A 57,529-nucleotide genomic window follows, 5' to 3' on the forward strand; every position below is an offset into this window, starting at 1 on the left:
CGCTCTCTACCCGCCTCGATTGTTTGCGATAACGGGCCGGAGCTGACCAGCAAGGCAATGTTCTTCTGGGCGCGCGAGCGGAAGGTGACGCTGGCCTTCATCCAGCCGGGCAAGCCGACGCAGAATGCATTCATTGAGAGCTTCAACGGCAAGTTCCGGGACGGCTGCCTCAACCAACACTGGTTCCTGAGCCTGGCGGATGCACGGCACGAAATCACGCAATGGAGGGCCCACTACAACCATGTCAGACCGCACAGCTCACTGGGTTATTTACCGCCTAGCGTATGCCGAGCAGTGCGCATGAAGCTGGGATTTCTCACATTGTGAGCGGACCTAAACCAGGGGGAAGGTCAATTCCAACTTAGGGAGAGGTAAATCCGCGATACAACATCCTGCCGGGCACTTGGGTCACGGTCCTCCGGCACACGGCATGAGCGAGGCCGACGCTCGGCTGGTCTACGGGTCGCCGCGCCTGGTTGCAAACGACGGCGGCGGCTGCTGCTGGCTGATCTGGCGTAATCCTGACCATGCGGCGCGGGTGTGTTTCGACACCGTGGCGCATGTATATTACTGAGAAACGGCTCGAACCAAAAAAGCCCGGCGGGAGTAGCGGACCGGGCTGAAGCAGTAATTATTTCAATACCGATATTCGGTCTTATGCTTGGTTTGGCTATTTAAATCATGGCAGCAATCCTGCGCGGCACGTAATGACTCGAAACCGCCGGCTAGGGGATCGTGGGTATCCATGTCTTTGATTCGCCACCAGGTCGCATAGGAGTGCTCGGCCAATACCGTTTCGTCTTGCAATTCCAGCGGTTTGACGCCTTTCACGACCTTGTATTTTGTATACATGAGTAGGCCCTCCCATGGCCAAGCCATGATGAGAAACTGATCTACGAAAAATCCCGACCCGTAGGCCGGGTAAACAAGCATCTTGCATTACTAATGCTAGTAAGTGCTCAAGCCTTTTGCAGTGTTTTTTGGTTAAAAATATGTAGTAATGTTATGCAATGGCATGACTTACGTAGTGCTGAATTAAGATAGGCTGTGTTTATTACAGTGTGTCCCTGTGATCTTTTTTGCTTATATGGTGTGTGAGGTGAGAATTTATCGCGTCAGTGTATCTTTCAGGATCAAAGTTAGACATATTGTGCAGTTTTTTTATATCCATAATTTCGATTTCGTTTCGTGCCTTCTTGAGGATATTGTTTTCCTCCATTTCTTTAATAACTCGGCTGATATGGACATGAGTCAGTCCAAGCACAAGGCTTATATGCTTTTGAAGAAGAGGGAGTGTAAAACCCTCTTGCAAGTCTGTGTTGACACGCTTTAAACGATAATAAATTTCAAGTATGAAATGTGCTACTCGGCATTTTGCATCATTGCTAAGTACATTGAATAATCTGTCAGTGATTACGGCTTGCTGACGCGCTGAAGACGCATGAATGCTCATGGCGAGATTGGGGTATTCATGAAATATTTCCGTTAGCCGCCAGGCAGGCAATGGACAAACATCACCTGATGATAGCATGGAGCAAGAGGTCGCATGATGCGGCAGAGTTGCATCTCGGATCCCCATGATGTCTCCAGGAAGAAAAATGTCCAATACCCTAATCTTTCCATTATTCATGACTTGGTAGGTGTAGGCCCAGCCACTATGCAAAGTATAAATATTGTCTGGCTGGTGTCCTTCCCGCCAAACTTTGTCATCTTTTTTATATTTTATCGGTTCTAGTTCAAGTTCGTGGAGGATTCGGGCCTCTTCAGGTCCGATTGTGGTGAAATGGCTCAAATTCCGTATGACGCAGCTATCTTCCATGATTCTGGCCCATTGTATTGCTGGAATGGTCAAACAGAGTAGACCTTAACCTATACCGTGCATAGCATAGGTTACAATTTGGTTGGCTTGCCATTAGCAGCAAGCCATCATCTGCACTGGTAGAATCAGGGCCAGGCGCGCAGCGACGCCTACTGTGAAAGCCTTGGTCAGGAATGCCAGGAAGCTTCTTCTCTTCTATAGCACTCTCACCTTGGGTAACTCTTCCCAGCGCGTACTCCATCGCGGCGTGCGGTTGGCACAGCGCAAATGCCAGGCGGCGCCGTCTGTTGGCATACCCAGGCGTAGCGTGCCGCGCCCCATCTTCTGGTTCAGCTCATCCATGGTGGCCATGAGGCGCTTGCTGCGTTGTCGGTCAGCGTCGCTCTGCGGCGTGTCGAGCAGGGAGAGCTGCTGCCGATCGGCGTCGATCAGGTCCAGCAGCATCACGCCGGCTTTCATGTAGGCAAAGCGCTCCAGGAATATCCTGTCCAGAACATAGCTAGCCGCGTGAAGAATCTCCCGACTGTCGTCCGTGGGGCGCTCGAGCTCGACGATCGCGTGAGGGGAGTGCTGTGGCAGGTCCTGCCTGTGTGGGTTGGTCTTGAGGAACACGAGTACGGCGCGGGCCAGGCTGCCTTGCTGGCGGAGTTTTTCGGCGCCGCGCTGGCCATGCTGGCGAATGGCTTCCTGAATCTCGCGGTAGTTGCCGGTCAGCTTGCCGAACGAGCGACTGGTCATGATGCGTTGCCTGGGCTCGTCGAAGTCGTTCATCTCGATGCATGGGGTACCTTGCAGCTCGAGCACGGTACGCTCGAGCGTCACGCTGAACTTGCGGCGGATGCGCTTGGGATCGGTGCTGCGCAGGTCCCAGGCGGAACGAATCCCCATGGTGTGCAGGCGCTCGACGAGACGCCGCCCCACGCCCCAGATATCACCCAGCTCGATTCGTTGCAGAAGGCCCTTGGTGGCGGTGCTGTCGCGGTCCAGTACGCACACGCCGCCATAGCCAGGAATCTTCTTTGCTGCGCGATTGGCGAGCTTGGATAGCGTGCGGGTGGGGGCGACGCCGATGGATACGGGAATGCTCGTGTACTGGCGCACTTGCTGTCGGAGCTTGCGGCAGTGCTCAGTGAGCGCGGCGGTCTCGAAGCCATCGAAGCGCACGAACATTTCATCAATGGAGTAGGGCTCGACCTGGGGCGCGAATTCCTCGAGCACGGCCTGCACCCGTGACGACATATCTCCGTACAGTTCGTAGTTGCTGGAGAGCAGCACAAGGCCACGCTGGCGGATTCGATGCTTGAGCTGGAACGCCGGCGTGCCCATCTCGACGCCCAATTGCTTGATCTCGGCCGAACGGGCGATCACGCAGCCATCGTTGTTCGAAAGCACGCCGACAGGGCGACCTTCAAGATCCGGCCGGAACGCGCGCTCGCAGCTCACGTAGAAGTTGTTGCAGTCAACGAGTCCGATCATGGCTTACACCGGAAACTCATGGATGACGGAGCGGACTACGCCCCACACCTGACATTCCGTATCGCCGAGCGGGATGGGGGCATAGCGGGTGTTGCCGGAGCAGAGATAAGGGCGGTTGCCGAGCAGCTCGTAGCGTTTGACGATCACTTCACCATCGACCAAGGCGGCCAGAATGTGCCCAGGGCGTGGATCAATGGAGCGATCCACCACCAGGATGTCGCCAGGGTAGATACCATAGGCCAGCATGCTGTCGCCATCATCGACCACCTGCATGAAGAATGTCGCACTGGGCCGCTTGATAAGGCGCTCGTTGAGATCCAGCGTGCGGCCCTCGTAGTCCTGCGCGGGGCTAGGGAAGCCCGACAGGCCGGCCCGGATCAGCGTCTCGGGGAATGGCAGGGCAAGCGGCGGCGGTGCGGCTTCGGCGGGGATGAGTGGCGACATAGTGACTTCCCTCCTATTGCTGGTTGGATATACAGTATTTAACGAATCCCCGTGTTCAGGCAAACGCTAATGTACGATTTGCCGCCAACGCTGGGCCGGGGGCGGTAGGTAAAACCAAGAAAAACAGGAAGTTGCAGGGAAGAGAAAAATGCGTGTGACGTACCTTGGCCCGCTGATTGCGGGCCTTCAGCATCCGGCACTGCACGGCTATGACCTGAGCCATTTCAGCCCGAGCTGTTTCCTGGTCGAGGTGAAAGAGGGCGCCGGGCTCGATGGGCCGCTGATCGAAGGCGACATGCTGGTCGTCGATGAAGGGCGCACGCCGCAGCACAACGACTTGGTCATTGCGTTGGTAGAGGAGGAACAATGCCTGTTCCATGCCTTCCGGATCGGCGGCTCGTTACTGCTGATACCGCCCCGGGGGAGGGATGGGGCGGTACCGGCGCGCTGGGTGGACCTGCGTGGGGTGGTGGTGAGTCAGGCGAGAAGGTATGTGCATTAGCGCGGCTTGCCGAGCCAGGCATTACTACCCACGCTTAGGGAAAGCTTCGTCAGGAGTTGTCCATGTGCGGCCGTTTTGCGCTTTACAGTGCCTATCCGAAATTCTCGACTAAGGCAGGCGTCCCCAACGTCGAGGAGGCGCCGACACCGCGCTTCAACGTGCCGCCTGGCACTTGGATCACGGCAATACGGCAGGTGTCCGGCGACGAGCCGCCGCGCATGGACGAGTTGTGGTGGGGCTACAAGCCGAAGTGGGCGAAGGGCAAGGCCAGCCAGCCAATCAATGCCAGGGTCGAGACGGTGGCCACCTCCGGTTACTTCAAGTCGGCTTTCCAGAAGCATCGCTGCTTGGTCCCGGCGGATGGTTGGTATGAGTGGGACAAGAGCACTACGCCCAAGCAACCGCACTTCATCTGCCGCGAGGATCGCGAGCCGATCTTCTTTGCGGGGATTTACACCGAGCGCGAAGACGGCTCACTGGGTTGTGCGATCATCACCGAGCCGGCGCGAGGCTCTGCTCAAGACGTACACGACCGCATGCCGCTGATCCTGGACGACGAGAGCCTGGAGCCGTGGCTAGACCCGGACCTGACAGATCGGGAAATCTTGCGCAATGTGGTGCATCACATCGATGCCAAGTTGATTACGCACTGGCCCGTCAGCGCCAAGGTGAATCGGCCGAGTGGGGCGGGTGATGAGTCACTGATCAATCCGGCGTAACAGAAGACACGAAGCGGAAAATTAACGTCACAAAACGGCATTTTTCAAAGGTTGGGCTGTGGTCTACTTTGCTACCGTGCTTTTGTGACGTCTTCCTTACTCGTGCCTGGCTTTAGGTTTCGTCCTTCTTTACGTCACAGCCCCGGCATACCGGCCGGGGCCATTTCCTACTTGGCTTAATGCCTACGCTTTCATGGCCTATGTCGCACAGGACGTGTCATATATCTCTTACAAAGCCATCTAACCCGGGTTAAGCCACCTGCCGTGCATAGCAGGTACAGTGTCTTACGTAGACATGGACATGTCGCGATGGAACCCGGGCAAGGATGCCTGATGAACCAAGGATGCATGAGCAGGATGGCTCATGAGTGGGCAGCAGGAAGCACCACGCCACGCAAGCCCGGCCTTCACAGGCCGGGCTTTATTCGTTTTGGAGCCTCGATTCATCCTCTTGTCCCTTCGCTTCGCACCGAAACAGCTGTCATTCAGACAATATTCTACTTCGATCGCCAGCCAGGAAGGACCCGGCTAAGCTGCATCGTAAGCAAGCTGATGGGGCTTGAGTGGAAGAGCAAGCCCAGCATGACGTTACGTATTAGCGTCAGCTTGTATCGCAACCCCTCGTCTGCTGCTAGCTTTTATTTCGTTATGCCCTGTCTCACACTCAAGGAGATGATCCCTGCCGTGACTGTACGATTATTCAGCAAACTGGATCATTTCATGTCGTTGACGGAGGAAGAAAAGCGCTCCATAGAGCAGGCGGCTACCATCCGCAGGACCTACCAGAAAGGTGAAGATGTCATTAGTGAGGGCCAGCGACCGGATTTCGTGCATTTGATCGAGGAAGGCTGGGCCTGTCGCTACAAGCGGCTGGATAATGGCGACGATCACATCATGGCGTATCTCATTCCGGGCGATCTATGCGATGTGCACGTCACGATCCTCAATGAGATGGACCACTCCATACGGGCACTGACGCCGCTCAAGATCGCCTTGCTGCCCGCCCATGAAATCAGCCTCCTGATGGAAAGCAGTAGTCGCATCGCCCGCGCCTTGTTCTGGTCGACCCTTGTCGACGAAGCCACGCTACGCGAATGGCTGGTCAATGCCGGTAGCCGATCCGCTGACAGGCGCCTGGCGCACGTCTTTTGCGAGATGCTGTTGCGCTCGCGTATTGCCGGGCTGACTGATGACAACAGCTTTGATTTGCCACTGACCCAGGTTGAGTTGGCCAATTCGATGGGGCTGACCCCTATCCATGTCAACCGGACGCTGCAGAAACTGCGGGCCGAGAATCTGATCGCCTTCAATAATAAGCGCATGCGGATTCTGGACTGGGAGAGCCTCAAGGAGTTCTCGGGGTTCAAGCCCAACTACCTGCACTGCGAGAATGTCACCTGCTAGCTCTCTGGCTTACTGTCTTTGTCATGAATCTCCTACGTTAGCGGCTAATTTATGTTTACAAACTTACTGTTTATTGCATGAGATAGTGTCCTTGCTGTAGCGCAAGGATGCTCACCAAGGAAGACAGGGCAGGGAAGGCCCAGGAAACCAGGGAAGCACGAACAGGAGGTTCGTGAAGCACGCAAGGAAATGCAGTGGTAAAAGAGCCCGGCCTCACGGTCGGGCTCTTTTCGTTACCACGGATATATTGTCGAAGTGGTGTAACAAGCACTTACTGTGGTACCCAACACGTTGTATAGTTTGGTGGAAAGATTGTTCAATAAAAACAAAGTATCATTAGTAAATGCCATTGTTTTTAAGCAATTTCACCATTAACTACATTGTTTAACTAACGTACGGCTAGTGTTCACGCTCTGTTTTGCTATTGTAGACAGGTGACGTCTTTATTACTCGTCCCCTGATGGGTCGTCTTTCCGCCACGTCACTGCCCCGGCGCGCGACGGGGCCTTCCCTCACCCCTTGGCTTCGCTAATTCAGCCTTGTGGCCCTGTCGCGGGGGTTACAAGCGAGCCATGGCATATCTCCTACGCAATGCGTGGTCGATCACTGATGCAAATCCAGCTTGTCGTGGGTATGCAGAAGGGCGGTTTGAATGAGACAGTGCGCACGTCGAACGGGAAGCCGACACAGGGAAGACCGGGCATGGAGGCTCGTGAACTCAAGGAAACATGGACAGGACGTTCATGAAGAGTACGCAAGGAGGCGGCGTTTGAAGGCCTGACCCACGCGGTCAGGCCTTCTTCGTTTTGCAGCAATGCTTATCCCTTGCTGACCGGCATCTGCCTGTCCATGCTTGGACGAAATCCATGGGATAGCGCAATGTGTGGACGCTTTGCCGCTTACGATGAGAAGGCCTACACCGAGTTTCTCACTCGTCTTGGCGTTACGGCTGATGATCATGCCATGGTGCCGAGGTTCAATGTGGCGCCCGGCACGTGGTGTCAGGTAGTGCGTCGTGTCGTGGCTGACACACCCCCGCAGGTCAAGGAGATGTGGTGGGGGTATCGCCCTGCATGGGGCAAGGCCAGCCAACCCATCAACGCTCGGGTCGAGACGGTCGCGACGTCAGGGTATTTCAAGTCTGCCTTTCAGAAACGCCGTTGCCTGGTGTATGCCGATGGCTGGTATGAATGGGACAAGGCCACGACTCCCAAGCAGCCCTACTTCCTTTGTCGCAAGGATCGCAAGCCGCTGCTGCTGGCAGGGATCTACACCGAGCGTGACGATGGCAAGCTGGGATTCGCCATCATTACCGAGCCTGCGCGTGGTGCAGCGCGCGAGATACACGATCGGATGCCTGTATTGCTCGACGAGGAGAGAATCGAGTCTTGGCTGGATCCGGACCTGACCGACCGCGAGGTGCTTCGCAATGTCGTAAAGCATTTGAAGGCAGACCAGATCACATACTGGCCTGTGAGCACGCGCATCAATCGGCCAAGTCAGGAAGGCGACGAGTCATTGATCAACCCAGCGTGACAGGATGACACGCTCTGGAGAATTAGGGACACAATCTTGGCTTTTTCATGCGCTCGAATGAGGGCATAGCCGTGATAGCATGCTTGTATGACGTCTTCGTTAAGCGTGTCCCTCCGGACTCGCCCTTGCTCCTCGTCATGCAGATAAGCCCCGGCCATGTCGGGGCTTTTGCTCCCATCTGCTGTAGAATCCTTCCGATTAGCGTCTTTTGCCTACAAGTTTTGTAAGAAATCACTTACAAGTGTTCATAACTCTGTTTAATTTGCAGGGTGCAAATTTGTGTCATAGTTCATCCGTGAGCATGGAGCGGTCCTAAGGAACCCGAGCAAGGACGCTCGACGAACCACGGATGCTCGAGAAGGATTCTCGTAGATGAACTGCAGGATGCAGGGCGCGATGAGTGCCACGAAGAAGCCCGGCCGGCCAAGTCGGGCTTCTTTTATGCCTGGTTGCGCTCAGTCCGGCGTGTGGCTTCGCTTGCAGCCATTGCCTGGCGGAGTCGCTTGCTGCTCGGATTCGACAATGACGCGATTGATGGCGGCCTGGGGAGACTCATTCTGCCGCATGAGCCGCTTGAGTGCGGCCTGGGTCTCTGGCGCCAATGTTACGGCGATGCGCTTGGCTCTGTTGTCCCGAGGCGTGGGGGAAGCGTTGCCAAGCCACACGGCGATCTCGGCATGCGCTTGTTTGCCGATACCCGGAATTTTGCCGGGACCAAGCAGGCCGCGTCGGTCAGCGTCTGCAATGGCGTCTCGAGTTTCCAGGCCATTGGCGAGAAGGCACCGGGCGACGCGCGGCGTCAGTCCGTCGAGCCACTGGCGGCAATGCGCGTTCTGCTGCTGCCAATGAGTAATCCAAGTGCGTATCGTCTCGGGGGCCAGCCCGAACTCCTCGCTGATGGCTTCTTGGCTCATGCCCTGAGGCGCTAGCCCGGCTGAGCGTTGGCTACCTTCGTCCATGATGGTATGTCTAGTGTGGTATTGACTCGTTAATCACACATCATACGGCCTCCTGGCGTCAAATGAGACCGGCCAAAGGTCTTACTGACGATAAAAACACAGGGCCCGACCAGTTTGGCCGGGCCCTGTGCCGTTAGGGATGAGATCATCGCTTAGAAGCCGTAGTCCTCTGGCTCCTCGCCTTGTTCTCTGAGAAAGGCGGCGATCAATGAGTCTTCGCCATCGTAATGCTCACCATTGGCGTAGGCGAACTCAATGAACTGCTCCTCCTCGAAGCCGTCATACCATTCCATTTCCTTGTAGTCGCTGGTGGAGTACCAGTCGCTGGCGGCTTCGTAGCTGTCGAACAGTATGGGCATGGCATCTACCTCCCTGATTACCGATTTACCTTTGCAACGTAGGTAGGCAGCGGGAGGGATGCAAGAAAGACCATTGCCCGGTCAGTTGGTCGGCTCCGGTGCCGGAGCGAACGAGTGGATGTCGTTGTCGACGATCAACTTCCAGCGTGCTCGTACAAGGCCGACAAGGCGGAACGGGAGGGCGTTGGTAGGGACCGTTTCCGTATGCTGCGACTCGTCGGAGACCGCCACGTTGCCATCCTGGGTGCGGCTCAGGTAACGAATGGTCAGTTTTCCCAGGTATTCAAGGACGTAAAGGCCATCGCGAGAAAATTCGATGGTGGGAAGAACGGCAGCAAGATCCCCTTCGTTGAGAAAATCGAACGATTCGCCTTGGCCGGGTGTGATGAGGTGACAGTCCTTGGTCAAGCCAGGCAGTGGCAGGTCATCAAGTAGCGGCAGGGTCGTGTCACCTTGATGGAGCCAAGGCGCTGGTTGACGCTCCAGCATGTGCAGGACGCCATGCTGCGGGGGAGGAGCCGGCGTGCCTTGAAGTAAATCGGATAACGTACAATCGAGTGCCTCGGTCAAGGCAACCAGACGTTCATGGCCAATTTGCCGGATCGTGCCCGACTCCCAATAGGAAATAGTGACATCGGAAACACCGACCCGTCGGGCCAGAGCGGCTTTGCTCAGATTGGCCTTCAATCTCAATTGTTTTATGCGGGATCCCAATGCGTCCATCGTTGCATCTCGCCTTAACGTGAACGCGATAGCATAGCCACCCGCTGCCGAAGTTTGTTTCGGATTGATAACGGTTACTCAAAAACCGTTAAAACGTACAGCCTGGCCGTTCGACACTATCGCTTCGAGTGGATTGCGCTGCAGATCCCTGTGCCGGCGACTCATGCCAATAGAGCCGTTCCAAACCCCGGTATTTCGCCGGTGCCGTTATTATTATGGCCGAGTTGGCGGGCTAAACGAGAATTAACCGTGCGTGCCCAGTCATGGCTTCAGTGAGACACACTTTGGCGCGCGAAAGCAATCAACGCAGTTATTAGGCGTGAAAAAAGGAGAAAAATGCGCCGGCTGCTCGGATGAACAGCCCGGTGGCGCTCAAGCGTATGCACTGAAGGCACCACCGGCACGCTAGCGTGCCCATGGTGGCTCTCGAGAGGACACCGGTGAGCGTCTTCAAGAGAGTGGCTGCAGTATAGGCAGTCGTTATTTACGGAATAAGTGGGTACAATCGAAAACTTGTGTTTCCTATTTGGAAACTTGTGCAGGGGGAGGCAGAACCTGGCTACGCTGGATGCATTGAAAGTCTTCGTCGAGGTCGTCCGTGCCGGCAGTTTCACGGCCGCTGCCCGGCGGCTGGGGATTTCCAAATCCCTGGCGTCCAAGCGTGTTGCGGCACTGGAAGAAGAATTGGGAGTCAGCCTGCTCAACCGCTCGACGCGTTCGCTGCACCTGACCGAGGCTGGCCAGATCTATTACGAGCATGGCCTTCGCATCCGCGAGGAGCTTGCGGCTGCCGAGGCGCAGGTCCAATCGGTGACGGCCCGGCCGAGAGGCCAGCTCAAGGTCAGCGCCCAGGTGAGTTTTGGCTTCATGTACCTGGCGCCTCCCACCACGGCCTTCATGCGGCGTTATCCGGATGTGGCCGTCGAGATCCTGCTCGAGGACCAGCGTTTCGAGCCGATCGACGATTCGGTCGACCTGGCCATACGCATGGGCCCGATGCCGCCTTCGAGTTTGGTTTCCCGGCCCTTGTGCAAGGTGGTCTATGGGCTATATGCCTCGCCAGAATACCTGGCCCGCGCCGAGCGCCCTGTGCATCCCCGGGATATCGCCCAGCACGATAGCGTCTTCTATGGCAACTACGATCTTGGGGCCCACTGGCGCTTTTCCCTGAACGGCCAGCCGCTGGATATCGAGCCCAACTCACGTCTGGTCATCAATAACCTGCTGGGGGTCGTGGAAGCTGCCAAGGCCGGTTTCGGTCTGGCCTATCTGCCCACGTTTGCCGCTCGCGCCGCTGTCGCCAGTGGTGAGCTGCTACCGCTGTTACAGCCCTACTGGAACGAGCATGGCAGCATGTTGGTGCTGTTCCGCTCACGCAAGTACCTGCCCGACAAGACCCGAGCCTATCTGGATTTCATTACCGACTGGTTCCGCGAGCATCTGGCCCTGTAACCGGGCTCCGCACGCAGCCTGTTACCAGGCGATGGGTTGACCGGCCCAGTCCCAGAAACTGCCACTATCTTCGATGGTTCGCTCATCCATTACGGCAATCAGGCGTTCGGCGACGAATTGTGGTGTGAATAATTTGCCTTCGGGCACTCGCGCCTGAAACGGCTTCGACAATCCGGTATCGGTCGTGCCGGGATGCAGGCTCAGTACGATGGCCTGCCTGTTCAGGCGCTTGAGTTCCACAGCGGCAGTATGCAGCAGCATGTTGTGGGCCGCCTTGCTGGCGCGATAGGCATACCAGCCACCCAAGCCATTGTCCCCGATTGAGCCAACGCGTGCCGACAGGCTGGTCACGAGCGCCGGGTGACTGCCCTTGAGCGATGGCGACAATGCCTTGATCAGCATGATCGGCGTAGCGGCATTAACGTGAAACAGATGCATCAGGGCATCGAAGGAGAGATCCTCGAGCCTCTTTTCGGGCTGGATGCCGCGTGCCTCGTCGTGCAGGGTGCCAATCGCGTTGAACACCAGGTGAACCGGCTCGCCCGCAAGGGACTGCGTCAGCGCGTCGAGACCGCGTTCATCGGTAATATCGGCCATCACGCTGCGCAAGCGCGGGTCGTCGCGCTCGACGGTATTTCGTGATACGGCATGCAGCCGGCCAAGACGCGGGTCGTCCAGCAACGTATCGATCATGGCGTGGCCGATCCCGCCGCCGGCGCCTGTCACGATGGCTGTGTAGTTCTCGGGCAGATGCCGAAGCATCGGTACCTCCTGCGATTGTTGGGGATTCGCCGGCTGATGGTAATGAGCAAGGCGCGTATAATGCCGCCCGAGACTTCACCAACGGAACGGAAAACATGACCGTACGTACACGAATCGCCCCATCGCCGACCGGCGATCCGCATGTCGGCACTGCCTATATTGCCTTGTTCAACCTGTGCTTCGCACGCCAGCATGGCGGACAGTTCATCCTGCGGATCGAAGATACCGACCGGCAGCGTTCCACCAGCGAATCGGAGCAGATGATTCTCGATTCGCTGCGCTGGCTGGGGCTGGAGTGGGATGAGGGCCCCGATGTCGGCGGCCCGCATGGTCCGTACCGCCAGAGTGAGCGGGGCGACATCTATGCCGAGTATGCCCGTCAACTCCTCGATGCCGGTCACGCCTTCAAGTGCTACCGGACCAGCGAGGAGCTGGACGAACTGCGCGAGGCACGCAAGGCAGAAGGCCTGCAGATGGCACTCAAGCCGGCCGACCTGGCGCTGCCCGACGATGAAATCAAGCGTCGAGAGGCCGAAGGCATGCCCTACGTGGTGCGCATGAACGTACCGGCGGAAGGCACCTGTGTCGTCGAGGACATGCTGCGCGGCACTATCGAAGTCGACTGGGCCCAGGTCGATGCGCAGATCCTGCTCAAGTCCGACGGCATGCCAACGTACCATCTGGCCAATGTGGTCGATGATCACCTCATGGGGATCACCCATGTGCTGCGTGGCGAGGAGTGGATCAATTCGGCGCCCAAGCACAAGCTGCTCTACGAATATTTCGGCTGGGAAATGCCGCAGCTCTGTCACATGCCGCTGTTGCGCAACCCCGACAAGTCGAAACTCTCGAAGCGCAAGAACCCGACCTCGATCAACTACTACCGACGCATGGGCTTCCTGCCGCAGGCAGTGACCAATTACCTGGGGCGCATGGGCTGGTCGATGCCCGATGATCGCGAGAAGTTCACCCTCGACGAGATGATGGCGCACTTCGATATCCAGCGCGTATCGCTGGGTGGCCCGGTGTTCGACCTCGAGAAGCTGACCTGGCTCAACGGTGTCTACATCCGTGAAGACCTCGACGATGCCGCGTTGCTTAAGGCATTGCGTAACTGGGCCTTCAACGAGAGCTACGTCGGCGAGATCCTGCCCCAGGTGCGCCCGCGCATCGAAACCCTGTCCGATGTGATGCCGCTGGCCGGGCACTTCTTTGCCGGGCTGCCGCGCATCGATGCGCAGAGCTTCGATGAGGTCAAGCTCGAGCGCGATGAGCTGGTCAAGCTGCTGCAATTCCTGATCTGGCGTTTCGAAGGCGTGACCCGCTGGGACAAGGAGAGCCTGCTGTCCGAGGTCAAGTCGCTCAGCGAGGTTTTCGGGTTGAAGATGAAGGCGTTCCTGGCGCCGGTATTCATTGCCATTACAGGGTCGGCCACCTCGACATCGGTCATGGATGCCATGGCCATTCTCGGCTCCGACATGACGCGAGCGCGTTTGCGCCATGCTGTCGAGGTGCTGGGAGGCGTTTCCAAGAAGCAGGCCAAGAAGCTCGAGAAAGAGTACCGCGACCTCTGATCGGGTCATGAGCGAGCCTGGCCGGCGCTTTCGGGCCGCCGTCGGCCAGGCTGTAGCAAGCAACAGGATTTTGTTTGTTTTCATGGTTGACGAAAGCGAGGGTTATCAGTAATATACGCCCCGTCCTCGCGAGAGAGACAGCGGTTCAAGGGGCCTTAGCTCAGCTGGGAGAGCGCGACGCTGGCAGCGTCGAGGTCACCGGTTCGATCCCGGTAGGCTCCACCAATTCTCGCGAAGCGCACTTCTTGCGTCCCATTCGTCTAGTGGTCCAGGACACCGCCCTTTCACGGCGGTAACAGGGGTTCGAACCCCCTATGGGACGCCACTTTATTTTCCTCTTGGTCCTCATCAGCCTGCATTGCATTCGTTAATGTCAAGCATGTTTTGTCCCATGCTTAAGCATTAGTTTCTACCGAAGCAGGGTTGACATTCCTCTAAAGTTTTCCCCATCCATGGGTCGTCTCAGGAAGTCTTGTGTATAGATTTCCCGGCAAGCCCGTGGTTATGCGCTTTTCCTGTTTTTCCTTTCTAATCAAACACTTATGCGTGGTTAAAAATTAGCCAATTTGTTGCCAGGCCGCTTGTCATGGCGACTCGAAGACGTTTTTGAGAGGTTTTAAACAGGTTTATCCACAGAAAGTGTGGAAAACGATTGAGGGTGCGCAAGTCGGGATATGGCAAGTGGAAAAACCGCTCTGAACGTAAAAATCTGCGGATTATTGTTGTCGATTGCTATCGCCTGCCGAAGGAGTGGGGTGGTGGTTGCGAGGGGGCCGAAAAGCGCCCAGGCATGCTGCAGATGGCAGAGCCAGAACGTCGTCATACCATCGTGGCTTGAGCCCGGGTGGGCGCTGGTTGGGCTTGCTGGGGGCTGAAGAGGGCCGTGAGGGAAACGTTAGGGTAGGTGTGCGTCGTTGTAGGTTGTAGGGGAGGCGCGGGCAGGGCGCAGGAGGCGGGTGCAGTCACCAGAAACGCATCGGGCCGCCCGAAGGCGGCCCGATGCGACGGTGCGCGAGACTTACTTTTTGGTGGGGTAGTCGCGCTCGGTGTGGCCAGTATAGAGCTGGCGCGGGCGGCCGATGCGGTAGCTGCCGCTGATCATCTCGTGCCAGTGAGAGATCCAGCCGATGGTGCGCGATACGGCAAAGATGACTGTGAACATGTTCGTCGGGATGCCGATTGCCTTGAGGATGATGCCCGAGTAGAAGTCGACGTTGGGGTACAGCTTGCGTTCGATGAAGTACTCGTCTTCCAGCGCGATCTGTTCCAGGCGCTTGGCGATCTTGAGTTTGGGGTCGTCGGCCATGCCCAGTTCGCTGAGGACTTCGTCACAGGTTTCCTTCATCACCTTGGCGCGCGGGTCGAAGTTGCGGTAGACGCGGTGACCGAAGCCCATCAGGCGGAACGGGTCATCCTTGTCCTTGGCGCGATCGACGAAGCGCTGGATGTTTTCTTCGGAGTCGTCACCGATCTCGTCGAGCATGTTGAGTACGGCTTCGTTGGCGCCACCGTGTGCCGGGCCCCACAGGGCGGCGATGCCGGCGCTGATACAGGCAAACGGGTTGGCGCCGGTGGAGCCGGCCAGGCGAACCGTGGACGTCGAGGCGTTCTGCTCATGGTCGGCATGCAGCATGAAGATGCGATCCATGGCCTTGGCGAACACCGGGTTGATCACGTATTCCTCGGCCGGGTTGCCGAACATCATGTACAGGAAGTTTTCGGCGTAGTTGAGGTTATTACGCGGGTAATTGAACGGCTGGCCGACGTTGTACTTGTAGGACATCGCCGCCAGGGTCGGCATCTTGGCAATCAGGCGAATGGCGCTGATATAGCGGTCTTCTTCGCGCGTGATGTCCAGATGATCGTGGTAGAACGCTGCCAGGCCGCCGACCACGCCGCACAGGATCGCCATCGGGTGGGCGTCACGACGGAAACCCTTGTAGAAGTTGGCGATCTGCTCGTGAACCATCGTATGGTAACGGATGGTCTTCTCGAAATCCTTGTACTGCTCGTCGGTGGGCAGCTCGCCGAACAGCAGCAGATAGCACAGCTCGACGTAATTGGAATGATCGGCCAACTGGTCGATAGGGTAGCCGCGGTGGAGTAGAACGCCATTGGCGCCATCGATGTAGGTGATGCCGGACTCGGTAGCAGCAGTGGCAACGAAGCCGGGGTCATAGGTGAAGAAGCCCTCGGCAGTGAGGCCGCGCACGTCGATGACATCAGGTCCGGTAGTGCCGGAATAGACTGGAAATTCAATCGTCTTGTCCAGTCCATCTATAGTCAACTTCGCTTTCCTGTCAGCCATGTCGGCCTCCTTCTATCGTTATCTCATTCTGTACGTAAGTCGTTGTCTTGCTTACCAGCCCGGCGCAAAAAGGTTCGCCCACTATAGGAACGCCGAGCCAATTGTCAATTGATCGTTGGTGGTTGCAGCAGGACCCGATGCCCTGTTTTCGAGAGGATCTCAAGGAAGTTATAGCGCACTGCAGCATAGCTTAGCACGCTGTGTAGGGGTGTTACCGAGGGTAACACTAAGGTCGCAATGAAGCGGTAACGATTTGTCATACCTGAGGTCAGTCCCTATAATCTCTCTCCGCGCGACTGGCGGGAAAGGGATTCGGTCGTGTCACTTGGCGGACAGCCGAGGCCCCTTCTTAAAACCACCGCCCGCTCGGGCCCAAGCCCGGTAGCAAGCAGAGCGGGCCAAGAGAGTGTGTAAGTGCCGTGAATAGCAAAAGACCCGTAAACCTCGACCTCTCCACGATAAAGTTTCCACTCCCTGCACTGACCTCGATCACCCACCGTATTACCGGCGTTATCCTCTTCGTTGGCTTGATCTTCCTTTTCTGGGCGCTGGACGCCTCGCTGTCTTCTCCGGAAGGTTTCGACGCCGTACGTGACGCCCTGGAGCACAACTTCTTTGCCAAGCTGGTGACCTGGGGCCTGTTGTCCGCCCTGGCGTTCCACTTCGTGGCAGGAGCGCGTCACCTGCTGATGGACCTCGACTTCGGCATCGAGCTCGAGGACGCAGTGAAATATACGAAAATCACCATCGTGGCTAGCGTGGTCCTGGTGGTCCTGGCGGGGGTCTGGGTATGGTAACCAATATCACTAACTTCGGTCGTAGTGGCCTGTCCGACTGGCTGATCCAGCGTGTATCGGCCATCATTCTGATGCTCTACACCATCTTCATGGTGGGGTATCTGCTGTTCACGCCGGACATCGACTATCTCACTTGGCGCGGCTTGTTCGACCAGACATGGATGCGCATCTTCTCTCTGCTGGCTTTCCTTTCGCTCGCGGCACACGCCTGGATCGGCCTGTGGACCGTAGTCACCGACTACATCAAGCCGACCGGTGCCCGTTTCGCCGTTCAAATCGCCATCATCCTCGCCATCTTCATCTTCCTGGTGTGGGGCGTTCAAGTTCTCTGGGGAGCCTGATCCATGTCTACCATGCGTAACCTGACATTCGACGCAATCATCATCGGTGGCGGCGGCTCCGGCCTGCGTGCAGCCCTCGAACTGGCGAAGTCCGGCAAGAAGACCGCCGTCATCTCCAAGGTGTTCCCGACCCGGTCGCACACCGTATCCGCGCAGGGCGGCATCACCTGTGCCATCGCTTCCGCCGACCCGAACGACGACTGGCGCTGGCACATGTACGACACCGTCAAGGGCGGTGACTACATCACCGACCAGGACGCCGCCGAGTACATGTGCTCCGAAGGCCCCAAGGCCGTGTTCGAACTCGAGCACATGGGGCTGCCGTTCTCGCGTTTCGACAATGGCCGCATCTACCAGCGTCCGTTCGGCGGTCAGTCCAAGGAATTCGGCAAGGGCGGCCAGGCGGCACGCACCTGTGCCGCCGCCGACCGTACCGGTCACGCGCTGCTGCACACGCTGTACCAGAACAACCTGAAGAACAACACCGTATTCCTGAACGAATGGTACGCGGTGGATCTGGTCAAGAATGCCAACGGCGACGTGGTCGGCTGCATCGCGCTGTGCATCGAGACCGGCGAAGTGGTGCACATCAAGTCCAAGGCCACCGTGCTGGCGACCGGTGGTGCCGGCCGTATCTATTCCTCCACCACCAACGCGCTGATCAACACCGGTGACGGTGTCGGCATGGCGCTGCGCGCTGGCGTCACGGTGCAGGACATGGAAATGTGGCAGTTCCACCCGACCGGTATTGCCGGCGCCGGTGTGCTGGTTACCGAAGGCTGCCGTGGTGAGGGTGGTTACCTCATCAACAAGGACGGCGAGCGCTTCATGGAGCGTTATGCCCCCAACGCCAAGGACCTGGCCGGTCGTGACGTCGTGGCCCGCTCCATGGTCATGGAGATCCTCGAAGGCCGCGGTGTTGGCGAGAATGGCGACCACGTGCTGCTTAAGCTCGATCACCTGGGCGAAGAGGTGCTGCACAAGCGCCTGCCGGGTATCGTCGAGCTGGCCAAGACCTTCGCCGCCGTCGATCCGGTCAAGGAGCCGATCCCGGTCGTGCCGACCTGTCACTACATGATGGGTGGCCTGGCCACCAATGTGCATGGCCAGGTCATCAAGCAGGATACCGACGGCAACGACGAGATCGTCAACGGCCTGTTCGCCTGTGGCGAGGTGGCTTGCGTGTCCGTTCACGGCGCCAACCGCCTGGGCGGCAACTCGCTGCTCGACCTCGTGGTGTTCGGTCGTGCCGCCGGCATGTTCATCGAAGGCGCGCTCAACGAAGGCATCGAGTACTTGGACGCCACCCAGTCCGATGTCGATTTCGCGCTGGCCCGCATGAATCGCTGGAACGAGTCCAGCGGCGGCGAGTCGATTCCCGAGCTGCGTGCCGAACTGCAGGAAACCATGCAGAAGTCCTTCGGTGTCTTTCGTCAGGAAGATCACATGCAGGAAGGCGTCAAGAAGGTGGCCGAGCTGCGCGAGCGCATCGCCAACGCCCACCTGGGCGACAAGTCCAACGCCTTCAACACGGCGCGTGTCGAAGCGCTGGAACTCGACAACCTGCTGGAAGTGGCCGAAGCGACTGCCATCTCTGCGCTCGAGCGCAAGGAAAGTCGCGGCGCCCATTCCCGTTACGACTATCCGGATCGGGACGACGTCAACTGGCTCAAGCACTCCACCTACTACCCGCTGGAGAAGAAGCTGGGCAAGCGTGAAGTCAACTTCTCGCCGAAGACCGTCGACACCTTTGAGCCGAAAGTCCGTACTTATTGAGGGGGACCACGATGTCCATGCTTCAGGTATCCGTATACCGCTACAATCCGGAGACCGACTCCGCTCCTTACATGCAGGAGTTCCAGGTGGACACCCAGGGCCGCGACCTGATGGTCCTGAACGTCCTCGAGCTCATCAAGCAGCAGGACAGCTCGATGGCCTACCGTCGCAGCTGTCGTGAGGGCGTCTGCGGCTCCGACGGGATGAACATGAACGGCACCAACGGCCTGGCCTGCGTCACGCCGCTGTCGGCCGTGACCAAGGGGGGCAAGCTGGTGCTGCGCCCGTTGCCGGGCCTGCCGGTGATTCGCGACCTGGTCGTCGACATGGGGATCTTCTACAAGCAGTACGAGCGTATCCAGCCGTACCTGCAGAACGAGAACTCCCCGCCGGCCATCGAGCGCCTGCAGTCGCCGGAAGAGCGCGACAAGCTCGACGGGCTCTACGAATGTATCCTGTGTGCCTGCTGTTCGACGTCCTGCCCGTCGTTCTGGTGGAACCCGGACAAGTTCGTCGGTCCGGCCGGTCTGCTTCAAGCTTATCGCTTCCTGGCCGATAGTCGTGACACGGCAACCCGCGAGCGCCTCGCCGAACTCGAGGATCCGTTCAGCGTGTTCCGTTGCCGCGGCATCATGAACTGCGTGGCGGTGTGTCCGAAAGGGCTCAACCCGACTCGCGCGATCGGCAAGATTCGTGAGCTGCTATTGGCGAATGCTACTTAAATCGTGGCCAGCGACTTGCTATCATTGGAGCCCGTTTCACCTGCGGCCATGTGTCGCAGGTGAGGCCGGCCCACGCGTCAAGAGCCGGTGCCTCGTGCACCGGCTCTTGACGATCACGCCGCGCATTCCGTGGACGCTGTCCCGTCCACAAGCAAGACAAAGAGTGACGCCGGTGCGCATCCCGTACCAGGCGCCGACACCACCCCATCAGTGCAGGGTGACCGAGAGATGCAAGAAGGCATAATGGAGTTGATGTGGCGCTCCTCGCACGTGAGTGGCGGCAACGCTCACTACGTCGAAGCGCTGTACGAGCAATACCTCGTCGATCCCAATGAAGTTCCGGATGAATGGCGTAACTATTTCGATCAGTTACCGCGCCCGGAAGGCAGTCCCTCCTACGATACCCCCCTCAGTCCGATCCGAGACCAGTTCTACCAGTTGGCACGTAACCGTCGCACCGCTCAGGGCACGGCCGCTGTCGACAGTGGCGAGAACAAGAAGCAGGTCAAGGTCCTCCAGCTGATCAACGCCTATCGATTCCGTGGCCACCAGAAGGCCGACATCGATCCGCTCGATCTGCGCAAACCGGTACCGGTGCCGGACCTGGACCTGTCCTTCCACCAGTTGTCGAAGGCCGACATGGACAGCGAGTTCCAGACCGGCTCCTTCTTCCTGGGCAAGGACAAGGCACCGCTGAAGGAAATCGTCGAAGCGCTGGAGCAGACCTACTGCCGCAGCATCGGCTGTGAGTTCATGCACATCGTCGACACCGAAGAGAAGCGCTGGCTGCAACAGCGGTTCGAATCGGTGCGCTCGAAGCCGAAGTACGGCAACGAGGTCCGCAAGCATGTGCTCGAACGACTGACCGCCGCCGAGGGCCTGGAGAGCTACCTGGCCTCCAAGTACCCCGGCACCAAGCGTTTCGGTCTCGAAGGGGGCGAAAGCTTCATCCCGATGATGGACGAGGTCATCCAGCGTGCCGGCGGCTACGGCACCAAGGAAGTCGTCATCGGCATGGCGCACCGCGGCCGCCTCAACCTGCTGGTCAACATCCTTGGCAAGAGCCCGTCAGAGCTGATCGACGAGTTCGATGGCAAGAAGGTCATTACCAAAGGCTCGGGCGACGTCAAGTACCACCAAGGCTTCAGCTCCAACGTCATGACGCCGGGCGGCGAAGTCCACCTGGCGCTGGCCTTCAACCCGTCGCACCTGGAAATCGTGGCACCGGTGGTCGAAGGCTCGGTACGTGCCCGTCAGGATCGCCGCGACGACACCGACGGTGACAAGGTACTGCCGATCAATGTCCACGGCGACGCGGCCTTCGCCGGCCAGGGCGTGGTCATGGAAACCTTCCAGATGTCGCAGACCCGTGCCTACAAGACCGGTGGCACGCTCCACGTCGTGATCAACAACCAGGTCGGTTTCACCACCTCGCATCCGCAGGACACGCGCTCCACCGAGTACTGCACCGATATCGCCAAGATGGTTCAGGCGCCGATCTTCCACGTCAATGGCGACGACCCGGATGCCGTGCTGCATGCTGCGCAAGTGGCCATCGACTACCGCCAGCAGTTCCACAAGGACGTCGTCATCGATCTGGTCTGCTACCGGCGTCGCGGTCACAACGAGGCCGACGAGCCGTCCGGCACCCAGCCGATGATGTACCAGAAGATCAAGTCGCACAAAAGCTCCCGCGAGCTTTACGCGGCGCGCCTGGTCGAGGAGGGCGTGCTCTCCGAGGACGACGCCAAGGCACTGGTCGAGCAGTACCGCGAGGACCTGCTGGCGGGTAACCACGTCGCCAACGCGCTGGTCAAGCAGCCCAACACCGAGCTGTTCGTCGACTGGAACCCGTACCTCGGCCACGAGTGGAGCGGCGACTTCGACACCTCGTTCGACATGAAGCGCATGCAGCAACTGGCGACGCGCATGTGCGAAATTCCCGACGGTGTCCAGGTCCAGCGTCAGGTTGCCAAGATCTACGAGGACCGTCGCAAGATGCAGGCCGGTGGCATGGCGCTCAACTGGGGCTTCGCCGAAACCCTGGCCTATGCCACGCTGCTCGACGAAGGCCACCCGATCCGCATCACGGGTCAGGACTCTGGCCGCGGCACCTTCTCGCACCGCCACGCCGTGGTGCACAACCAGAAGGACGGCACCACCTACGTGCCGCTCGAGCACATCCGTGAAGGGCAGCCGCGTTTCACCATTCGCGACTCCTACCTCTCCGAAGAGGCGGTGCTGGCCTTCGAGTATGGCTACGCTACCACCATGCCCAACGCGCTGATCGTCTGGGAAGCGCAGTTCGGCGACTTCTTCAACGGCGCTCAGGTCGTGGTCGACCAGTTCATTTCCTCGGGTGAGTCCAAGTGGGGCCGCCTGTGCGGGTTGACCATGCTGCTGCCGCACGGCTACGAAGGGCAGGGGCCGGAGCACTCCTCCGCGCGCCTCGAGCGCTTCTTGCAGTTGTGTGCCGAGCACAACATGCAGGTCTGCGTGCCGACCACGCCGGCGCAGATCTTCCATCTCCTGCGTCGTCAGGTGATTCGCCCGCTGCGCAAGCCGCTGGTGATCATGTCGCCGAAGAGCCTGCTGCGCCATAAGGAAGCGACTTCTACGCTGGAAGAGCTGGCCAACGGTCGCTTCCAGATGGTACTGGAAGACCAGGGCAAGCTGGACGCCAGCAAGGTCAAGCGTGTCGTGCTGTGCGCCGGCAAGGTCTATTACGACCTGGCGGCCTATCGCGCGGAGAACGAGCGCGAAGATACGGCGGTCCTGCGCGTCGAACAGCTCTACCCCTTCCCGAAGGACGAGCTCTTCGAGGCGATCAAGGACTACACCAACCTGGAGCAGGTGGTGTGGTGTCAGGAAGAGCCGCTGAACCAGGGCGCCTGGTATCAGAGCCAGCACCATATGCGTGTCGTCGCGGACATGTTCAAGGAAGGCCTGGGCCGCGAACTCAAGTTCGCCGGTCGTCCGGCCTCGGCAGCACCCGCTGCGGGCTACATGTCCGTCCATGTCGAACAGCAGCGCCAACTGGTGGAAGACGCCTTCAACGCCTGAGGCGTCCCACCAGGACGAGAGAGAACCCACTAAGGAAACCAAATGGCTACCGAGATCAAAGCGCCCAGTTTTCCGGAATCCGTTGCCGAGGGCACGGTTGCTGCCTGGCACAAGCAGCCCGGCGACAGCGTCGAACGTGACGAGCTGATCGTCGAAATCGAGACCGACAAGGTCGTGCTCGAGGTCGTGGCGCCGGAAGCGGGCACGCTGTCAGAGATCAAGGTCGAAGAGGGCGATACCTGTGAATCGGAGCAGGTCCTTGGCATGCTCGGCGCCGCCGAGGAAAAGGCCGAGTCCAAGTCCGACGCCAAGCCGCAGGGCGGCCAGGACGCCGAGCCCGAGCAGAAGGCCGAGAAACAGGCCGAGCAGAAGAGCGAAAAGCCGGCGGCTTCCGGCAAGAGCTACGATGTCAAGGCGCCGTCCTTCCCCGAATCCGTTCAGGAAGGCACCGTGGCCACCTGGCACAAGAAGGTCGGCGAAGCGGTCAAGCGCGACGAAGTGCTGGCCGACATCGAGACCGACAAGGTCGTGCTGGAAGTCGTCGCGCCGGCCGATGGCGCCCTGAGCGACATCAAGGTGCAGGAAGGCGAGCAGGTCGAGTCCGAAGCGTTGCTGGCGACTTTCGCCGAAGGCGCCGGTGGTAGCGAGGGCGGCGAAGCCGAAGGCGCTTCCGCCGAGTCGCGTGGCGATGAAAGCGAAGCCAGCGGTGCGGAATCCGACGAGAAGGTCGGCGACAAGATCGTTGCCCCTGCCGCACGCAAGCTGATCGCCGAGCACGACCTTGACGTCAGCAAGATCGAGGGCACCGGCAAGGGTGGCCGCGTGCTCAAGGAAGACGTGCAGAAGGCGGTCAAGGAAGGCAACGCCAAGAAGTCCGCACCGGCTGCCAAGAGCGGTGGCGGTGCCAAGGCCGCTGCAGCCGCAGCGCCGGCCGTCGAGGGCGAGCGCCCCGAGAAGCGCGTGCCGATGAGCCGCCTGCGCCAGACCATCGCCAAGCGCCTGGTCCAGGCCCAGCAGACCGCTGCCATGCTCACCACCTACAACGAGGTGGACATGACCGCGGTAATGGCCCTGCGTGCCCAGTACAAGGACACCTTCCTCAAGGCGCACGACACCAAGCTCGGCTTCATGGGCTTCTTCGTCAAGGCCGCCAGCGAGGCGCTCAAGCGCTTCCCGGACGTCAACGCTTCCATCGACGGTACCGACATCGTCTACCACGGTTATCAGGACATCGGTGTGGCCGTGTCCACCGACCGTGGCCTGGTGGTCCCCGTGCTGCGCGATACCGATAGCATGAAGATCGCCGACGTCGAGAAGACCATCGTCGACTTCGGCAAGCGCGCGCGTGACGGCAAGCTAGGCATCGACGAGATGCAGGGCGGTACGTTCACCATCACCAACGGTGGTATCTTCGGCTCGCTGATGTCGACGCCGATCCTCAACCCGCCGCAGACGGCTATCCTGGGCATGCACAAGATCCAGGAGCGCCCGATGGCGGTCAACGGCAAGGTCGAGATCCGCCCGATGATGTACCTGGCTCTGTCGTACGACCACCGCATGATCGACGGCAAGGACGCAGTGCAGTTCCTGGTTGCCATCAAGGACCTGCTCGAGGATCCGGCGCGCCTGCTGCTGGACATCTGACCTCGTCTGACGTCAACGGACTCTCAAGCGAACCGATCAACAGGAAAGATACATGGCCGATAAATTTGATGTGATCGTCATTGGTGCGGGCCCCGGTGGCTACGTGGCCGCCATCCGCGCGGCACAGATGGGTCTCAAGACCGCGTGTGTCGAGAAGTGGGTGAACAAGCAGGGCAAGACCGTGCACGGCGGTACCTGCCTCAACGTGGGCTGCATTCCCTCCAAGGCACTGCTGGAGACGTCCCACAAGTTCATCGATGCACGCGACAACTTCGGCGAGATTGGCCTGGAAGTCGGCGACATCACGCCGAACGTGCCCAAGATGCTCGAGTTCAAGGAGAGCGTCATCGCCAAGAACACCGGTGGCATCAGCGCCCTGTTCAAGGCCAACGGCGTCACCGCCCTGGAAGGCACCGGCAAGGTACTCTCCAACAGCAAGGTCGAAGTCACCGGCAAGGAAGGCGAGAAAGAAACCTACGAGGCCGATAACATCGTCATCGCCTCCGGTTCCGTTCCGGTCGAGATTCCGCCGACCCCGCTGACCGAAGGCCTGATCGTCGATTCAGCCGGCGCACTGGAATTCACCGAGGCGCCCAAGCGCCTGGGCGTGATCGGTGCCGGCGTCATCGGCCTGGAACTGGGCAGCGTGTGGAGCCGTCTGGGCAGTGAAGTCACTGTCCTCGAGGCCATGGACAGCTTCCTGCCGATGGTCGACCAGGCCGTCGCCAAGGAAACCCAGAAGCTGCTCGGCAAGCAGGGCCTGGACATCAAGCTGGGCGCACGTGTCACCGGCTCCGAGGTCAAGGACAACGAAGTCGTCGTCAAGTACACCGACAGCAAGGGCGAGCAGGAACAGACCTTCGACAAGGTCATCGTCTGTGTCGGCCGCCGCCCCTACACCCAGGGCGTGCTCAGCGACGATGCCGGCGTCAAGCTCGACGAGCGTGGCTTCATCTTCGTCGACGACCAGTGCCGTACCAGCGTGCCGGGCGTCTACGCCATCGGCGACTGCGTACGTGGCCCGATGCTTGCGCACAAGGCCTCCGAAGAGGGCGTCATGGTGGCCGATATCATCGCCGGCCATAAGGCCGAGATGAACTACGACGCGATTCCGTCGGTCATCTACACCTCACCGGAAGTCGCCTGGGTCGGCATGACCGAGCAGCAGGCCAAGGCCGAAGGCATCGAGGTCAAGACCGGTTCCTTCCCGTTCTCCGCCAACGGACGTGCGCTGGCCAACAATGCCCCCGATGGCATGGCCAAGGTCATTGCCGACGCCGAGACCGACCGCATCCTGGGCATCCACATCGTCAGCCAGCACGCTGGCGAGCTGATTGCCCAAGGCGTCATCGCCATGGAATTCGGCTCCAGCGCCGAAGACCTGGCCCTGACCTGCTACGCTCACCCGACCACGTCGGAAGCGATTCACGAAGCCGCGCTGGCGGTGGACGGTCACGCCATCCACATGGCCAACCGCAAGAAGCGCAAGTAACCCGCAGGACAACAAGCGCCGCCCCGGGCGGCGCGTCGCCCCCGGCAATGTACCGGGAGCGGACGGGGGTGATGCGGGCCGGCGACAGGGCCGCCCGGCATCACCATTCGAGTCACATGCAACCAATGGCATGACACGATGAACCTTCACGAATATCAGGGCAAACAGCTGTTTGCCGACTATGGTCTGCCGGTGTCCAAGGGTTTCGCCGTGGACACTCCCGAAGAAGCTGCCCAAGCGTGCGAGAAGATCGGCGGCAACATGTGGGTCGTCAAGGCCCAGGTGCACGCCGGTGGCCGCGGCAAGGCCGGTGGCGTCAAGCTGGTCAAGAGCGCTGAAGAAGCCAAGGCCTTCGCCGAGCAGTGGCTGGGCAAGAACCTGGTGACCTTCCAGACCGACGAGAAGGGCCAGCCGGTCGCCAAGATCCTGGTCGAGACCTGCACCGACATCGCCGAAGAGCTGTACCTGGGCGCCGTCGTTGACCGTGGCACGCGCCGCGTGGTCTTCATGGCTTCCACCGAGGGTGGTGTCGAGATCGAGAAGGTCGCGGAAGAAACTCCCGAGAAGATCCTCAAGGCCGAGATCGATCCGCTGGTTGGTGCACAGCCGTACCAGGCGCGTGAGCTGGCGTTCCAGCTGGGCCTGAAAGGCGACCAGATCAAGCAGTTCACCAAGATCTTCCTGGGCCTGTCCAAGATGTTCCACGACAAGGACCTGGCACTGCTCGAGATCAACCCGCTGGTCATCACCGAGCAGGGCAACCTGCACTGCCTGGATGCCAAGATCGGCCTCGACGGTAACGCCCTGTACCGTCACCCCGACCTGCAGGCCATGCGCGATCCTTCCCAGGAAGACGAGCGCGAAGCGCATGCCCAGCAGTGGGAGCTCAACTACGTTGCGCTCGACGGCAACATCGGCTGCATGGTCAACGGCGCAGGCCTGGCCATGGGCACCATGGACATCATCAAGCTCAACGGCGGCCAGCCGGCGAACTTCCTTGACGTCGGCGGCGGCGCCACCAAGGAGCGCGTGGCGGAAGCCTTCAAGATCATCCTCTCCGACACCTCCGTGAAGGCCGTGCTGGTCAACATCTTCGGCGGTATCGTGCGCTGCGACATGATTGCCGAAGGCATCATCGGCGCGGTCGAGCAGGTCGGCGTCAACGTGCCGGTCGTGGTTCGTCTGGAAGGTAACAACGCCGAGCTGGGCGCCGAGAAGCTGGCATCCAGCGGTCTGAACATCATCGCGGCTACCAGCCTGACTGACGCTGCACAGCAGGTGGTCAAAGCGGCGGAGGGCAAGTAATGAGTATCCTGATCGACAAAAACACCAAGGTCATCTGCCAGGGCTTCACTGGCGGGCAGGGGACCTTCCACTCCGAACAGGCGATCGCCTACGGTACCCAGATGGTCGGCGGCGTCACGCCGGGCAAGGGTGGCCAGGAGCACCTGGGCCTGCCGGTGTTCAACACCGTCAAGGAAGCCGTCGAGAAGACCGGTGCCGAAGCCTCGGTCATCTACGTACCGGCCCCGTTCTGCAAGGACTCGATCCTTGAAGCCGCCAATGCCGGCATCAAGCTGATCGTGTGCATCACCGAAGGCATCCCGACCCTCGACATGCTCGACGTCAAGGTCAAGTGCGACGAGCTGGGCGTACGCCTGATCGGCCCGAACTGCCCCGGCGTCATCACCCCGGGTGAGTCCAAGATCGGCATCATGCCGGGTCACATCCACAAGCCGGGCAAGGTCGGTATCGTCTCTCGCTCCGGCACGCTGACCTACGAAGCGGTCAAGCAGACCACCGATCACGGCTTCGGCCAGTCCACTTGCGTGGGCATCGGCGGCGACCCGATCCCGGGCTCCAACTTCATCGACATCCTCGAGATGTTCGAGAAGGACCCGCAGACCGAAGCCATCGTCATGATCGGTGAGATCGGCGGCACGGCGGAAGAAGAGGCGGCGGCCTACATCAAGGCCAACGTCACCAAGCCGGTCGTTTCCTACATCGCCGGTGTGACTGCACCTCCCGGCAAGCGCATGGGCCACGCCGGCGCCATCATCGCCGGTGGCAAGGGCACCGCGGACGAGAAGTTTGCTGCGCTCGAAGCGGCAGGCGTCAAGACCGTGCGCTCCCTGGCCGAGATCGGCGACGCGCTGAAGCAGGCGACCGGCTGGTAAGCAGCGACTGACGCGCACAGCGCCAGAGGCCAAAACCACTGGCGCAAAAAATCAAGGGCACCCTCGGGTGCCCTTTTTCGTTTCCGGCCTTGTGAACCCGGCGTGTTACTCCAACGCGTCGCCGATCTCGTCCCAGTAGCGGCCCATGTCGCGTTCGTGAGTCAAGCCATACAGGCTGTACTGGCGAGCCAGGCGCGCGCCACCGTCACGGGTGAGTGGCTTCCAGGCCACGCTGGTGTAGGCGCGTGACGAGGTGGTGAAGAACGCATCGAGCGGCAGGGTAATGTAGATTCCCTTGTCGAAGCTGCCTTCGCCGTAGTCGTCACCGGCATCGGTCAGGGTCGCCCAGGCGCCGATCCGGGCGCCATTCTCGAACTCGCGCGACACATCGAAGGTCGCGCCGATGTCGCCCGCCAGGTAACGCCCGACGCTGACCTGGGCCAGGATGTCCTCCCAGCCGGGCTCGACGTACGCCGTGGCATGACCAGTCCAGGTATCGTAGTCGCGTAGCCCGAAGCGCTGGTCGAAATCACGTTGGCGAACCCAGTTAAGATCCAGCCCATAGGCAACGTGACTGTTGAATGGCCGGTACAATACCTCACCGCCGACTCCGGCATACATGGACTCCAGCAGGCCGCCGTAGGCCATCGCATACCAGTCCTCGTCGAGTTGCGCCGTGCGCGTGTACTGCAGGTTGTACAGCCCCAGGTCGGTCTCGGCGAGATACTCGCCGATGTAGGTCCTGACCCGCGGCAGGTCGGACGAGGCGATGTAATCGAACGATTCGAAGTTATCCGCCACCGTCCAGCCGAGCATGCCCGAGAACCAGCCATTGGCATCGGTATGGTATTCGGCGCTGGCCCGCAGGTAGATCTCGTAGAGGTAACCGTCCGGCCCGCCCAGGTTCTGGTTGATGCCCGGGCCGATCCGCCAGCCGAAGCGCTGCGGATCGCCCTCGTATAGCGTGTCGCCCTGGTGGCTTTCCGTGGCGGCCAGCGAGTACAGGCTGTACTTGTAGTCGACCTCGGTCGACGCATCTTGCGCCGCGGCGACGTAAGCGTGGCGGGGCTGCACGTCCTCGCGCACGGGCAGGCCACGGCTATACCAGCGGTAGCGATAGGTGTCGATATCGTGCGGCGTGGCGTTGTGCAGGATACGGTTGGCGCGGGCTTCGGTCTCGGCCAGCGAGCGGTACTTGGTGGGCCGGGCATCGACGATCAGCGTATCGCCATCCCGGCGAATACGCTTGACCTGGGTACCGGCATTGCTGCCGAGCTGCGCTACCACCGGGCGCCAATCCTTGGGCATGTCGGTAGCCGGTGCTTGCAGGGGGACGGGCTGCGGATCGCGCTTGATCTGGGACAGGCCCGCCAGGTTGGCGGACAGTGTCATTCCGGCCATCAGCGTATTGCCGCGCTCCCAGCCAAGGTTGAGCTTGAGATTGTCATTCAGCCGGTAGCGTGCGCCGAGGTTGAATGACGAATCCTGCTCGAAGCGATTGTTCAGCGGCTCGCTCTGGTAATCGTTGCCGTCATATTCCAACTGGAGTGTCAGCGGGTCCCAGGGCGTCTGATACTCCACGCCACCGAAGAACCCAATTGGGCCAGAAAACAGCGACGATAACGAGAAATCGCCGGTATCGTCGATGCTCTGTGCACCGGGGCCGCGGGTATCGAAGCGATCGTCCACCCAGCCCAACGGATTGTCGATATCGCCACCCGCCCCCAGGTAACCCGTGCCCACCCCCAGACTGAAATCCAGGTCGTACCAGCGCTTGCTGGCCACCAGGTATTCGCCACTGAACAGGCCGGTGCCGCCAAAATCGCGAAACCCCAGGGCGACCTGGGGCAGGTAACGGCTCTCGTCCCACACCCCCAGCTTGAAATCAATGCCCTTGTCGAGGTAATCACGGTCCCCGGCGATGCTCGGCCCGTAAAAGCGGTTGTCGATCTCGGTATAGCGAAACCCGACCTCGAACCAGTCCAGGGGCTGCACGCTGATGTTGTAGCGGGTATACGGCTCGACACGGCCGTAAGTGAAAGAAAATTCGCCAAGCGGCGCCATGCGCGCCGTGGGCGTCTGCATCAGGCCGACACCGCCGAAGTCGCTCTGCGCCTGGCCCAACTCGGCCCGCGCCAGCGACGGATAAAGCCCGACCAACACGGCCACGGTCAAGGGAGCCAGCGAGGAGGGCGAGGCTGTCACGTGTGTCATGAACACCCTGTGATTATTCTGAAGAGTCGGTCGTAGCCGCATCGCGTTGCCATAATGTCGTGCAATCATCGCCCGGCAGTTGCACCGCCAGGGCCTCGGGCATGGCGGTATTCAGCCAATGGGTCAGCGTGGCCTGGCCGGGGGCAAGGTCGTCGGGCAGGTCGAGCCACACGCGGCTTCCCGGCGCGACCGGCAGCGTGGCGTAATTCCAGGGCGCCACCCCGAAGCGGTGCACGTCACCCATGGGCGACACCAGGGCGGCGGTTTGGGTCAGTTCGCGGGTGCGTTCGGTGAGGGCATCGATCAACTCACCGCTCTGCATGCCGCTGTGCCAATCCAGCCGCGTCACGCCGTCCAGTGACCAGGCTTCCACCCAGGTGGGACGCTGGCATGCGCCGATACGCTCGAGTTCGGCGAGGTCAGGCACATGACGTGGATTGGCTGCCAGCCAGGCGACATCGATGCGCCCCGGCGAGCGCTGCACGGCGGACGCGTCAAGGGCGTGCTGCCATTCGGCGATGTGCTCCGCCAGGGACGCATGAGGTGTCAGGCGAAGCGCCAGGGCCAAGCCATCCAGTTCGGCCTCGAGACGACGCTGCCGAAACGCGCTGTCACGAATACCGCTATCGAAGTCGCGACGCTCGACGAAGGCATAGGCCCAATCGGTCGGCATGGGTTGCCGGTCGGCCTGGCGTGCCAGCCAATAGTCGAACAGGTTTTCACTTGAGGCCGCTGACTGGGCGAGCGCCGAATGCGCCGTTGCCAGGCCAAGCAATAGGCACGTGCCGAGCCCCAGCCGGGGCAGGCAGGCCAGGCGAGGAAAGTAACGGGATGTCATGATGCGCCTCCCGTCGCTTGCCGGGGCGCAGGTTGCCACCAGGGCTTGGCGACCCGCCAGGCCAGGGCGTGCTGCTCGGGCCACGGCACCATGCGGCCTGCCCAGGGCTGCCGGTCCACCGGATCGCGCCAGATGATGTCGGTTGTGGTCTCGCCCGTGTGCCATTCATGCACCAGGGTGCAGCGCTCGAGCCGGCGCGTCTGGAGAGGCAGCGCGACCGGCGCCGCCGAAGCGCAGTGCATCCGACCCTCCGCACTGTCATGCACCGTGATGCCCTGATCGTTGATCCAGCTTCTTTCCAGCCGGTAGTGCGCCGGGGCGTCATCCAGCCACGGCGAATAGGGTGCTGTAGACGTTGAAGGTGACGTGCCCTCCTCAACGCGAGGGTAATAGCGGGTGCCGACCAGATCGTTTTTCAGTCCACCGGTACTCGTCAGCCCCCCATGCGTCAACGCTAATGTCACGCTATCGCTGGATTGCCAGTACGTGGTGTCTCCGGTCTGGGTGCCCATGATCAGCAGGCCGCGATTGCCGTTGATATCCACGCTCAACGAGGCGTAGGGCAGGGCCGTGGCCTGCCTGGCCAGTGCCGTGCCGCCAATGTCGGGCAACACCGTGCGCAGCGACTGCGCCATGGGTGAGGCACCTTGCGAAGAGCAGCCGCCAAGCGTGGCCAGGGAGGGGAGCGCTGCCAGACATAACAGGACCGCCCGAAGGCGGCCCCGTCGCTGTGGCGCAGTCCCGAGCTTGCGTCGTGTCGAGCCCGGCATGGTCAGTTGGTCGTGCCTGTCGTACCGGTGGTGCCTGTCGTGCCGGTGGTTCCCGTCGTACCGCTGCCGCCACTGTCGCTGTCGCTGCCCCCGGAGGCCGAGACAGCAGCACCCACGGCCACGGCGCCGACCACGGCCGTTCCCGCGATGGCGGCAGTGGATAGCCCAGCCGCTGCGCCCAGGCCGGCGCCACCTGCCGCCGCGCCACCCGCTGCCGCACCACCAGCGGCACCCGTTCCCGCACCGCCGGTCGCCGCTGCGCCTCCGGTCGTCTCGGCCTGGCCAAACGCCACCGGGGAGATCGCTAACAGGCTTACGCTCAGCGCAGCCACGGCCTTCTTCAAATCCATGACAAGTCCTCCATTTCGCGAAGAAAGAGCGGCGCGGCAGAAGGCTGCGCCAGCGGTTGTGTCAACCTGATTTTATCCCATAGCAGCAGCCATGCAATGCTTCAACCGATTTGCTGTTACAAAAAGCGCTAGGAATTGTATTTCGTAAGGAAGATAATTAACATGCATCAGTAAGGGAACCTAACCATAGTTAGGCCTGCATTTCTGTCAATTATTCGTAAAAAGAATGCAGGATAAATGAGCAAGGGAAGGCTCGGTGGTCACCATTTAGCATGCCGTCAGCGCTTCCTTTTTCTAGAAAATGCTTAATAAACAAGTATTTATAGGCTAAGGAGAAAAGCCGGATGCAACTCCAGGGCGGTAGCGTGCCTACGAGTCTCCTGCCATTCGTCTCTCCTCCAGGCAAGAAATTGCCCAATATCCCCCTGAATTCAGTGACTAAAAGCACCATCACTGGTTTTTTACGCAGTGAATCATGCGTGAATTCATATGCACTAAACTGTCGAATTGTTACAAATGCGGCTCTCTCTTGGTGCACGGCAATAACGCATGGCATTGGCTGAATTCCCTTTCGTTTGCCGAATACAAAACAGGAATGTAAGAAAAACATGATGTTACGCTTCGCTCGGCAGGCCGCGAGCCTTGCCAGGCCGCTTGCTGGCCTTGCCCTGGTAATGGGACTGTCTGCCTGTGCCTTTGCACCGGGTGGGCACATCGACTACGACGCGGAAACCGCACCGCTCGATGACGCCGTGGAGATCCAGCCGATCACCCTGGGGCTGGTCAGGGCCATGAACACGGTGCAGCGGCCGGAAGCGGTCAGCATGAAAACCCTCACTACCGAGCCGGGTGAAGCCCCCAGCGACTATGACTACCGCATTGGTCGTGGCGATATCCTCAATGTCATCGTTTATGACCACCCCGAACTCACCATTCCGGCGGGCAGCGAGCGCAGCGCCGAGGAATCCGGCAACGTGGTGCACGCCGACGGCACGATCTTCTACCCCTACGTGGGGCAGGTGCAGGTGGCGGGTCGCACGGTGCGCGACGTGCGCGACGAGATCCAGCGCCGGCTGGACAAGTACATCGCCCAGCCCCAGGTCGACGTGAAAGTCGCTGCTTATAATTCTCAGAAGGCCTACGTCACCGGTCAGGTCGGCCAGCCCGGGCTGTTTCCGGTTACCAACGTGCCGATGCGCGTGCTCGATGCGATCAGTGCCGCCGGTGGGCTTACCGATACCGCCAACTGGCACGACGTGGTGCTGACGCGTGATGGCCAGGACATGCACCTGTCTGTCTTCGACATGCTGGCCAATGGTGAGATGGAACAGAACCTGCTACTGCAGGATGGCGACGTGCTGCACGTGCCCGATATCGGCAACCAGCAGATCTACGTCATGGGTGAAGTCAACGAGCCCAGGGCACTGGCCATGGCCAACAGCCGCCTGTCACTGACGGCGGCCATCACCCAGGCCGGCGGCATCGACGAGAGCCAGGCCAATGCCTCGGGCATCTTCGTGATTCGCCCGAACGCGCCCACCGACGACAAGTTCGCCACCGTCTACCAGCTCAATGCCGAAAACGCAGTGGCCTTTGCGCTCGGTGCCCAGTTCCTGTTGCAGCCCACGGATGTCATTTATGTCACCGCGGCCCCCGTTTCACGCTGGAACCGTGTACTCTCACAGTTGCTGCCGTCGCTCAGCACGCTATATCAAGTGACGGAGCTGGGTGAAAACGTGAACAACTTCTCAGACAGCGACTAATGAACTTTTCCCGCGTTCTTATCGTATGTACGGGCAACATTTGCCGCAGCCCGGTCGCCGAGGCCCTGCTCAAGGCCCGGTTGCCGCACATGACCATCGAGTCCGCCGGGCTCGGTGCCCTGGTCGACCATGGCATCGAACCCACTGCGCGTAGCCTGGCCGAAGGCGATGGCCTGACGGTCGCCGAGCACAAGGCGCGCCAGGTCACCGAAGACATGATCCTGCGTGCCGACCTGGTACTGGTCATGAGTGAAGGCCAGCGCCAGGCCGTCGCCAAGCTGGTGCCTTCCGCCACTGGCAAGACCATGCTGTTTGGCCGGTGGCTGGGGCAGGGCGGCAAGGGGGAAGAGATTCCCGATCCCTACCGCAAGAGCCCCGAGGCGTTCCAGCATGTGCACCGCCAACTGGTGCGCGCCGCCGATAGCTGGGCCAGCAAGCTGTAATACCACCCCACACGACCTAGAAAATCGTTCGCAAGTGTCGCCTGAAAATCATTCCACGATGATTTTCAGGTGGCATTGGCGATTTCGTTCGTCTTTTCACTCAGATGCTTCCGGTCTCTTCCATGCCACAGAATCCGCCCGTTACCCGCGAGCCACAGAGCAACGACGATATCGATCTCGGTCGCCTGTTCGGCGTCCTGATCGATCACAAGTGGCTGATTGCCTTCATCACTGCGCTGTTCGCCCTGGCCGGGGTGATGTATGCGCTGCTGGCCACCCCGATCTACCGCGCCGATGCCCTGGTGCAGATCGAGGATGCCGCGCCCTCGATGAACCCGCTGTCCGAAGTGACCACCATGCTGGGGCAGGAGCCGCCCTCGCAGTCGGAAATCGGCATCATCCGCTCGCGCATGGTGCTGGGCCGCGCCGTGGATATCCTCAACCTCGACTTGCTGGTCGAGCCCAACCGCGTGCCGGTAGTGGGTGAGTTCCTCGAGCGGATCGGTATTGCGCGCCCCGCGTTCGCCGCCAACTGGGGGTTCACCTGGGCGGGTGATGCCATCACCGTAGACGCCATGCCGGTGGCGGAGGAGTACCTGGACGAAACGTTCACGCTGACGGTGCTTGGCGATACGCGCTATGCGATCAGCCATGATGGCGAACCCATCGGCGAAGGCCGGGTTGGTCAGCGCGCGGAATTTCTGGATGGCGGCCTGGCACTGACAGTGGCCTCCATCGACGCGTTGCCGGGGGCCGAATTCGACCTGACGCACATTCGCCGCCTGACCGCCATTGGCGATTTGAAAGACCGCTTGAGCATCAGTGAACAGGGCCAGGAAACGGGCCTGCTCGACCTGGGGTTGACCGGCCCCGTGCCGGCCCTGGCCGAAACCACCCTGGCCTCGATTACCGACATCTATGTGGCGCAGAACATCCAGCGCCAGTCCCAGGAGGCCCGCAACAGCCTGGAGTTCCTGCGCAAGCAGGTGCCGCAGGTGCGGGCCGACCTCAACCAGGCCGAAGCCAAGCTCAACGCCTACCGCACCGACCGCGAAAGCGTCGACCTGAGCCTGGAAACCCAGTCCGTGCTCGAGCGCCTGGTCAATCTTGAGGCCCAGCTCAACGAACTGTCGTTCACCGAATCGGAAATCTCGCGGCGTTTCGAGCCGACGCACCCTACCTATGCGGCGTTGCTCGAGAAGAAGGGCCAACTCCAGAAGGAAAAGGCCAATCTGGAGCGCAAGATCAATTCCCTGCCCGAGACCCAGCAGGAAATCCTGCGCCTGCAGCGTGATGTCGCCGTGACCCAGGAGATCTATGTGCAACTGCGCAACAAGGTGCAGGAGATGCAGATCGCCGAGGCCAGCACGGTCGGCAACGTGCGCGTACTGGATACCGCCGAGGTGTTCCCCGAGCCGGTCAAGCCCAACAAGAAATTGATCGTCGTGGTGGCGACGCTGCTGGGAGCGATGATCGGCGTGGGGCTGGTGCTGCTGCGTGCTGCCTTCAATCGTGGCGTGGAAACCACCGACCAGTTGGAAGCCCTCGGGTTGCCGGTGTACGCCACCGTGCCGCTGTCCGAAGAGCAGGAAAAGCTCAATCGCCGCGTGCGACGCGGCTCCAACAAGGGCAAGGCGATACCCGTTGGCCTGCTGGCCGAGCGCAACCCTGCCGATACCTCGGTGGAGGCACTGCGTGGGCTGCGCACCAGCCTGCACTTCGCCATGCTGGAAGGCGCCGACAACCGCCTGATGATCACCGGCCCCAGCCCCAACATCGGCAAGAGCTTCATTTCCGCCAACCTGGCGGCGGTGTGTGCCCAGGCGGGGCAGCGCGTGCTGGTGGTGGATGGCGACATGCGCAAGGGCCATATCCACCGCGTCTTCGGCGCGCGCTCCGAGGGTGGCCTGAGCGACATCCTCTCCGGTCGCAAGCCGCTCGACGAGGTGATTCGCCCCGTCAACGACAGCTTGCACTACGTGGCGCGCGGCATGGCGCCGCCCAACCCGTCGGAGCTGCTGACCAGCCAGCGTTTCAGTGAGTTCCTCCACGCCGTGGGCGAGCGCTACGACCTGGTGATCATCGATTCGCCCCCGGTACTGGCCGTGACCGATGCCGCCATCATCGGCAAGCAGGTCGGCACCACGCTGATGGTCGCGCGCTTCCAGCTCAACCCGGCCAAGGAAATCGAACTGGCCATGCGTCGCCTGGAAACGGCCAACGTGCAGGTCAAGGGCGCGATCCTCAATGCCCTGGAGCGCAAGGCCGCCACGGCCTACGGCTACGGCTACTACAACTACTCGTACAAATGAGCGGTGGGTTCCTATGAACGCAGCCTTGGGTAACTCACCCGCCCCCAGTCGTAGCATCGACAGCGCAGGGGTCAGTATCAGCCATCATGGCGGAGACGAGGGTGTCACCGGCAGTTGCCACCGCCTGCAATTCGCCCCGGACCGTGCCCTGCTGGTCGACTGCGGGCTGTTCCAGGGGCAGGACGCCGACCGCCTCGACAGCCTGACCCAACATCAGGTGACGTTCCCCGTCGATGACGTGCTGGCGCTGATCGTCACGCACGTGCATATCGATCATATCGGTCGCTTGCCCTACCTGCTGGCGGCCGGCTACCAGGGGCCGATCCTGTGCAGCGTGCCCTCGGCACGTTTGCTGCCCCTGGTCATTGAGGATGCGCTCAAGATCGGCTTTACCCACGACAGGGCGCTGATCGAGCGATTCCTGGCGGAAGTGGAGCAGCGCCTGGTGGCGCTCGAGTATGCCACTTGGCACACCGTAATCGACGATGCGCGCCACCGGGTACGCCTCCGGCTCCAGCGCGCCGGACACATCCTCGGCTCGGCGTACGTGGAAATCGACACGCTCGACCGCGCCAGCGGGGCGCGTCAGCGCACGGTATTCTCCGGTGACCTGGGCGCGCCGCATGCGCCCCTGCTGCCGGCACCCAAGTCACCCTATCGTGCCGATGTGCTGGTGCTGGAAAGCACCTACGGTGACCGCCGGCATGAAGACCGCACCACGCGCCGCGCCCGCCTGAAAGCCGCCATCGACCGGGCGCTCGATAACCAGGGCAGCGTGATCATTCCCGCCTTCAGCATCGGTCGCACCCAAGAGCTGCTCTACGAACTCGAAAGCCTGATCCACCAGGCCGTCGACGAGAGTTGGCGAGACCTGGAAATCATCGTCGACTCGCCACTCGCCGCCCGATTCACCCAGGTCTACCGCGAACTCAAGCCGTGGTGGGATGCCGAAGCCCACCAGCGGCTGCGCAGCGGGCGCCACCCGCTGAGTTTCGACAACCTGTATACCGTCGATAGCCACGCGGAACACGAGCGCACCGTGGACTACCTGGCCCGCACCGGCCGCCCCGCGGTGGTCATCGCCGCCAGTGGCATGGCCACCGGCGGGCGAGTCGTCAACTACCTCAAGCGCATGCTGAGTGATGAACGCCATGCCGTACTGTTTACCGGCTATCAGGCCGCCGGCACGCCGGGGCGCGATATACAGCACTACGGCCCGCGCGGCGGCTGGGTGGAACTCGACGGCGAGCGCATCACCATTCGCGCCAGGGTCGACACCATCGGCGGTTACTCCGCCCACGCCGATCAGCACGACTTGCTCAATTTCGTCAAGCGCATGCGAAAGCCCCCGCGTGAGATCCGGCTGGTGCATGGCGACAGCCACGCAAAGCAATCCCTCAAGGCCAAGATAGACGCATGGGCAGCCGAGGCCGGCCATGCGCTCCACGTCACGATCGCTGGCGTGGCAAATCAAGACCAAGCGGCAAAGCAAGAATAATAAGCACCGATCCGCTCGATGGAACGACGTGCGTCTGTGACTCGCGATAGATGATCTTGCTGTTGGCACGCCACCACAGCCCCGTTCACAAATCACATAACTGGATCAAGGCAGCCGAGTGACCGGCTGCCCATTGCTCACGCGACGCGTGGCGCAATGCGCATTTCCCAAAGGTGCAAGTTGGACACTTCCCTCGATTGGACGGCCTACGTGTCGATGGCCGTCGTCTTATCCGTGCTGACCGGTCTTATCCTGACGCGTATCGCGCCGGATGCGATTCTGATGGCGGCGCTGACCGCCCTGGTCATTACCGGCATTCTGACACCCGCCGAAGCCCTGCAGGGGTTTGCCAACCCCGGCGTGATGACCATCGCGACCCTATATGTGGTGGCAGCCGGCCTGAAGGAAACCGGCGCCGTACAATGGATTGCCCATCGTCTGCTGGGCCAGCCACGCAGCCTGCAGCGTGCCCAACTGCGCCTGCTGATTCCCGCCAGCGTGCTCAGCGCGTTCATGAACAACACCACCGTCGTGGCCATGTTCATTCCTGCCGTGCAGGAGTGGGCGCATCGGCTGCGCTTCCCACCTTCCAAGCTGTTACTTCCCTTGAGTTACGCCGCCATACTCGGCGGCACCTGTACCCTGATCGGCACCAGTACCAATCTGGTCATCAACGGCCTGCTGCAAAGCCAGATGGGCATCTCGCTCGGCATGTTCGACATCGCCTGGGTGGGCGTGCCGGTGCTGCTGGCCGGGGGCACGTTCCTGCTGCTGTTCGCCAACCGCCTGTTGCCGCAGCGTGAAAGCGTGATCGAGCAGGTCGAGCATGCCCGCGAATACAGTGTCGAGGTGGTGGTCGAGCCCAACGGCCCCTTGATCGGCAAGACCATTCAGGAAGCCGGCCTGCGCCACATGCAGCATGGTTACCTGGCCGAGATTCAGCGTGGCGAGCGGTTATTGACGGCTGTGTCGCCACAGACAGAACTGATGGCCGGCGATATCCTCGGCTTTATCGGCGCGCCGGAGTGTGCCCGCGAGCTGCGAGGCGTACATGGTGTGCGCCCGGCCAATGGCGATGTGCGCAAACTCAACATTGCCCACCACCGCCGTTGCCTGGTCGAGGCCGTGATCGGCCCCGACTTCGCCGGGCTAGGGCAGACCATCCGTGAATCGCGCTTCCGTACCCGCTTTCAGGCGGTGATTCTCTCGATTTCTCGCGAGGGGAGACGCCTGCCCGGCAAGCTTGGCGATATCCAATTACGCGTAGGCGATACGCTGCTGCTAGAAACCGACCACGACTTTGTCGAGCAATACCGTTACCGCAAGGACTTCCTGCTGGTCAGCGCGCTTAACGACTCGACCCCACCCAACTTCAAGAAAGCCCCGTTGGCACTCGTCATCCTCGCCGCCATGGTTGGCCTGAGTGCGTTCAGCATCTTGAGCATACTCGAAGCCGCCTTTCTCGCCGCAGGCACCATGCTGGCCACGCGCTGCATCACGGTCAGCAAGGCCCGCCGTTATATCGACTTGCAAGTGCTTGTCGTCATTGCTGCATCGTTTGCCTTGGGGGCAGCCATGACCAAGAGCGGCGCAGCCCAGGCAATCGCCGAGCTGATGACAAGCAATGTCACGTCGCCATGGCTTGCGCTCGCCATGGTTTATTTCGTGACGGTGCTCTTCACAGAGTTAATTACCAATAATGCGGCAGCGGTATTGATGTTTCCAATTGCGGTGGAAGTTGCTGAACAGTTGAACGTAAACATAATGCCGTTTGCCATTGCCATCATGATTGCCGCCTCAGCAAGTTTTATAACGCCGCTTGGCTACCAGACTAATTTAATGGTTTATGGGCCTGGTGGTTATCGAATGAAAGACTATGTTGCTAACGGTCTCCCTGTCAGCTTGTTAGTAGGAGGGGCTGCACTGTGTTTTATACCCACTGTATGGAGTTTTGGTGGGTATTAACAGTGCTTTCAGTGATTTACGCTGCGCAGTAAGTAGACGGAGGTAGAATGTCGCTTTTAAAAAAAGCAATAGCAGATGTGAAAAAGTTCAGAAATGCGGAAGTGTATATTTACCAAATGGGTAAAGTGGGATCCTCTTCCTTAGAAGCCAGTATACCAAACTCTGTACACATGCATACTTTATATGGGAACAGTCCATGTTGTGTAGGTGAGAAGCAACGAAATGCTGGAATAAAAAGACAGTTTGTTACTAAAACGAAATTTTTGCTGAGGCGTTTTTTTATTAAATGGAAAAAAGACGTAAAAATTATAACTGTGGTGAGAGAGCCTAAGGCAAGAAATGTATCAATGTTTTTCCAAGAGCTTTCATATTGGGTGGTGGATTATATAAACAAGTATAATCCTGATATGCGCTATGTGGACGATGATTTTTTATTAGAGGTTTTTGAAAAAACTTTTGATCATGATTATTACGATAAATGGTTTGATAGGGAGATAAAAAGGCTTACTGGAATTGATGTTTATAAAAAAGGTTTTGATCACAAGAAAGGTTTTAATATTTACAAGAATGGAAGGTATGAGCTTATGGTCATAAGGATGGAGGATATCGAGAAAAACAAAAATGAAATAGAGGGGTTTATAAACATTGAATTTGAATTAGAAAATGTTAATGATGGAAGCAGGAAATGGTATGCCAATATTTACAAAGAGTTCAAGGAAAAATTAAAAATTAGAAATATAAAGGGGTTGGATTATGTTTCAAAGTCAAGGACGGCAAAGTTTTTTGGATATTAATATGGTACCTAAGAAGCTACATTATTGTTGGTTTGGTAAAGGTGAACTCCCTGAATTGTATAAAGAGTGCATAAGTACTTGGGGAGCTAATATGCCAGAGTACGAGATATTCTTGTGGACTGAAGATAACATCTCTATTGATACTCCATTCCTGTCGTATGCTATAAAAAATAAAAAATGGGCGTTTGTTTCTGACTACATAAGGCTTCGCGCTATTGAACAGCATGGTGGTGTTTATCTAGATACTGACATTGAAGTAATTAAGTCTTTTGATTCTCTCTTGAAATATAGTTGTTTTTTGGGATATGAAGATGTTGGTAGGCTTAATACTGCAGTTTTGGGAGCGGTTGCCGGTCATCCTTTTATAAAGGATTGTAGAGAGCTTATGGAAGAGAGGTTTGCTAATAATAAGCCATATTTGATTGCGCCAGAAGTTGCTAGTGTTTGTGCGGAAAAATACTTAAGTGATAACGATTTTTTTACTTGTCCTGAAGAGTATTTTTATCCTTACAACCCTTACGCCAAGCATGATAGAAAATTTTTAATGAATAAGTACGTTACGGAAAATACTTATGCAATACATCATTGGGGGAAGGGGTGGAAATTAGGTTTTTTTGATAGACTAAAGAAGAAGTTTGAATGCCTCGCATAACTTTTAGTAAAAGCTTTCTGTTGTCCAAAAACAATAGAGTTCTTTTCTTAGGTGTTTTTTTAGGGCCGCTGTTTTTCTTTTTTGCAAATGAGGGAGATTTTACGGAAGGGAAGAAAATATACGATGCATTTATAGTTTTTTCAATTGTTTGCATGCTCCCTTTTTTTGTTATGGAGAAGATGAAGGCTGATAGTCAGCTAAAATATTTGTTTTATAGTGCTGTTTTTTTGTTCATATTTTTAGTCTGGAAGTTTCTTTTCTACCATATGGAGGTTGGTTATTTTGATAATTTTCAGGCATTTTCTTTTTTTATGGAGTTTAAGCCATTTGTTTACTGTTTTTTTGTATTTCTATGGTTGCGAAACAAAGAGCCTCCGACCCTTGTTGATTGGGTTAAGTACACAAAAATTTTCTCTTGGTTAGTGATAGCAAACTTTGCTTTTTTGATTTTGATTCATGGCTTTCCTATTAGGCCTAAATTGGCTGATGAGGCAAATTACGACAATTTTATTGTTTTGTTGGGGTTGATAGCTTATCTGAAAATAAAAGAAGGAAAGATGAATGAGGATTATTTTCTTTACTTCCTTGCAACCATGGCGTCTCAATCAAAAACGGGGCTTTTGTGTTTTTTGGTTATTACTTTTATTTTTGTATTGGATAAAAAAAACTTTCCAAAAATACTAGTTCTTATTGCATTGTTTTCCGTTTCCATTTTGGTTGTTTATTCAAGGCTGGAAGTCTCAAATGTAAATACTATTGATTCAGTGGATAGGTTTAAGATGCTTTTCAGTTTTTTTTATCAATATGAGTATTTGTCTTTTTTTGAAAAAATGCTGGGTATATTTCCTGGAGTTCCAATAGCTTACGAAGACCCTTATATTGGATGGTTTATTAGTCATCAAACAGAAGGAACATGGAATGGCGTAGGATTGCATCCTTTTAATTATCATGGAATGTGGCTTAGGCTGATATTGACATGGGGAGTCGGGCTTACTTTTATATTTTGGATTATTTTTTTCTTTTCTTATGTAAAAGATAGAAGTTCTTTAGCTTTCTTTGCATTAGTAACCCTTCAAGGCTTTCCTATGGGTGTTATTTATCTATCAACAGTATCAATATTTTTATTGATATTTTCTTTTTCATTAAAAAGGACGTAATGTGAATATCTTGAGAAATGAAAATGATGTGGATTTTTCAAGCGGGTTTTATAGCTTTGTAAATCCTTATTCATTCAGGCTGATTGTGAATAATTCAAAGCATAATCCCGAATTAATAAATGATATAAAATATGGTTTTGATGGCATATCCTTGGTTAAATTGCATAATTTATTTTCAAGAAAAAATAATGAGGTGTCTCGCATTAGTTTCGATGACACTTCCTTGGCTTCACCTTTTTTTGAGCATTGCAAATTGAATCGTCTTAAAATTGCTTTGGTGGGCTCAAAAAAAGAAGTTTCACTGTCTGCAAAAAAAATAGTTAGTGATAAATATGGCGTTCATGTAGGGTTTGTTAGTCACGGTTTTCTGAATGATTATGAACTAGAAGATGTTGTTAGCGAGGTTTTGAAGCATGATGCTGTAGTTGTATCAATGGGCACACCCTTACAAGAGAATTTCTTGATCAGCCTGAAGGCTAGAGGTTGGAAAGGTGTAGGGTTTACATGTGGTGGTTTTTTGGATCAACTTGTAAGTTCTGATGGGAAATCCTATTACCCTAATTGGGTAAATAAGTTTAACATACGTTGGGCATATAGGATGTTAAAAGAGCCCAAGAGATTATGGAAGCGTTATGTATTAATCTACCCGCGAGGGGTTTTTCATTATTTCAAGTACATGAGGGTGGTAAATGGGAAGTGATGTCGTATGGCACGCCCATAAAGTGTGTCGTGAAGACCGTGAACTGCAGAACGAGCATCGCGCTTGTTTGTTGTGGTTCACTGGTCTCAGTGGTTCGGGCAAATCGACGGTCGCCGGTCTGGTCGAAGAAAAACTTCATGCCATGGGCAAGCGTACCTATCTGCTGGATGGCGATAACGTACGCAAGGGCATGAATCGCGACTTGGGTTTTACCGATGAGGATCGTATCGAGAACATTCGGCGTATCGGTGAAATGTCACGTCTGTTCGTTGATGCCGGTATCATTACGCTATCGGCATTTATTTCTCCCTTCCGCTCTGAACGACAAAGTGTGCGTGAGTTGCTAGGGGGAAATGATTTCATCGAAGTTTTTGTGGATACGCCCTTGACGACTTGTGAGAGGCGTGACCCCAAAGGGTTGTACCAACGAGCGAGGGATGGGCTGATCAAGAACTTTACGGGGATCGACTCACCTTACGAAGCGCCGCAATCGCCAGAAGTTCATATCATCAATGATGGTATTGATCCAGACGCAGCCGCCGAACAAGTGATTTCATATTTAGTTGCCAATAAGTACATCTAGAAGTCGCTCAAGGGAATAAAGGGGAAAATAACATGGAAACGATAGCTGCAGGAGGAATGAGCGAGCACCAAGTCGCTCGTGGTTTACTGCAACGTCACTCCTCGCATCTCGGGGTGGCGCAACGTATTCTGGATGCAACGCTGATCATTGGCGGGATCGTTGCCCTGGGGCTTTATCACCCCGATGCCATCGGCTTGGAGTGGCTGCTGGTCTATGGCTTTGCAGCTTGGTTCTTCTATCAGATCGGCGCGAGTACCGGCAATTTTTATGGTTCCTGGCGTGTGCACTCGCTTGGTCGTGAATTGCTCGTAGTCGGTCTACTGTGGCTGGTCGTCTTTGGCGTCGTGCTTACCTTGGCGCTGTTGGTCTTTCGCGACACGGCGCATACGTATGATCTGCTGTTGCCGTGGGGCATCGCCGTGGGCGGCGGCATGCTGCTCTACCGTAGCCTGCTGCGCGTGGTACTGCATCGGCTGCGTGAACTGGGCTTCAATACCCGCAATGTCGCGATTGTCGGTTGTGGCGAGGTGGCGGATAAGCTGTCTGCCTCTTTCAATGCCGCACCCTGGATGGGCTTCAATGTGGTCGGGCAGTTCGCACTGCATGCCCGTGAGGCGAACGAAAACCGCCCGGAAGGGCTGGAGCCAATGAGCGATGTCGAGCAGGTCATCGAGATTGCCCACAATCATAAGCTGGACCGTATCTACATTACCTGGGGGCTCCATCGTCAGGCCGAGATCCGTGAGTTGATCGATGCCCTGTCCGATACTACCGTCTCGTTGTATATCGTGCCCGACCTGCTCGTGGCGGATCTGATCTACTCGCGTATCGAGCCGATCAACAGCACATTGACGGTCAGCATCTACGATACGCCGGCCCATGGCCCGTCCGGCTCATTGAAGCGTGTCGAGGATATCGTGGTGGGCTCGCTGATCATGGCCCTGATCGCCTTGCCGATGCTGATAATCGCGTTAGGCGTCAAGCTGTCCTCGCCGGGGCCCGTTCTCTTTCGCCAGAATCGTTATGGACTGGATGGCCGGCCCATCAAGGTCTACAAGTTCCGCTCCATGCGTGTCATGGAAAACGGCGACAAGGTCGTTCAGGCGACGCGCAATGATAGCCGTATCACGCCGTTTGGTGCCTTCCTGCGCCGGACATCGCTGGATGAATTGCCCCAGTTCATCAATGTGCTGCAGGGGCGCATGTCGATTGTCGGGCCGCGCCCGCACGCCGTGGCGCACAACGAGGAGTATCGCGGCCAGATACGCGGCTACATGCTGCGTCACAAGGTGAAGCCGGGCATTACCGGCTGGGCGCAGATCAACGGCTGGCGTGGCGAAACCGATACCTTGGAGAAGATGCAGAAGCGGATCGAATTCGACCATGCCTATATTCGTCACTGGAGTTTGGGCTTCGACCTGAAGATAATCTTCCTGACACTCTTCAAGGGCTTCATGGACGATAATGCCTACTAGGTCTCGCCTGGCGTGGGTTTCCGCCATCTTTTTTCTCTTCTTTTTGCTGTTTGCCGTGGGCGGGCTGATTCCCGGCGCATTGCGTGACACCATCGAAGTGTGGCTGGGATTGCCGTTCTCGGTGCCGCCGGTGGCGCATTTCATGCTGTTCGTGGCCATGGCCTTTTGCCTGCCCTGGGCGTGGCCGCGCCTGCATGTCGCCGGTACGCTGGTGATCATGCTTGTGCTAGGTGCCGTGGTTGAGCTATTGCAAGCATGGATACCCGGCAGAACCCCGTCACTGGAAGACTTCCTGCTGGATACCCTCGGGGCAGGGCTGGGCTGTCTCATCTATCTATGGGTGAATAGAAACGCTGAAACGACGGCAGTCTCGCTTAACAAGGAAAATTGATTGGAGGCACGGATGACAGTTCTGGTTACCGGGGGCGCAGGGTATATCGGCTCGCACACGGTGCTGACGCTGTTGGGGGCAGGGCACGACGTGGTGGTGCTGGACAACCTCTGCAACAGCTCGCGCGAGTCGCTGCGGCGCATCGAGGCCTTGGCGGGCCAGGCCGTCCCGTTCATCGAGGGGGATATCCGCGACCGGGCCTGCCTGGATCGCCTGTTCGCCCTGCATGATATCGATGCGGTCATTCACTTTGCAGGCCTCAAGGCGGTGGGTGAAAGCATGCAGAAGCCGCTCGCCTATTTCGACAACAATGTGTCGGGTAGCCTGTGCCTGTTCCAGGCCATGGCCGCGGCCGGCGTGTATCGTATCGTGTTCAGCTCGTCGGCCACGGTTTACGGCGAGCCTGGCACGCCGGTGTTCCGCGAGGACATGCCCACCGGTACGCCGACCAACACCTACGGCCAGACCAAGTTGATGGTGGAACAGATGCTCCAGGCGCTGGTCGGTGCCGGCGGGGCGTGGTCGGTGGCCCTGCTGCGTTACTTCAACCCGGTCGGGGCCCACGAGAGCGGCCAGATTGGCGAAGACCCGCAGGGCATTCCCAATAACCTAGTACCGTTCATCAGCCAGGTGGCGGTCGGCCGGTTGGAGAGCCTCTCGGTGTTCGGCGATGACTACCCGACCCGCGACGGTACCGGCATTCGCGACTACATCCATGTCATGGATCTGGCCGAAGGCCACCTCAAGGCAATGGAAGCCCTGGCCAATCGTCCCGGCGTGAATGTCTGGAACCTGGGCACCGGTACCGGCTATTCGGTGCTGGAAATGGTCGCTGCCTACGAGAAGGCCTGTGGTCGTCCGATTCCGTACAAGATAGCCCCGCGCCGCGCCGGCGATATCGCCGAGTTCTGGGCCGACCCGACCAAGGCCGCCGAGGAACTAGGCTGGAAAGCCGAGCGTGGCCTGGAGGCGATGATGACCGATACTTGGCGCTGGCAGTCCCGTAACCCGCAAGGGTATCGCAACCCACAAGAGGAGGTGGCGTGACACAACGACCCAAACCGCAACGCCTCGATGCCATTCGTGCCGGCGTCGAGTCGGCCGGCCGCGAGGTAGTGACCATCTACCGTCGCGACTTCGATATCCAGACCAAGGCCGACGACAGTCCGCTGACCGAGGCCGATATGGCCTCGCATCATGCGCTGGTCGACCTGCTCAAGATCCAGACCCCGCAGATACCCGTGCTCTCCGAGGAGTCCGGCGAGATTCCCTACGCGACGCGTGGCAGTTGGGCGCGCTATTGGCTGATCGACCCGCTCGATGGCACCAAGGAGTTCATCAAGAAAAGCGGCGAGTTCACCCTGAACGTGGCCTTGATCGAGAACGGCGTGCCGGTCTTCGGTATCGTGCATGCGCCGGCGCTGGAGAATGGCGGTACGACCTGGTGGGGGCAGGTGGGCGAGGGCGCCTGGAAGCAGATCCGGGGCGAGGAGCCTCAGGCCATCCGTGTGCGTGCCTTGCCCGATCCCGAACACGAGCCTTGGAAGGTGGTCGGCAGCCGCTCGCATGGCGCCGCCGAGTTCGAGTCGTTCTGTGCCGACCTGCCGTACAACGAGCGTGTGTCCATGGGTAGCTCGCTCAAGCTGTGCCTGGTGGCCGAAGGCGAGGCCGACCTGTACCCGCGCTTGGCGCCGACCTGCGAATGGGACACGGCTGCCGCCCAGGCGGTGGTTAACGCTGCCGGTGGCGAAGTGCTCGATGCGCATACCCTGGAGCCGCTGCGCTGCAACCAGCAGGACAGCGTGCTCAATCCCTACTTCATTGTCTGTGGTCAGCGTGACGAGCGCTGGAAGCAGGCCTTGGCGAAAGCCCTGAATACGCAGTTCTGATCGACGCTCCATCGGCCGTCAGGCGGGGCGCGCTCGCTGCCTTGCCTGTCGGCCGACTTCCTTCCGTACACCCTAGGACGACCCTCATGAACCAGCCCGCACCCGAGGCAACGCCTCTGGCGCGCACGGACGATGCGCTCCTGTCACCCGAACGCCAGACCCACCTCAAGCAGCTCGAGGCGGAGTCGATCCACATCATCCGCGAAGTCGCCGCCGAGTTCCGCAACCCGGTGATGCTGTACTCCATCGGCAAGGACTCCTCGGTGATGTTGCACCTGGCGCGCAAGGCCTTCTACCCGGGCACGCCGCCGTTCCCGCTGATGCACGTCAACACCACCTGGAAATTCCGCGAGATGATCGAGTTTCGCGATCGCATGGCCGCGGAAGCCGGGATGGAGCTAATCGAGCACATCAACGAGGAAGGGCGCGCCGCCAACATCAACCCGTTCGAGCACGGCAGCGCCAAGTACACCGACATCATGAAGACCCAGTCGCTCAAGCAGGCGCTGGACAAGTACGGCTTCGACGCCGCCTTCGGCGGCGCGCGCCGCGACGAAGAGGCCTCGCGCGCCAAGGAGCGCGTCTACTCGTTCCGTGACCGCTACCACCGCTGGGACCCCAAGAACCAGCGCCCCGAGCTGTGGAACATCTACAACGCCAAGGTCAACAAGGGCGAGTCGATCCGCGTATTCCCGCTCTCCAACTGGACCGAGCTGGATATCTGGCAGTACATCTATCTCGAGTCGATTCCCATCGTACCGCTGTACTACGCCGCGCCCGGTGGTCGAGCGCGACGGCATGCAGATCATGGTCGACGACGAGCGCCTGCCGCTGGAAGACGGCGAAGTCCCGCAGGAAAAGTGGGTGCGTTTCCGCACGCTGGGCTGCTATCCGCTGACCGGGGCGGTGGAATCGACTGCCGCCACGCTGCCCGAGATCATCCAGGAAATGCTGCTGACCCGCACCAGCGAGCGCTCGGGCCGGGCCATCGATCATGACCAGGCGGGCAGCATGGAGCGCAAGAAGCGCGAGGGGTATTTCTGACGTGATGCACAAAGCGATGGCACGCCTGAAAGGCGAAATGGCGCTGGCGCTGTTTCGTACGTTCGTGGCGCGCGGCATTGCGGCCTTGGGTAGCCTGTTGCTCGTCGTCGTGCTGGGGCGGCTGTATGGCCCCGAGGGGGTGGGGGCCTTTGCGCTGGCGCAAAGTGTCATTCTCGGCGCGGCCTTGCTGGCGCGCTACGGGATGGACAATGCGCTGATGCGTTTCGTAGGCCAGAATGCCCGTTCCCGTCACACGCTGACCTACCTGAGCTGGGGACTACGCAAGGCGGGGGGGCTGAGCATCGTGGCTGCAGTGGTCATCTTCCTGGGTCGGCACACGTTCGAGTGGCTGTTCGGTTCACAGGCGTTGAGCGAGGTGTTGATCGGTATCGCCATCGCCACCCCGGCGTTCACGCTGGCGTTCCTGCTTGCCGGATTCATGAAGGGTATCGGCAGGCCGGCGACGGCGTGTCTACTGGAAAACGGCTCCATTTCGCTGGCGGCGGCGGGAGTCCTGCTAGCCCTTCACTGGGCTATTCCCGCGGTCGGCGTGATAGCCATCGGCTGGGCCTTTGCCGTGGCAGCCTGGCTGGTCGTGCTTCAGGGGGCCTGGCAACTGCTGGCATGGCAGCGAGGGCGAGAGCAGCCCTGGGAAGACGCCGAGTGCGTGTCGCGCCAGGTATTTAATCGATCATCGCGAGCATTCTTTGTCTTGAATCTTGCTGAATTCTTGCAGACGGTGGTCAGTATTTGGATTGCTGGTTTCCTCCTGACCAGCAGCGAGCTGGGCCTGTTCAAGTCGGCACAGCAGATGGCCCTCCTGATAATGTTTATCCTGATGGTGATCAACGCGATTTTTCCGCCGCGCTTCGCCAGGCTCTACCACGAAGGCAACCATCAGGGCTTGGCCCGCCTGGCTCGGCAGGGTGCCCTGTTGGGCACGTTGCTGGCTTCGCCGTTACTGTTGGTGTGCCTGGTCGTTCCGCAGTGGGTGCTGGGCTGGATGGGCGACGAGTTCGTCCAGGCGGCGCCATTGCTGCGCATCATCGCCGTTGCGCAACTGGTCAACGTGGCCACGGGCTCGGTCGGTTTCCTGCTCAACATGACCGGCCATGAAGCGTTGATGCGCAACATCGCCCTGAGCGCCAACGCCATCGGCATTGGCTTGTTCATGATCCTGATTCCCCTTTTCGATGAACTCGGCGCGGCGCTGGCCCTGGCCAGTGTGCTGGTGTTGCAGAACGTGATTGCCTTGCTGTTCGTGTGGCGCCGCCTGGGTATCTGGATGATGCCGTTGCCCAACCTGTTTCGCCTGGCGGGCATTCCCACGACGCATTCCCCCGCCTAGCCCCGGTTCCGCTTTCTCCTTTCCCTGTTTTATTGAGGTTTCGTCATGTCCCACCAATCGAGCCTGATCGCCGAGAACATCGAGCAGTACCTGCACGAGCATGAGAACAAGGACCTGCTGCGCTTCATCACCTGCGGCAGCGTCGATGATGGTAAGTCGACCCTGATCGGGCGCCTGCTGCACGACTCGAAGATGATCTACGAGGACCAGCTCGCTGCGCTCACCCGGGATTCCAAGAAGAGCGGCACCACCGGCGACAAGGTCGACCTGGCGCTGCTGGTGGATGGCCTGCAGTCCGAGCGCGAGCAGGGCATCACCATCGACGTGGCGTACCGCTTCTTCTCCACCGACAAGCGCAAGTTCATCATCGCCGACACCCCGGGGCACGAGCAGTACACCCGCAACATGGCCACCGGCGCCTCCACGGCGAGCCTGGCGGTGATCCTGATCGATGCCCGCCATGGCGTGCAGACCCAGACCCGCCGCCACAGCTTCATCGCCGATCTGCTGGGCATCCAGCACCTGGTGATTGCGGTCAACAAGATGGACCTGGTCGATTATTCCCAGGCGCGCTTCGACGAGATCGTCGCCGAGTACCGCGCCTTCGCCGAGAAGCTCGACGCCCGCGACATCCGCTTCGTGCCGCTGTCGGCGCTGGAGGGCGACAATGTCGTCAATCCGAGTGAACACACGCCGTGGTACGCCGGCCCGCCGCTGCTCGAGCTGCTCGAAGGCGTCGAGATCAGCCGCGACCAGAACCTCACCGACCTGCGCCTGCCGGTGCAGTACGTCAACCGCCCCAACCTCGACTTCCGCGGCTACTGCGGCACGCTGGCCGCCGGCATCCTGCGTCCCGGCCAGGCGATCAAGGCGCTGCCCTCGGGCAAGGCCTCCACGGTCGAGCGCATCGTCACCTTCGACGGCGACCTCGACGCCGCCTACCCGGGCCAGGCGATCACCGTGACCCTGAACGACGAGATCGACATCTCGCGCGGCGACTGGCTGGTCGCGGCGGATGCCGAGGTGCCGCTGTCGAATGCCTTCAGCGCCGACATCGTGTGGATGCACGAGGACGCGCTGCAACCCGGCAAGCTGTATGACCTCAAGCTCGCCACCCGCGACCTGGCGGGGCAGGTCAGTGCCATCGACTATCAGATCGATGTCAACACGCTGGAACATCATGACGCCGAGCAACTGGGCCTGAATGTCATCGGCCGTTGCCGGGTCGAGCTGACCGCGCCGGTCCCCATCGACGACTACCGCAAGAGCCCCGGCACGGGGAGTTTCATCGTCATCGACCGGCTGACCAACGTCACCGTGGGGGCCGGAATGATCCGCGGCGTGGCCGACGGGCAGGGCGCGGCAAGCGGGGACGTCGACTGGCAGGCCTTCGAGGTCGAGCTCAACGCGCTGGTACGCAAGTACTTCCCGCATTGGGAAGCCAAGGACGTGCGCGAGCTGCTGCGCATGTAACCCCAACCTTTTAAATTTCAGGCTGCAAGCAACGGGCCCCGCCGAGACATCGGCGGGGCCCGTTTGCATTGTGGCGTGTGTCCGTCAGGATTCAGGCTTTTCCTCGTCGGGTTTGGCTGACCCTTGATGATTCAGCGGATTGGCCTGGTCCAGGCGCGGATGGTTGTCGAGGAATTCCCGATGCGGGTCCGGCAGGGAGTCCAGAGCCTGGATCGTGCGGGTCAGGCCATGAATGGCGGCCAGCAGGTCCTGGGTATTGCCGGTCTCGGAGATCGTGTGCATGTTGCGGATAGGGAAGCCGATAGATGTGGCGGCACAGTCCACGGCGGCGAGTACGCCGGCCATGCCGTCGGTGCCCGTGTCCGCGCCGACGATGTCGCGTTGCATGGGGATGTTGTACTGCTTCGCGGTGCTCGCGATGATCCGGTTCAACTGTTCGCTGGCAATCGCCCCCACCGCCAGGGTGAAGCCCTTGCCCATCTCCAGTGGCTGCATGCGCTTGTCGCCGATACCCGGCGCGGCGACGTAGTCGTGGTTCACGTCTACGCCGATCAGCACGTCGGGCTTGAGCTCGCCGGCGAGCACCCGGCTGCCGAAACGGCCGATCTCTTCGTAGCTGGCGATGGCGTAGAGCATGCGTACCTGCCGGGTGCCGCCGGCCTCGGCGATCAGTCGCGCGACCTCAGCCGTGACGAAGCAGCCCAGGCCGTTATCCAGGTAGGCGCCATAGAAGGTGTTGGGGCTGAAGCCGGGGCGGATGGGGCGGTCCAGCAGGATGGAGTCGCCGGGGCGCACGCCCAGGTTCAGCACCTGCTGTTTCTTGTTCTCGCCATGAATCTGCAGATCCAGGTAGATCTGCTCTTTCTTGATGCCTTTCTCGCCGGAGCGGACTGCCGGATCGGCGAAATGGATGGCGCCCAGCGCCTCCACCGTGCCGCCCTCGATGGTGCGATAGCTGCCGGGGTTCTCCGGGTCTTCACTGAATAGCTTGACCTCGTGGCCGACGACGACCGTGGGTAGGAAGGCATCGGTATTGATCCAGATCTTGCCGTCATCGCCGATGCTGCGCACCTGCATGCGAATCTTGTCGGCGTGACCGATGATCATGACCTTGAGCAGGTCATCCCGGCCCGGGTGGGAATCCAGCACGATGCCGGCATGTCCCTTGAACTGGTGGATATGCCAGTCGTCAGGCGCAAACGACTCGAAATATGGTTTGAGCACCCCGTAGGTCATGGCGCCTTCCAGCCCGACCGGGCTGGGCGCGGCCAGGATACGGCGCATCAGGTCGAACTGCTCGTCGGGCATGGGCCGGGTCCACGGCGGATTCGTTTCGTCCATGTCGCTCTCTCTTTTCGTGAAGGAAAGTCAGTGTAGCTTTCAGCTTGGCAGTTGCCTGTCGGAAGCGATGTGCTGACGCTTGAAGATAAACGTACCATGAGGATATCGATACAGCGCCAGTCACTCTACCTTGGAGGCGTTATGGCTGAGCTTTGTGATGCCGCACGTTCCGTACTGATTCTGGTGGACTTCCAGGAAGCGTTGTTGCCTGCCATACACGAAGGGGAGGCGGCGCTCGAGCGGGCCATCGTGCTCGCCAGGGCGGCAAGCGAACTGGGGGTGCCTGTGATGGGGACGGAGCAGAACCCTGACGGCCTGGGGCCGAACCATCCGCGCATTCGCCAGTTATGTGATCGGACCATCACCAAGACGCATTTTGCCGCCACTAGCCAGCCCGATTTTCTGACCTGCCTTGATCCGCAGCGGGACGAGTTGATCGTTGCCGGCTGCGAAGCGCATGTCTGCGTACTGCAGACAGTGCTCGGGCTGCTGGCCCATGGCTACCGGGTCCGCCTGGTCGCCGATGGCATCGGTTCACGGCGTGCCTCGGATCGTGAAGTGGCCATCGCCAGGGCGAGTGCGGCTGGGGCAACGGTGGTTACGAGCGAGATGGTGATCTTCGAATGGCTGCGGCATAGCGACCACGCTGCGTTCCGTTCCCTATTGAAACTGGTGAAGTAAGCCATGGAGTAAGACGAGGCTCCTGTCGGGAAAGACCGACACCGCGTTCGAGGTTGCAGCGAAGTGCTGTATGGGCGTACAGTATTGGCAGTACAATGCCCTGTGCCATTGCAGGCAATCCTCACTGGCACTCGCGGGCCGCGCCAGTTTGCCGCCCAGGCCCATCCGCTATTCCAGCGCTTGTCCTTTCGGGAGCCTACCATGACCGATGCGAAGCATATCACCGAGAACATCGATGCCATCCTCGAGGTGGCCAAGCGGATCAAGGCGGGGAAGGGCCGCTATACCCGCACGCTCGAGCAGGAGCAAGAGGCCCGCGACGCCGTGAAATCCCTTCAGCGTGAGGCGCATGCCGCGACCACCGCCATGGTCAACGACGAAGACACGAGCCAGCATCGCGACCTCGCGGACATCCAACGAGACCTGCTCAAGGCGCATAACAAGGTCGATAAGGCCATCGACAAGAGTCACGATGACGTGACTGCGATGGACAATGCCTGCGAGGCCTTGCTGGCCCTCATGAATGAGCCGGCAGAGAAAACAGACGGAAGCGACGGGGCGAGTGCCAGGTTCAAGGAAAGCGCAGCGGCTGCCTGATTCACGGCATGCCGTTCAGGGCTTTCTCGCAATGCCGTAAACGCCGACGACCTCTTCGTTTACAAGGATCGGCAGGTTGATGATAGTGACAGGGTAGATATTGCCATTCGCACTGATGGCCCTGATGTTGTATTGCTGCTGCTTCCCTTTCACTGCGTTGCGAAACGCCTTGTCGACACGGGGAAGGTCCTCGGCAACGACGAAGCGGGAAAAGTGTTGACCGAGTAGCGTGTCCCGCGTATATCCGGTCAGGGCCAGGCCCGCCGGGTTGACCTCCTCGACATGCCCGGTCAGATCGAGAGAGAACACCCCATCTGGATGACAGGTGAATAGCGATTGGTAACGCTGCTGGGTGATACGGTGGGCCTGCCGCGCCTCGTCGCGCTCGATGGCTAACGCAACCAGGGCGGTAGCGCGTGACATCAAGTCGATTTCTCGCCGGCTGGGCGGGCCGGGGACGCGGTAGAAGACGGCAAATGTCCCCAGCAAGACACGCTCCCGGGACAGCACCGGGTAGGCCCAGCATGCCCGCAGGCCATTCTGCTCGATGAACTCATGGGGAACCGACGAGAAGCTGTCGTGGCGTACATCCTCGCTGACCACCAGTTGCTTGAGAAAGGCGGCGCGACAGCAGATGTCCTCATTGGGACCGATGGGCAGGGTCCGCATGTCCCGTTGGCATGCCTCGGGCAGGTTGCCTGCTGCGAAGCGAAGCGTCTGTGACTCGCCATCGAAGAGCATCACCTTGCTGAGTGAGCTCGGGATCATTGAATTCGTCAATTCGCAGATGGCCAGTAACGTGCCGCTTAGCGGTTCATCCCGTGCAATCAGGTCCTGAATGGATTGCTGAGCTTGTAATTCCCGCCTGATTCCCCACATGGCACTACCTGGATCGCTTCGGTTTTAATTTTACTTAGAGTGCCTTTTTATTACTCGCCTAACAAGGGCAGCAAACGGGCCCTCGCCGAACTATCGGCGGGGCCCGTTTGCGTTCTGGGCTGGGCTCATGCGCCGTTTACACGCGCAGGGGTTTGCTCAGCCCGGTTTTCATCAGCACGATGGCTTTGAACTTGCAGACCTTTATATAGTAGGCAAGCAGAAAGGCCACGCCTTTTTCGAGTAGTGTGAGGTTTGTCATGCCTGCCAGGGAGCGGGCGGTACCGATGGGCGGCATGAAACCGCGCAGGAACCACAGGCGTGGCAGTCGATAGAGCTCACCGCCCGCCACCCGCAGGGCCTTCTTGCGCACTTCTTCCATGCTGGCGCGGGCTGGATGATAGACGATACTGTCTTCGCAGTAGTGCAGCGAGAACCCCCGTTGGGTTGCCCGCCGATTCCATTCGAAATCCCCGCCCGACATCATTTCCTGATTGAAATGCCCCACCTGGTCGAAGACACGCCGGTAGGTCACCAGATTAGCGGTCACTGAGTGGCCGTCCGCCGCGTAGCCTTTCTGGTCGAAGGCGAAGGCCTTTTCGTAGGTGTGCGCCAGGTTATATCCCGAGCTGGGGAAGAACACCTCGACGTGACCCGCAACGCGATCGACCTTTCTCTCATCTAGACAGTGCACGGCGGCTTCCAGCCAGTGCTTGTCCGGCAGGCAGTCGGCATCCGTGAAGGCCAGGATGTCGCCCTTGGCGATCTGCAACGCAGCGTTGCGTGCCGCATAGGAGCCGGGCTTGGGTTCTTGAATGACCTGGCAGGGAAAGTCCGGCCGGTAGTTGGCACTTTTCTCGTCATTGTCCACGACGATGATTTCGTAACGATCCCGGGGATAGGTCTGCAGGGACAAGGCATCAAGACACTGCTCGGCTTTGTGCCAATCCCTGTAGACGGGAATGATGACGCTAACGAACGGTTGGCGATTGTCGGTCATGGGAGCCTGCAACAGTGCTTAGCAGTTTATGTTTTTCTTTATTAAAAAATAGCCCAGCCCAACGTAACGGGGAAGATGAGATCGCATCATGCTATCCGCTAGGTAGGGCATAAAGTGGAATCCCTACGTGGAAATGGCTCGCCAGAAAACTCTACTGATCTGGCTAATAACGCCAACAGGACAAGTATCGCTACTTTTTTTGAAAATTAAGTGATTGAAAGTTACTTCCTTGACCGTTGTGCAACCAGTGCGTAATTAAATGAGTAGGGATCATAACAGAGCGAGAGTTCATCGCCGGCTGGATTGAAAGGCGGCACTCGCTGATAACGATGCGCTGCACGGAAGTTCGCAAAGCGCCAACGACAAGATAGCTAGGGAAAACTGTGAAAATACTGATCATCGGTAATATGGGCTATGTGGGCGCCGCCGTGGTTCGTGGGTTGGCGCAGGCCCACCCGTCGGCCACGCTTCATGGTTACGATAATGGATATTTTGCCCATTGCCTGACCGGCGCGAATTATCTACCCGAACGTTACCTTGCGTGCCAGTTCTTCGGTGATGTGCGTTCCCTTTCTCCAGAACGGCTCGAGGGCTACGATGCCGTCGTGCAGCTCGCTGCGGTCTCCAATGACCCGATGGGGTCGCGTTTCGCGGCAGCTACTGCGGAAATCAACCAGCATGCCACGGTTGCCACCGCCCAGGCTGCAGCCAAGGCGGGGGTCAGCAACTACGTCTTTGCCTCGAGTTGCAGCGTGTATGGCGTTGCCTTGGGTGGCCCGCGCTGCGAGACGGATGAAATCGCCCCGCTGACGGACTATGCCAAGTCCAAGATTGGTGCCGAGGAAGCGCTGGCCGGCATCGAAGGGGACATGGTCATCACCAGCCTGCGCTTTGCCACGGCGTGCGGCATGTCCGACCGCTTGCGTCTCGATCTGGTGCTCAATGATTTTGTGGCCTGCGCCCTGAGCCAGAAGCAGATCACGGTGCTCAGCGATGGTTCGCCTTGGCGTCCCTTGATCGATGTGAGCGACATGGCTCGCGCCATCGATTGGGCGATACAGCGCAAGGCAAGCAACGGCGGCCGGATACTGCGCGTCAATACCGGATCGAACGCGCGCAATCATCAGGTCCGGGACCTGGCCCATGCCGTGGCGGATGCGGTGCCGGGCACTACGGTCAGTATCAATACCGATGCCCCGGTCGATAGCCGTTCCTACCAGGTCAATTTCGATCTTTATGCCAGCCTGGCACCCGATCATCAGCCGCAGATGACGCTAGCGGACTCGATCCATGGGCTGATCGACGGGCTCAAACGCATGAACTTCG

At 59.0% G+C, this 57,529-nt stretch carries 53 protein-coding genes, 2 tRNA genes and 2 pseudogenes (1 of these 57 cut by a window edge); 41 read left to right on the forward strand and 16 right to left on the reverse strand.

Annotated elements, in window-relative coordinates; genetic code table 11:
- Positions 1–327 (forward strand): integrase core domain-containing protein (locus BM194_RS03505; protein WP_143097565.1); only part of this gene is annotated, 327 nt, incomplete at its 5' end.
- 103 nt (positions 328–430) lie between these two features.
- Positions 431–574, forward strand: coding sequence for a hypothetical protein (locus tag BM194_RS20580; protein WP_177223332.1), 144 nt, complete (start codon positions 431–433; stop codon positions 572–574).
- 62 nt (positions 575–636) lie between these two features.
- Here the strand turns inward: BM194_RS20580 and BM194_RS03510 are convergent, their stop codons facing one another.
- The 4 genes from BM194_RS03510 to BM194_RS03525 form a co-directional block, all read right to left on the reverse strand.
- The gene (locus tag BM194_RS03510; RefSeq protein ID WP_143097566.1) at positions 637–852 is read right to left on the reverse strand and encodes a hypothetical protein; all 216 of its coding nucleotides are present in this window, start codon (positions 850–852) and stop codon (positions 637–639) included.
- Between the two features lie 202 nt (positions 853–1,054).
- Positions 1,055–1,819: a Crp/Fnr family transcriptional regulator gene (locus BM194_RS03515; protein WP_092843730.1), complete on the reverse strand. Its 765-nt coding sequence runs from the start codon at positions 1,817–1,819 to the stop codon at positions 1,055–1,057.
- A gap of 195 nt (positions 1,820–2,014) precedes the next feature.
- Entirely contained in the window at positions 2,015–3,295 is a 1,281-nt protein-coding gene (locus tag BM194_RS03520; RefSeq protein WP_092843732.1) for a Y-family DNA polymerase, read from the reverse strand.
- Positions 3,296–3,298: 3 nt separating this feature from the next.
- Positions 3,299–3,739, reverse strand: coding sequence for a LexA family protein (locus BM194_RS03525; protein ID WP_092843734.1), 441 nt, complete (start codon positions 3,737–3,739; stop codon positions 3,299–3,301).
- Positions 3,740–3,887: 148 nt separating this feature from the next.
- Between BM194_RS03525 and BM194_RS03530 the strand changes: the two genes are divergently transcribed.
- From BM194_RS03530 to BM194_RS03545, 4 genes are all read left to right on the forward strand, one after another.
- A complete protein-coding gene (locus BM194_RS03530; RefSeq protein WP_092843736.1) occupies positions 3,888–4,241 on the forward strand; it encodes a LexA family protein in 354 nt (117 codons plus the stop codon).
- Positions 4,242–4,303: 62 nt separating this feature from the next.
- Positions 4,304–4,960 carry an SOS response-associated peptidase gene (locus tag BM194_RS03535; RefSeq protein WP_092843738.1) on the forward strand — a complete coding sequence of 219 codons (657 nt, stop codon included), beginning with the start codon at positions 4,304–4,306 and terminating at the stop codon, positions 4,958–4,960.
- A 357-nt stretch (positions 4,961–5,317) separates the two neighbouring features.
- Positions 5,318–6,364 carry a Crp/Fnr family transcriptional regulator gene (locus BM194_RS03540; protein WP_244890864.1) on the forward strand — a complete coding sequence of 349 codons (1,047 nt, stop codon included), beginning with the start codon at positions 5,318–5,320 and terminating at the stop codon, positions 6,362–6,364.
- A gap of 879 nt (positions 6,365–7,243) precedes the next feature.
- Positions 7,244–7,900: an SOS response-associated peptidase gene (locus BM194_RS03545; RefSeq protein ID WP_092843740.1), complete on the forward strand. Its 657-nt coding sequence runs from the start codon at positions 7,244–7,246 to the stop codon at positions 7,898–7,900.
- Positions 7,901–8,355: 455 nt separating this feature from the next.
- Here the strand turns inward: BM194_RS03545 and BM194_RS03550 are convergent, their stop codons facing one another.
- From BM194_RS03550 to BM194_RS03560, 3 genes are all read right to left on the reverse strand, one after another.
- Positions 8,356–8,859, reverse strand: coding sequence for a hypothetical protein (locus tag BM194_RS03550; RefSeq protein WP_092843742.1), 504 nt, complete (start codon positions 8,857–8,859; stop codon positions 8,356–8,358).
- A gap of 152 nt (positions 8,860–9,011) precedes the next feature.
- A complete protein-coding gene (locus tag BM194_RS03555; protein ID WP_092843744.1) occupies positions 9,012–9,218 on the reverse strand; it encodes a hypothetical protein in 207 nt (68 codons plus the stop codon).
- Between the two features lie 81 nt (positions 9,219–9,299).
- A complete protein-coding gene (locus BM194_RS03560; RefSeq protein WP_092843746.1) occupies positions 9,300–9,941 on the reverse strand; it encodes a helix-turn-helix domain-containing protein in 642 nt (213 codons plus the stop codon).
- Between the two features lie 534 nt (positions 9,942–10,475).
- Here BM194_RS03560 and BM194_RS03565 point away from each other — a divergent pair.
- On the forward strand, positions 10,476–11,393 hold the full coding sequence (locus BM194_RS03565; RefSeq protein WP_244890865.1) for a LysR family transcriptional regulator: 918 nt from the start codon (positions 10,476–10,478) through the stop codon (positions 11,391–11,393).
- A gap of 21 nt (positions 11,394–11,414) precedes the next feature.
- On the opposite strand, the gene BM194_RS03570 is transcribed toward BM194_RS03565, so the two are convergent.
- Positions 11,415–12,155 carry an SDR family NAD(P)-dependent oxidoreductase gene (locus BM194_RS03570; protein WP_092843748.1) on the reverse strand — a complete coding sequence of 247 codons (741 nt, stop codon included), beginning with the start codon at positions 12,153–12,155 and terminating at the stop codon, positions 11,415–11,417.
- 95 nt (positions 12,156–12,250) lie between these two features.
- Here BM194_RS03570 and gltX point away from each other — a divergent pair, with 95 nt between their 5' ends.
- The 4 genes from gltX to BM194_RS20405 all read left to right on the forward strand — a co-directional run bounded on the left by gltX (position 12,251) and on the right by BM194_RS20405 (position 14,567).
- A complete protein-coding gene (gene gltX, locus BM194_RS03575) occupies positions 12,251–13,729 on the forward strand; it encodes a glutamate--tRNA ligase (protein WP_092843750.1) in 1,479 nt (492 codons plus the stop codon).
- 149 nt (positions 13,730–13,878) lie between these two features.
- Positions 13,879–13,954 (forward strand) — tRNA-Ala (locus BM194_RS03580).
- 24 nt (positions 13,955–13,978) lie between these two features.
- A tRNA-Glu gene (locus tag BM194_RS03585) sits at positions 13,979–14,054 on the forward strand.
- Between the two features lie 327 nt (positions 14,055–14,381).
- Complete coding sequence (locus tag BM194_RS20405) at positions 14,382–14,567, forward strand: hypothetical protein (protein WP_143097567.1); 186 nt, start codon at positions 14,382–14,384, stop codon at positions 14,565–14,567.
- Positions 14,568–14,747: 180 nt separating this feature from the next.
- On the opposite strand, the gene gltA is transcribed toward BM194_RS20405, so the two are convergent.
- Positions 14,748–16,037, reverse strand: coding sequence for a citrate synthase (gltA, locus tag BM194_RS03590; RefSeq protein WP_092843752.1), 1,290 nt, complete (start codon positions 16,035–16,037; stop codon positions 14,748–14,750).
- A 419-nt stretch (positions 16,038–16,456) separates the two neighbouring features.
- Between gltA and sdhC the strand changes: the two genes are divergently transcribed.
- The 10 genes and pseudogenes from sdhC to sucD all read left to right on the forward strand — a co-directional run bounded on the left by sdhC (position 16,457) and on the right by sucD (position 28,049).
- Positions 16,457–16,834 (forward strand): succinate dehydrogenase, cytochrome b556 subunit, encoded by a 378-nt coding sequence (sdhC, locus tag BM194_RS03595; RefSeq protein ID WP_092843754.1) that lies wholly within the window; start codon positions 16,457–16,459, stop codon positions 16,832–16,834.
- Positions 16,828–17,175 carry a succinate dehydrogenase, hydrophobic membrane anchor protein gene (gene sdhD, locus BM194_RS03600; protein WP_092843756.1) on the forward strand — a complete coding sequence of 116 codons (348 nt, stop codon included), beginning with the start codon at positions 16,828–16,830 and terminating at the stop codon, positions 17,173–17,175. The genes sdhC and sdhD overlap by 7 nt, the downstream gene beginning before the upstream one ends.
- A 3-nt stretch (positions 17,176–17,178) precedes the next feature.
- Entirely contained in the window at positions 17,179–18,951 is a 1,773-nt protein-coding gene (gene sdhA, locus BM194_RS03605; RefSeq protein ID WP_092843758.1) for a succinate dehydrogenase flavoprotein subunit, read from the forward strand.
- An 11-nt stretch (positions 18,952–18,962) separates the two neighbouring features.
- Positions 18,963–19,673: a succinate dehydrogenase iron-sulfur subunit gene (locus BM194_RS03610; protein ID WP_092843760.1), complete on the forward strand. Its 711-nt coding sequence runs from the start codon at positions 18,963–18,965 to the stop codon at positions 19,671–19,673.
- Positions 19,674–19,901: 228 nt separating this feature from the next.
- Positions 19,902–22,736, forward strand: coding sequence for a 2-oxoglutarate dehydrogenase E1 component (locus tag BM194_RS03615; protein WP_092843762.1), 2,835 nt, complete (start codon positions 19,902–19,904; stop codon positions 22,734–22,736).
- A 42-nt stretch (positions 22,737–22,778) separates the two neighbouring features.
- Positions 22,779–22,943, forward strand: a pseudogene (locus BM194_RS21105) (biotin/lipoyl-containing protein); the annotation flags it as partial.
- 243 nt (positions 22,944–23,186) lie between these two features.
- On the forward strand, positions 23,187–24,380 hold the full coding sequence (gene odhB, locus BM194_RS03620) for a 2-oxoglutarate dehydrogenase complex dihydrolipoyllysine-residue succinyltransferase (protein ID WP_422730628.1): 1,194 nt from the start codon (positions 23,187–23,189) through the stop codon (positions 24,378–24,380).
- Between the two features lie 52 nt (positions 24,381–24,432).
- Entirely contained in the window at positions 24,433–25,872 is a 1,440-nt protein-coding gene (gene lpdA, locus BM194_RS03625; RefSeq protein ID WP_092843766.1) for a dihydrolipoyl dehydrogenase, read from the forward strand.
- 138 nt (positions 25,873–26,010) lie between these two features.
- Positions 26,011–27,177, forward strand: coding sequence for an ADP-forming succinate--CoA ligase subunit beta (gene sucC, locus BM194_RS03630; protein ID WP_092843768.1), 1,167 nt, complete (start codon positions 26,011–26,013; stop codon positions 27,175–27,177).
- Complete coding sequence (gene sucD / locus BM194_RS03635) at positions 27,177–28,049, forward strand: succinate--CoA ligase subunit alpha (protein WP_092843770.1); 873 nt, start codon at positions 27,177–27,179, stop codon at positions 28,047–28,049. Before sucC ends, sucD begins: the two co-directional genes overlap by 1 nt.
- Before the next feature lie 105 nt (positions 28,050–28,154).
- Here the strand turns inward: sucD and BM194_RS03640 are convergent, their stop codons facing one another.
- From BM194_RS03640 to BM194_RS03655, 4 genes are all read right to left on the reverse strand, one after another.
- Positions 28,155–30,263: a YjbH domain-containing protein gene (locus BM194_RS03640; RefSeq protein ID WP_092843772.1), complete on the reverse strand. Its 2,109-nt coding sequence runs from the start codon at positions 30,261–30,263 to the stop codon at positions 28,155–28,157.
- A gap of 13 nt (positions 30,264–30,276) precedes the next feature.
- Complete coding sequence (locus BM194_RS03645; RefSeq protein ID WP_092843774.1) at positions 30,277–31,101, reverse strand: capsule biosynthesis GfcC family protein; 825 nt, start codon at positions 31,099–31,101, stop codon at positions 30,277–30,279.
- Complete coding sequence (locus BM194_RS03650) at positions 31,098–31,736, reverse strand: YjbF family lipoprotein (RefSeq protein ID WP_177223333.1); 639 nt, start codon at positions 31,734–31,736, stop codon at positions 31,098–31,100. Before BM194_RS03650 ends, BM194_RS03645 begins: the two co-directional genes overlap by 4 nt.
- Before the next feature lie 137 nt (positions 31,737–31,873).
- The gene (locus tag BM194_RS03655) at positions 31,874–32,221 is read right to left on the reverse strand and encodes a hypothetical protein (protein WP_177223334.1); all 348 of its coding nucleotides are present in this window, start codon (positions 32,219–32,221) and stop codon (positions 31,874–31,876) included.
- Between the two features lie 608 nt (positions 32,222–32,829).
- Here BM194_RS03655 and BM194_RS03660 point away from each other — a divergent pair.
- The 17 genes and pseudogenes from BM194_RS03660 (at position 32,830) to cysN (ending at position 51,708) form a co-directional block, all read left to right on the forward strand.
- Complete coding sequence (locus BM194_RS03660; RefSeq protein ID WP_244890866.1) at positions 32,830–33,984, forward strand: polysaccharide export protein; 1,155 nt, start codon at positions 32,830–32,832, stop codon at positions 33,982–33,984.
- A complete protein-coding gene (locus tag BM194_RS03665) occupies positions 33,984–34,427 on the forward strand; it encodes a low molecular weight protein-tyrosine-phosphatase (protein ID WP_092843778.1) in 444 nt (147 codons plus the stop codon). Before BM194_RS03660 ends, BM194_RS03665 begins: the two co-directional genes overlap by 1 nt.
- Positions 34,428–34,549: 122 nt before the next feature.
- A complete protein-coding gene (locus tag BM194_RS03670; RefSeq protein WP_092844308.1) occupies positions 34,550–36,739 on the forward strand; it encodes a polysaccharide biosynthesis tyrosine autokinase in 2,190 nt (729 codons plus the stop codon).
- Between the two features lie 13 nt (positions 36,740–36,752).
- Entirely contained in the window at positions 36,753–38,237 is a 1,485-nt protein-coding gene (locus tag BM194_RS03675; RefSeq protein WP_092843780.1) for an MBL fold metallo-hydrolase RNA specificity domain-containing protein, read from the forward strand.
- A 216-nt stretch (positions 38,238–38,453) separates the two neighbouring features.
- Positions 38,454–40,202 (forward strand): SLC13 family permease, encoded by a 1,749-nt coding sequence (locus BM194_RS03680; protein WP_244890867.1) that lies wholly within the window; start codon positions 38,454–38,456, stop codon positions 40,200–40,202.
- A 47-nt stretch (positions 40,203–40,249) separates the two neighbouring features.
- Positions 40,250–40,996, forward strand: coding sequence for a putative capsular polysaccharide synthesis family protein (locus BM194_RS03685; protein ID WP_092843784.1), 747 nt, complete (start codon positions 40,250–40,252; stop codon positions 40,994–40,996).
- A gap of 1 nt (position 40,997) precedes the next feature.
- Positions 40,998–41,648: a glycosyltransferase gene (locus tag BM194_RS03690; RefSeq protein WP_092843786.1), complete on the forward strand. Its 651-nt coding sequence runs from the start codon at positions 40,998–41,000 to the stop codon at positions 41,646–41,648.
- Entirely contained in the window at positions 41,636–42,805 is a 1,170-nt protein-coding gene (locus BM194_RS03695; RefSeq protein ID WP_092843788.1) for a hypothetical protein, read from the forward strand. The genes BM194_RS03690 and BM194_RS03695 overlap by 13 nt, the downstream gene beginning before the upstream one ends.
- Before the next feature lies 1 nt (position 42,806).
- Positions 42,807–43,505, forward strand: a complete 699-nt coding sequence (locus BM194_RS03700) for a WecB/TagA/CpsF family glycosyltransferase (RefSeq protein WP_092843790.1) — start codon at positions 42,807–42,809, stop codon at positions 43,503–43,505.
- Positions 43,495–44,088 (forward strand): adenylyl-sulfate kinase, encoded by a 594-nt coding sequence (cysC, locus tag BM194_RS03705; RefSeq protein ID WP_092843792.1) that lies wholly within the window; start codon positions 43,495–43,497, stop codon positions 44,086–44,088. The genes BM194_RS03700 and cysC overlap by 11 nt, the downstream gene beginning before the upstream one ends.
- A 32-nt stretch (positions 44,089–44,120) precedes the next feature.
- Positions 44,121–45,563: an undecaprenyl-phosphate glucose phosphotransferase gene (locus BM194_RS03710; protein ID WP_218155354.1), complete on the forward strand. Its 1,443-nt coding sequence runs from the start codon at positions 44,121–44,123 to the stop codon at positions 45,561–45,563.
- A complete protein-coding gene (locus BM194_RS03715; RefSeq protein ID WP_092843796.1) occupies positions 45,553–45,954 on the forward strand; it encodes a VanZ family protein in 402 nt (133 codons plus the stop codon). The genes BM194_RS03710 and BM194_RS03715 overlap by 11 nt, the downstream gene beginning before the upstream one ends.
- A 12-nt stretch (positions 45,955–45,966) precedes the next feature.
- Positions 45,967–47,001: a UDP-glucose 4-epimerase GalE gene (gene galE / locus BM194_RS03720; RefSeq protein ID WP_092844310.1), complete on the forward strand. Its 1,035-nt coding sequence runs from the start codon at positions 45,967–45,969 to the stop codon at positions 46,999–47,001.
- Complete coding sequence (gene cysQ / locus BM194_RS03725; protein WP_092843798.1) at positions 46,998–47,843, forward strand: 3'(2'),5'-bisphosphate nucleotidase CysQ; 846 nt, start codon at positions 46,998–47,000, stop codon at positions 47,841–47,843. Before galE ends, cysQ begins: the two co-directional genes overlap by 4 nt.
- An 86-nt stretch (positions 47,844–47,929) precedes the next feature.
- Positions 47,930–48,887 (forward strand): annotated as a pseudogene (gene cysD / locus BM194_RS03730) (sulfate adenylyltransferase subunit CysD).
- A gap of 4 nt (positions 48,888–48,891) precedes the next feature.
- Positions 48,892–50,235 (forward strand): lipopolysaccharide biosynthesis protein, encoded by a 1,344-nt coding sequence (locus tag BM194_RS03735; protein WP_244890878.1) that lies wholly within the window; start codon positions 48,892–48,894, stop codon positions 50,233–50,235.
- Between the two features lie 45 nt (positions 50,236–50,280).
- On the forward strand, positions 50,281–51,708 hold the full coding sequence (gene cysN, locus BM194_RS03740; RefSeq protein ID WP_092843802.1) for a sulfate adenylyltransferase subunit CysN: 1,428 nt from the start codon (positions 50,281–50,283) through the stop codon (positions 51,706–51,708).
- Between the two features lie 84 nt (positions 51,709–51,792).
- Here cysN and BM194_RS03745 read toward each other — a convergent pair whose 3' ends face one another.
- Positions 51,793–53,049, reverse strand: coding sequence for a M20/M25/M40 family metallo-hydrolase (locus BM194_RS03745; protein WP_092843804.1), 1,257 nt, complete (start codon positions 53,047–53,049; stop codon positions 51,793–51,795).
- 141 nt (positions 53,050–53,190) lie between these two features.
- On the opposite strand from BM194_RS03745, the gene BM194_RS03750 reads away from it, so the two are divergent.
- A complete protein-coding gene (locus tag BM194_RS03750; RefSeq protein ID WP_092843806.1) occupies positions 53,191–53,730 on the forward strand; it encodes an isochorismatase family protein in 540 nt (179 codons plus the stop codon).
- A 201-nt stretch (positions 53,731–53,931) separates the two neighbouring features.
- The gene (locus tag BM194_RS03755) at positions 53,932–54,327 is read left to right on the forward strand and encodes a hypothetical protein (RefSeq protein WP_092843808.1); all 396 of its coding nucleotides are present in this window, start codon (positions 53,932–53,934) and stop codon (positions 54,325–54,327) included.
- A gap of 15 nt (positions 54,328–54,342) precedes the next feature.
- Here the strand turns inward: BM194_RS03755 and BM194_RS03760 are convergent, their stop codons facing one another.
- Both BM194_RS03760 and BM194_RS03765 read right to left on the reverse strand, forming a co-directional pair.
- Positions 54,343–55,206 (reverse strand): PAS domain S-box protein, encoded by an 864-nt coding sequence (locus tag BM194_RS03760; RefSeq protein WP_092843810.1) that lies wholly within the window; start codon positions 55,204–55,206, stop codon positions 54,343–54,345.
- A gap of 136 nt (positions 55,207–55,342) precedes the next feature.
- Positions 55,343–56,203 carry a glycosyltransferase family 2 protein gene (locus BM194_RS03765; protein ID WP_092843812.1) on the reverse strand — a complete coding sequence of 287 codons (861 nt, stop codon included), beginning with the start codon at positions 56,201–56,203 and terminating at the stop codon, positions 55,343–55,345.
- A 383-nt stretch (positions 56,204–56,586) separates the two neighbouring features.
- On the opposite strand from BM194_RS03765, the gene BM194_RS03770 reads away from it, so the two are divergent.
- Positions 56,587–57,529, forward strand: partial view of an NAD-dependent epimerase/dehydratase family protein gene (locus tag BM194_RS03770; RefSeq protein WP_092843814.1) — the 5' portion only. 104 nt of this gene lie beyond the right edge of the window; the window shows 943 of its 1,047 coding nt (coding positions 1–943); it begins with the start codon at positions 56,587–56,589; the stop codon falls past the right edge of the window.

Source organism: Modicisalibacter xianhensis, from assembly GCF_900113605.1.
GTDB classification, from domain to species: Bacteria; Pseudomonadota; Gammaproteobacteria; order Pseudomonadales; family Halomonadaceae; genus Modicisalibacter; species Modicisalibacter xianhensis.

Coding starts and splice junctions, on each gene's coding strand:
- sucD (WP_092843770.1), top strand. CDS start 27,177: ATGAGTATCCTGATCGACAAAAACACCAAGGTCATCTGCCAGGGCTTC.
- BM194_RS03695 (WP_092843788.1), top strand. CDS start 41,636: ATGCCTCGCATAACTTTTAGTAAAAGCTTTCTGTTGTCCAAAAACAAT.
- BM194_RS03645 (WP_092843774.1), bottom strand. CDS start 31,101: ATGACATCCCGTTACTTTCCTCGCCTGGCCTGCCTGCCCCGGCTGGGG.
- BM194_RS03715 (WP_092843796.1), top strand. CDS start 45,553: ATGCCTACTAGGTCTCGCCTGGCGTGGGTTTCCGCCATCTTTTTTCTC.
- BM194_RS03670 (WP_092844308.1), top strand. CDS start 34,550: ATGCCACAGAATCCGCCCGTTACCCGCGAGCCACAGAGCAACGACGAT.
- BM194_RS03665 (WP_092843778.1), top strand. CDS start 33,984: ATGAACTTTTCCCGCGTTCTTATCGTATGTACGGGCAACATTTGCCGC.
- BM194_RS03755 (WP_092843808.1), top strand. CDS start 53,932: ATGACCGATGCGAAGCATATCACCGAGAACATCGATGCCATCCTCGAG.
- BM194_RS03680 (WP_244890867.1), top strand. CDS start 38,454: ATGGCCGTCGTCTTATCCGTGCTGACCGGTCTTATCCTGACGCGTATC.
- BM194_RS03735 (WP_244890878.1), top strand. CDS start 48,892: ATGCACAAAGCGATGGCACGCCTGAAAGGCGAAATGGCGCTGGCGCTG.
- BM194_RS03660 (WP_244890866.1), top strand. CDS start 32,830: ATGATGTTACGCTTCGCTCGGCAGGCCGCGAGCCTTGCCAGGCCGCTT.
- BM194_RS03675 (WP_092843780.1), top strand. CDS start 36,753: ATGAACGCAGCCTTGGGTAACTCACCCGCCCCCAGTCGTAGCATCGAC.
- BM194_RS03640 (WP_092843772.1), bottom strand. CDS start 30,263: ATGACACACGTGACAGCCTCGCCCTCCTCGCTGGCTCCCTTGACCGTG.
- BM194_RS03570 (WP_092843748.1), bottom strand. CDS start 12,155: ATGCTTCGGCATCTGCCCGAGAACTACACAGCCATCGTGACAGGCGCC.
- BM194_RS03745 (WP_092843804.1), bottom strand. CDS start 53,049: ATGGACGAAACGAATCCGCCGTGGACCCGGCCCATGCCCGACGAGCAG.
- BM194_RS03540 (WP_244890864.1), top strand. CDS start 5,318: ATGGCTCATGAGTGGGCAGCAGGAAGCACCACGCCACGCAAGCCCGGC.
- BM194_RS03515 (WP_092843730.1), bottom strand. CDS start 1,819: ATGGAAGATAGCTGCGTCATACGGAATTTGAGCCATTTCACCACAATC.
- gltX (WP_092843750.1), top strand. CDS start 12,251: ATGACCGTACGTACACGAATCGCCCCATCGCCGACCGGCGATCCGCAT.
- BM194_RS03535 (WP_092843738.1), top strand. CDS start 4,304: ATGTGCGGCCGTTTTGCGCTTTACAGTGCCTATCCGAAATTCTCGACT.
- BM194_RS03690 (WP_092843786.1), top strand. CDS start 40,998: ATGGTACCTAAGAAGCTACATTATTGTTGGTTTGGTAAAGGTGAACTC.
- gltA (WP_092843752.1), bottom strand. CDS start 16,037: ATGGCTGACAGGAAAGCGAAGTTGACTATAGATGGACTGGACAAGACG.
- BM194_RS03650 (WP_177223333.1), bottom strand. CDS start 31,736: ATGGCGCAGTCGCTGCGCACGGTGTTGCCCGACATTGGCGGCACGGCA.
- BM194_RS20580 (WP_177223332.1), top strand. CDS start 431: ATGAGCGAGGCCGACGCTCGGCTGGTCTACGGGTCGCCGCGCCTGGTT.
- BM194_RS03710 (WP_218155354.1), top strand. CDS start 44,121: ATGGAAACGATAGCTGCAGGAGGAATGAGCGAGCACCAAGTCGCTCGT.
- BM194_RS03520 (WP_092843732.1), bottom strand. CDS start 3,295: ATGATCGGACTCGTTGACTGCAACAACTTCTACGTGAGCTGCGAGCGC.
- BM194_RS03750 (WP_092843806.1), top strand. CDS start 53,191: ATGGCTGAGCTTTGTGATGCCGCACGTTCCGTACTGATTCTGGTGGAC.
- BM194_RS03685 (WP_092843784.1), top strand. CDS start 40,250: ATGTCGCTTTTAAAAAAAGCAATAGCAGATGTGAAAAAGTTCAGAAAT.
- galE (WP_092844310.1), top strand. CDS start 45,967: ATGACAGTTCTGGTTACCGGGGGCGCAGGGTATATCGGCTCGCACACG.
- sdhA (WP_092843758.1), top strand. CDS start 17,179: ATGTCTACCATGCGTAACCTGACATTCGACGCAATCATCATCGGTGGC.
- BM194_RS03525 (WP_092843734.1), bottom strand. CDS start 3,739: ATGTCGCCACTCATCCCCGCCGAAGCCGCACCGCCGCCGCTTGCCCTG.
- BM194_RS03545 (WP_092843740.1), top strand. CDS start 7,244: ATGTGTGGACGCTTTGCCGCTTACGATGAGAAGGCCTACACCGAGTTT.
- BM194_RS03560 (WP_092843746.1), bottom strand. CDS start 9,941: ATGGACGCATTGGGATCCCGCATAAAACAATTGAGATTGAAGGCCAAT.
- BM194_RS03655 (WP_177223334.1), bottom strand. CDS start 32,221: ATGGATTTGAAGAAGGCCGTGGCTGCGCTGAGCGTAAGCCTGTTAGCG.
- BM194_RS03610 (WP_092843760.1), top strand. CDS start 18,963: ATGTCCATGCTTCAGGTATCCGTATACCGCTACAATCCGGAGACCGAC.
- sucC (WP_092843768.1), top strand. CDS start 26,011: ATGAACCTTCACGAATATCAGGGCAAACAGCTGTTTGCCGACTATGGT.
- cysC (WP_092843792.1), top strand. CDS start 43,495: ATGGGAAGTGATGTCGTATGGCACGCCCATAAAGTGTGTCGTGAAGAC.
- BM194_RS03615 (WP_092843762.1), top strand. CDS start 19,902: ATGCAAGAAGGCATAATGGAGTTGATGTGGCGCTCCTCGCACGTGAGT.
- lpdA (WP_092843766.1), top strand. CDS start 24,433: ATGGCCGATAAATTTGATGTGATCGTCATTGGTGCGGGCCCCGGTGGC.
- BM194_RS03530 (WP_092843736.1), top strand. CDS start 3,888: ATGCGTGTGACGTACCTTGGCCCGCTGATTGCGGGCCTTCAGCATCCG.
- BM194_RS03510 (WP_143097566.1), bottom strand. CDS start 852: ATGTATACAAAATACAAGGTCGTGAAAGGCGTCAAACCGCTGGAATTG.
- BM194_RS03550 (WP_092843742.1), bottom strand. CDS start 8,859: ATGGACGAAGGTAGCCAACGCTCAGCCGGGCTAGCGCCTCAGGGCATG.
- BM194_RS03555 (WP_092843744.1), bottom strand. CDS start 9,218: ATGCCCATACTGTTCGACAGCTACGAAGCCGCCAGCGACTGGTACTCC.
- BM194_RS03760 (WP_092843810.1), bottom strand. CDS start 55,206: ATGTGGGGAATCAGGCGGGAATTACAAGCTCAGCAATCCATTCAGGAC.
- sdhD (WP_092843756.1), top strand. CDS start 16,828: ATGGTAACCAATATCACTAACTTCGGTCGTAGTGGCCTGTCCGACTGG.
- BM194_RS03765 (WP_092843812.1), bottom strand. CDS start 56,203: ATGACCGACAATCGCCAACCGTTCGTTAGCGTCATCATTCCCGTCTAC.
- cysN (WP_092843802.1), top strand. CDS start 50,281: ATGTCCCACCAATCGAGCCTGATCGCCGAGAACATCGAGCAGTACCTG.